Origin of the sequence: Streptacidiphilus sp. MAP12-16, assembly GCF_041262165.1 — a bacterium.
Classification (GTDB): Bacteria; Actinomycetota; Actinomycetes; order Streptomycetales; family Streptomycetaceae; genus Streptacidiphilus.
The window spans coordinates 1-56376 of record NZ_JBGCBY010000038.1; the positions used below are offsets into that span (position 1 = coordinate 1).

The following is a 56376-nucleotide window of genomic DNA, read 5'->3' on the forward strand; positions in this document are numbered from 1 at the left end:
AAGCGCGTCAACCAATGGCGGTATCGCCGCGGTGTCGCGCATTCCCACCAGCATGGAGCTCTGGTTCGTCGGGGCCAACGGATCCGTCCAGGACCGCTACTGGTACGAGGGTGCCAACTGGCAAGGCTTCGAACTTGCGCCCGCCGGAAGCGCGTCAACCAATGGCGGTATCGCCGCGGTGTCGCGCATTCCCACCAGCATGGAGCTCTGGTTCGTCGGGGCCAACGGATCCGTCCAGGACCACTACTGGTACGAGGGTGCCAACTGGCAAGGCTTCGAACTTGCGCCCGCCGGAAGCGCGTCAACCAATGGCGGAATCGCCGCGCGGTCGCGCATTCCCACCAGCATGGAGCTCTGGTTCGTCGGGGCCAACGGATCCGTCCAGGACCACTACTGGTACGAGGACGCTCCGGCGATCAAGAACTTTGACCAGGGAGTGACGACTGATATCGCCGTTGGCGGCTCGGCACATGTCGTGATGAAGCAGGACGGCAGTTTCACTTTCAGTAGTCACGCACATGACAGTGGCTTTGACAACATCGACTACACCATCTCCGCGGCGGTGCTGACGCCCGACGGAATCGTCTTTACCTTCCAGCACTCAGGCCACACTGAGGGAACCGTCGCAGGGTTGCCGTTCGGCACGCCCAATCGCAACGACGAATTTGCGATCGGCGGCCTCAATCCGCAGGTTACGGCCGAGTGGTCAAGTCTGTCGAACGGCAGCAGCTTCAAGGCCAGCATCGCCGGGACCGACACCCTCGTTCAGGGCGTCGAGGGAGCCATTTCTGATCTCGTCAAACAGCTTCTGGCCGAGGCGGAGAAGGCTGCTGCCGCCGCAGTCATCGCGCTCGTCTAACGAGCTCCGCACACCGGGCGCTCCACCTCAGCCTGTTTCTAACCGCAACTCGTGGTCAGCCACAGGCTGACCACGAGTTGCGGTTAAAGCTGAGGTGAGACGAGCCGTCGATATTCGTTCGACGGCCGGTCCGGGGTGGGCACACTGGCTCGATGTGCAGCTGATCAGTCCTGACGTACGTGTTCATGCCTCGTTTGTCGAAGCCATGGCCGAGTTCCAGGCCGAGGGACAGGGAGTTCCCGAAGACAACTCGATGGTGGGCGGGGACATCCTGCGCTACCACCCTCGGTGGCGTGACCCGGGTGTCTTCGCGGAGTACGTCGAGTCGGTGCGTGCGGATGCCCGGGAGGACACGCCCCGGCCCGAATGTCACGTCCCCGCCACCAGCTTGTGGTACGTCGACAGCGAGACCTGCCTTGGGCAGATCGCTGTCCGAAACGTGCAGTGTGATTGGGCGATGGAGCGCACACTGGGCTGGCTCTCACGGGCCCGGCGCCTGAACCGCGACCACGAGCGCCGACCCGACCACCACACGCAGATGGTGTGGTGGGCCGCCCTGATCACCCTGACGCGAAAGCTGGCGAAGGAGCGCCTGCACTGGCCGGAGTTCCGCCCCGGGCGCCTGGACCCGCGGCCGGCCTGAACAGGCCCCGCTCACGCAAGAGCCAGCCACGCGCCTCCAGCGCATAGGCACGATGGCGAACCTTCTCCACCTCGTTCAACCGCGCCGCATCGCGCCCCAGGGCCCGGGCCAACTCCTGCACCGTCACCGGCCCCGACGCGACCAGCGCCGTCTCGAAGACCTGCCGGTAGGCCCCACTCAACACATCGGCCCCCAGCCCCGCCTGCCAAGCCGGCGGCCGGGCGTCATAGCCCTCCCGCAACACCGGACCCGCCGGCACCGCCCGGCCATGCACACGGGCTCCTCCACCACGGCCAGCGCTGGTGACGGCCCGTCACCCTCCCGAACCGGCATCGCCCCTTGGGCGAACATGAGCGCCACCTCCTCGCGGGCGATCCGCACGTGCTCCAGCCGCTGCCGGGCTGCCTCCGCCTCCACCTCGGCCTCCCGCAGCATCTCCAGCCAAGACTCCAGATCCTCCCGGGCCCGCGCCTCCCGAACCTCCAACAACGCGATCACCGACGGCATCCCACACCTCCACGACCAGGCCAATCCCCTCGCTGGCTGCCCGCAGCTGGCCACCCCGACACCCCGACCATCCGAAAGCTCCTGGTCATCGAGCTACAGACCGGTTCACCACCACGCTCTGAGGGTGCTCCGGCCAAGCTGAGGTGCCGACCCGAACCCGAACCCGGCTTGTTCACCCAGCCCCGACCGTCAGGCCCCCAACCGGCCCACCTAACCCAAGCCCAGCCCCGAAGCGGACAATCGCTTGCGAACCGCCCTCTGAGAGCCACGTATGTGCGCTTACCAGAGCGTCAGCGGCAGGCCCGCCTGCTCAGCGACCTGAATGCGGTGCTCGATCAACCCGTCGGACTCGCCGAGGGCGAGTCCGGTGCGGGCGGCGGTTGCGATGGCGCGGGTGCGGCCGGCGGCGGCGCGCAGGTCCGCGAGGGGGCCGCCGGGGTTGCGGTGGCGTTGGGCCCATTCGGTTCGGTTCTGCGCGGAGGTGCCCAGTCTCAAGTGTGCGGGGTTGGTGCAGCCGTGCGAGTCGCACGAGTGGCACAGGACTGGATCGTCGGTGCCGGACCAGCCCAGGCGCGGTATCACTCCGCAGGCGACTTGGTAGGCGAACAGGTGAGCGGGGACTGTTCCCCGCCGGGAGGGTCCGGGCAGGCTGGCTGCTCCGAACGACCCGTGTCCGGTGGAGCTGACCGCGGCAAGCCAGGGCCAGCACTGCTGGTCGCTCCTGGCGTAGCGCTTCGCCTCGAAGCGCGCGACAACGCTGGGATCCTCCAGCCAGCTCCTCCAGAGCTGTGAGGGGACGCGGATGGGCGTGGGTTCCCCCAGGAATGACAGTTGTTCGCCGTGCTTTGGCCGGACCGGTGTCGGGCCGATGCCGTCCAGTTGGAGTTGATCACCGGTCGCGGCCGTGCGGCGGGAGTCGGTGCTGCGGGGCTCCGTGCTCAAGGGGCCGCGCTCCAGTTGAAAGGGGTCGGAGAGCTGGGCGGGACTGCTCAGTTCTCAGGAGGGGCCGGGACCGGCCTGGATCTCCAGGAGCCAGGCAGGTCCCGGAGGGCTCAGGAGCGGCTGCGGCGGTCGGGGTGGTCGGCCGCATGGCAGGGTGGGGCGCCGTCGGCTGCGAGGCGGAGCCGTTGCACGATCTCGTCCACCAGTCGGCAGAACTGATCGGCTTCCTCCGGTGTTGAGGGCGCGCTCACCTGCGAGCTGAGGATCCGTCGGATGTCCTGCACGCGCTGCAGGACATCCCCCAGGACGTCAACTGCCCGGGGCGGCACGGCGGGGTCCTGTGGCGGTGCGGCGGCGGTCGCTTCCGGAGCGGTATGGAGCGACGCTGTTACCGTTCCGTGATCTTCACAAGGGCGACACCATCCGGCGCTGGGCGAAGAAGCACCGGATCGAGCTGTGCTTCACCCCGACCTACGCGTCCTGGGCCAACCCGATCGAGGCCCACTTCGGTCCGCTGCGACAGTTCACCGTCGCCAAGTCCCACCATCGCAACCACACCGTCCAGACCCGGGCCCTGCACGCCTACCTCCGCTGGCGGAACCAGAACGCCAGACATCCCGACGTGCTCGCCGCCCAACGCAGGGAGCGCGCCCGGATCCGCAGCGAGAAGGGCCTCCGCTGGGGCGGGAGGCCGGCGAGAGTCGCGTGACCAGCCTGGAGTCTGTTCCCTACCCTCTCGCCAAGCGATCGGTCAGGTTGACCTTCGCCGCTGTCCACTCGTCTCGGAGCATGACGTAGACGAGAAGATCACGGTGGGTTCCGTCCGGCTTGAGCAGTGCCCCCACCTTGCACTCTTGCAGCCGGGCCCCGATCCGCGTGATGGCTTCCTGGGAGCGGATGTTGTCCACATCGACGCGCCAGACGACACGTTCGAAGCCGAGGGCCTCGAACGCGTAGGTCATCGTCAGCAGCTTGGTCTCCGAGTTCGCTCCCGTGCGCCACCAACTCCTGCCGAACCAGGTGCCTCCGATCTCTACGTGACCGTCCCACTGGTGCCAGCTGTGCAGATTCGTCGTGCCGATGGCCGTGCCCTGGACTCGACCGACCACCGCAAACGCGACGCGCTTCCCAGCGTCGACCTCTTCGAGACGCTTGGAGACGATCCCCCGCAGTTCCTCTTCGCTGGCAGGGGTCGGCGCACTCAACCAGCGCCAGACATCCTCGTCACGGCCGCCGACCTGGAACAGGTCGGGAACGTGCCGCAGAGCCAGCGGTTCCAGCCGCACATGGCGGCCTTCAAGAACGGTCGGCAGGGGCGCTGATGGCATGACCCCGAGGCTACTCAGTCCGAAGGCACGAGCGAACCCGGCGTTACGACGCTGCTGCAGTGGACTGCAACACGTCCAGAACGTGGCGGTGCACGTGGCCGTTGCTGTAGATGGCCGCGCCCGATGAGATGCTGGGATCACCGTCCAGGTCGCTGACCGTCCCTCCTGCTTCCTCGACGATTGGAACGGCGGCGGCGATGTCCCAGGGGTCGGCGGACATGTGGAAGAAGACGTCTATTGTTCCGGCGGCCACCAGCATGGCCCCGTGGCAGGCGTCGGCCCAGTTCGAGAGCGGGCCGCCGTCCGCGCTGAGCTCGATCAGACGCCGGCCTGCCGCGGCGCGTTGTGGCGGCACCCGTGCGCCGAGCGGCCAGATGGCGATCGTCGCCTTGTCGAGTGTCGCGATCGAGCTGACCGCCAGCGGTTCACGTCGCTCCCAGTCTTCATCGGCGGATGAACTGGTCCAGGCACCGGTTGAGCGCGTAGCCCACCAACGTCGCCGGAGCGCCGGTGCGGAGATCATGCCGGTGACTACCTCGCCGTTCGCTTCGACCGCGAGGAGAGTGCTCCACTGGGGTAGGCCAGCTGAGAAGTTGGCTGTTCCATCGATCGGATCGAGAATCCATCGCCGTGAGGCGTTCCCGTGGCTGCCGAGTTCCTCGCCGATGACGAGGTCGCCGGGCCGGCTGCCCCGAAGCTGGTCGCGGAGGGCCTGCTCGACCTCGCGATCGGCCTGCGTGACCGGACTACCGTCGGCCTTGGTCTGCGTCGGCACGGCCCCTGCGGCGAAGTACCTCAGGGAGATGCCATCGGCTGTGTCAGCCAGCTGCTGGATGAGCTCAAGATCCTCGGTCGCGGTCATGGACACGAGAGTTTAGGGGAGCTCTGACGAGGAGCGTCGTTCCCTGTCCACCGTCCGCACGGCGGGCATCGCTCGTTACACGCTGTTTGCCTGTACATCATCAGGAGCTGGGATGATGCGTTCGTAGGTTCCCTGCCCGCATGGGCGTCCGGCCGCTGCGTCGGGTGGCCCGCAGGGCGGGAATCATGTCTGTTCCACTTTGTCGAAGGGAGGCGCGGAGTGAATCGGCGCTTCTTGTACAGGCGTTCTCACCTGGCGGGTCAGGTGGCCTGTGTGGATGTGGGGGAACGCGCGCGGGTGCTCGCGGAGTTGGCCGGCAGGCGGTCCCTGGCTGAGGTCCTGGACGGCGGGGCCGCGGTGGTGGACGCGCTGCCTGTGCGCGAGTTGCTGGAGGCGCTGCCGTGGGTCGACGCGATCCATGCCGGGCAGTTGATGCGTGAGCTCGGGATGGCTGAGCGCCGGACGGTGGGTGGGCTCAGTGAGCGTCAGCGTGGGCGGCTGCGGGAGCTGTTCGGGTCGGCTGCCGCGGCCTGAACCGGGCCGGCTGTGTACCGGTCACAGCTGGAGGACGACCAGGGCGGTGTCGTCGGTGACGCCGGCGGGCGGCAGCAGGTCCCACAGGACGGCGTCGGCGAGGGATTCGGGGTCGGCCCCCAGGTGGCGGCCCAGGGAGTGGGCCAGAGTCTGCAGGCCAATGTCGATGTCCTGGTGGCGGCGTTCGACCAGCCCGTCGGTGTACAGCACCAGGACCTCCCCCGGGGTGAATGCGGTGACCGCTTCGGGGCGGGGGCCGGGTTCCGGGGAGGCGTCCAGGGGCGGGTCGAGGGCCTGGTCGAGCCAGGTGACAGTGCCGTCCGTATGCAGCTGCGCGGGTGGGAGGTGGCCGGCGCTGGAGTAGGTGATGGTGCTGGCCGTCCAGTCGATGAAGCAGGTCACCGCGGTGGTGGACTCCGCGCCGTCGACGAAGCTCGCGTAGCGCCCCAGCACGTCCAGGGCCTGGGCGGGGCCGTCGGCCACCGGGGCCGTCGGCCACCCGGGAGGCGGCGGCCAGCGCGCTGCGCAGCTGGCCCATGACGCCGGCGGCCTCCAAGCCGTGGCCGACCACGTCGCCGACCGAGGCGCCGACGCGGTCGCCGCCGGTCAGGTCGGTGATGTCGTACCAGTCGCCGCACACGTTCAAAGCCCCGGTCGCGGGCCGGTAGCGCACCGCCGCGCGGTGCCGGCGCAGCGGTCTGTAGTGCGGGAGCATGGCCTTCTGCAGGGCGAGGGCGACCTCGCGCTCGCGGGAGTGGGCCTGTCGCAGGCGCTCGTTGAGCTGCTGCAGCTCCCGGGCCCGGGTGTACAGCTCGGCTTCCAGGACCCGGTGCCGACCCTGCGGGGGCAGGCCGCGGGCGCGGATCAGCTCGGTTACCTCCTCCATCCGGGTCACCACCAGCACGACATGGCCGCCGCTGAGGACAGGGGCGTTGACGGTGCTCCAGTACCGCTCCTCCCACTCGCCCGCACTGTCCACGGACTGGATGTCGTAGCGCTGCAGCGCCATGCTGTCGCGCTCACCAGTGGCGATCACCCGGCGCAGCGACGCCTCCAGGTTCCGCGCGCCACCGGCGGGGATCTCCGGGTTCTCGGGGAAGACATCGAACAGGTAGCGGCCGATCAGTTCCTTCGCAGAGCGGCCGGACACACGACGGAAGTCCTCGTTCGCGTCCGCGAACACCAGCTGCGGGGTCAGCAGTGCCACCATGCCCGGCAGCGCGTGGAACACCGCCCGGTAGTCGATGCCGGCATCCGTCACAAGCAGCCGCCTTCGCCCTGATCGATGTCCCGCCCGCTGCCGGACCAGGCGGTGCCGGGGCACTGGCCTTTGTCGGGTGAAATGAACGTTACGAGCTGGGGAGCGATTGAGGTCGGGACGTGTCGGCCTGGAGGTTTGTCTGGTGGGTGATCAGCAGGCGGCCGGTTGGACGTGCATCAGTTCGGTGCTCGTCTTGCGGCGGGTCGCTCGGAGGGCGGAGCGGTTTGAGACTAGTGCGGCGATCGCGGTCTGGGTCTGGGCGAAGTCCTCACGTCTGCCGGTGAAGCGTTGCAGGGGGCGCCACTGCGCGTACTCGGCGTTGGCATGCTCCACGCAGATCCGTCGAGAGGACTGACGTCTGCGCGCCTCACGCCAGGCGTATTGATCGCCGAGCGGGGCGTCCGGCTTCACCTTTTTTCGGCGGGGCGCTGACCTGCTTGGGGAACTCGTTGGCCAGACCTCGATAGCCCTCGTCGACCTCGGCCTTCACCTTGGGGTGCCGGCGGAACTGTTCGGCGATGCCCTCACTGTGTACGGCAGTCTGGTCGTGCATACGACCGGGCCGGGTAACGCCGGAGAAGAGCGTCCGGTCCTGGGTGTCGCAGAAGGTCGTTGTCTTGATCGTGTTCTGCTTGCGCTTGCCGGACACGAACGCCTTGCGGCCCGGCCGGTGCGCACGGGGGCGGCGGACCTGCACGTCGGTGCCGTCGATGCGCATGTCCACGCCTTCCGCGTCGGCGTAGGCGAACAGGTCCTCCAAGGTGCGCAAGCGCAGGCCCGGGCGGTCGGGCACGGGGAATCCCCGCGCGGCCAGGAGCGGGCGGACCTCGCGCACCGCCCCGGAGATCGTGGACCGGTCCACGCCGTACATCTGCGCCAGCGCGGCGTGGGGCAGTCCGAGCCGCAGCACGACCAGGGTGACCAGCACCCGGTCGACGAAGACGAACCGGTGGTCAGGTCCGGCCCCGGCGGCACGCCGACGCTCACCGCCACGGCGTTCGTGCAGCGCCGACTCGTGCGCGGCCTGCCACATGGAGGCGAGCTCTTCGATCAACTCGCCGAGATGCGCGCGAGAGACCCCGGACAGGGCATGCTGGGAACAGGCCGCACGGGCCCACGCAGACGACACACCCCATAAACACCTGCGGTCCTCGTCACGTTACGACGATTCCCGTATCCGGCTGTCGCACCATGTAGATGTCGATCGGGTCTTGGTCCTCCACGGTGAACCCGTGGCGCTCGTAGAGCCGACGAGCAGCGCTGCCCTGCAGAACGTTCAGGCGGACAGGCACACCGTCGGCGTCGGCCCGCTCCAGCAGCGTGCGCAGGACGGCTGAGCCGAGCCCCCGGCCCTGGATGCCCGGTTCGAGATAGAAGTGCTCCAGCCACTGCCCGTTCTCCGCGGCCCGCAGGGTGATGCAGCCCGCGAAAGCGTCATCGGCCAGGATGATCGACGTGTGCTGCGGAGAGAAGGAATCTCGCAACCGCTGCCGGACGCGGTGCTCGTCAAAACGGCCCAACCTCTCCAAATCTGGTCGCATCACCGCCGCCCGTAGCTCCGCGATCATCTCGACGTCGGCCAGGTTCGCGGAACGTAGCGCCCATCCCACGGGGCGGCCCGCCTCGATCTCGTCCACCCGTCTGCTCGTATTCATGATCGAAGCATCTCAGTCAGGCCTGCTGCAGCAAGATCCTCACTGCTTAGGAACTCCGCAGCCTCTATCGCTCCCCAGGCCGTTAACGCCTTTCGCGGGCTTGGTCGCTTCACCACGCCGGACCGGCACCCGCAGCGGCGGGTGCGCGTCGGCGGGCAGCGGCCCGCGGGTTCACTGGGGTGATATACCCCTGGAAGGCCACAATCGACATACGGACCCCCGCAAGGGCCCAGGGAGGAGCGCGATGCGCGCCGCGTACCACGAGGAGCTCGCCGCCATCACCACCGGGCTGGAGCAGATGGCCCGGTTCGCCGCCTCGGCCATGGGCCGGGCCACCACCGCGCTGCTGGAGGCCGACGTGGAGCTCGCTGAGAACGTGATTGCGGCCGACGACAAGCTCGACCAGCTGCAGCGCGACCTGGAAGAGCGCGCCATCGCCGTCCTGGCCCGCCAGCAGCCAGTCGCCACCGACCTGCGCACCGTGGTGACCGCGCTGCGCATCAGCGCCGACCTGGAACGCTCCGGTGACCTTGCCCAGCACGTGGCTAAGCAGGCCCGCAGGCGCTACCCCGACAGCGCCGTGCCCATCGAGCTGCACGTCACTGTCTTGGAGATGGGCCAGCTCGCGCAGCGGCTGATGGCCAAGGCCGCCGACGTCATCGCCACCCGGGACATCGAGACGGCCCTGCAGATGGAGCAGGACGACGATGCGATGGACGACCTGCACCGCGCCCTGTTCCGCTGGCTGCTTGACGGCCGCTGGCAGCACAGCGTCGAAGCCGCGGTCGACGTCGCCCTCGTCGGCCGCTTCTACGAGCGGTTCGCCGACCACGCCGTCTCGGTCGCCAAGCGCGTCGTCTACCTCGTCACCGGCGAGCACACCGAACGCCTGCCACCGCAAGCGGGCCTCAGGTAACAGGCCCCCCGGGGACGTGCGAGGGCTGCACCCCAAGGTGGGCGGGCTACCGAAGGAAGTCTCTCTAGAAGGCGACCTTCGACTGCGGGTTCCAGGTCTCCGGTTGCTCGTACCCGTCCTCGAACTCCTGGCTGACGTACTCGGCCAGGTCTTCGCCGTTGCAGATGATGTCCACGCCCGAGACCGAGAGAACGGGGTGCCCGAAGGTTCCACGACCGGCGGGAAGAAACCGGTGCGCGTAGACGGGTACCAGTTGCGGCACTGTCGCTACTGACTTCGGCGCTTCAAGGTGATGGCGGTGGGAGGTCGTGGGAGAGTCCGGTTCCGGCGATGAAGCCGTCGAGGACGTCGGGGCGGTATTGCAGTCGGTCGTTTGAGTCGGTTGCGGACGAGGGTTTCGAGGCGGTCCAGGGCGACGCTGGCGAGGTTCGTGAGGCTGTGTTTCACGTGGGCCCACAGTGGTCAAGCGGGGACTGGCGAACTTTGCCGCCGCCGACTTGGACCACCTTGTCCGGGTCATGAAGCGCAAGCTCAAGAAGATCCAATACCGCCCGCACCTGATCGACGGCTGCCTCACCGAAACCGGACTGATCATCGAACCGCGGTGACCGCGGTGAGCTCAGAGACCGCCATCAGGCACTTCCGCTCAGTGATCCGGTAGAGGTCGCAAATCGGTTGCGCGTCTTCGGAAGCCCGCCGAGAATCGGGCGAATGCCAGCAGTCCTGACAGCAGATGAGATAGAGCGGTTCGTCACCGACGGCTTCGTGCACCTGCCAGAGGCGTTCCCACGCCCGGTCGCCGAGGAGTGCCGGGCGTTCTTGTGGCGCGAGACCGGCCTTGACCCGGAGGACCCCGAAACCTGGCAGCGCCCGGTCGTCAGGCTCGGTGGCTACTCGGACGAGCTGTTCCAGCGCGCGGCCACGACCCCGCGCCTGCACCAAGCCTTCGACCAACTGGTTGGCGCGGGCCGGTGGACACCACGAGTCGGCCTGGGCACCTTCCCCATACGGTTCCCCCACCCCGACGACCCAGGCGACACCGGATGGCACATGGACGCCAGCTACACCCCCGAAGGCGAAACGGGATCCTGGCTCAACCTCCGTTCTCGTGACCGCGCACTGCTGATGCTGTTCCTGTTCTCCGACGTCGACGCCGATCACGGCCCAACCCGGGTCAAGGTCGGCTCCCATCTGGACGTCCCACCGTTCCTGGAGTCCGCCGGCGAGCGCGGAGTCGACTTCTTCACGCTCTGTCAGACCATGCACGCCGCCGGGAAACTCGACTCACCGGAGCGGCCAGTAGCTCTGGCCACCGGTCGGGCCGGGGACGTCTACCTGTGCCACCCGTTCCTGATCCATGCCGCCCAGCCCAATCGCGGCACCATCCCCCGGTTCATCGCCCAGCCGCCCCTTATACCGACCGGCCTCCTCGACCTCGACCGCCACGACGGTGCGTACTCGCCCGTCGAACGTGCGGTACGGATCAGCTTGGGCACCACCAACGACGCAGGAATCCACTGGCTCCCGGACATGGGCAGGAGGCCAGCAGAGACGGCACAGCCGTTCGACGTCGCGGTCACCACCGGCCTCAGCGGGATCCCTTGATCAGCGAGAGGGCCATCACCCTTTCAAGCTCAGTGATATGAATACTGAATCGCGGCCCCGGGACGGGTTCAGCACCGCGCGCAGAATCGCATCAAATGATCAGTGGGTAGAGCTGGTTCCCGGTCGTTGCGTCCGGAAGGGGTGATGAGTGCAGGTCGGTGCCGTGGAACATCGGAAAACTCGATGCCCACGAGCGGAAGTAGTCGTTCGCGGAACCGCGCGCCCCGGTCGCCGCGGGTGAGTCCGGAGCGGCCGTTCGCTCCTGCCGCGCCGATCATGTCGCCGACGTGACCCATGGTCTGCCGCCCGGCTGTCCACGCCCCCAAGCGGACCCGGGCGCTACTTTCACCGGCCCGACGGCAGTCCATCGGATCGGCGACTTAGTGGTCGCGCCTGCAAGTCCTTCGAGGGTTGATCATTCGATCTGGCCGGTGGTAGCGGTCTGGTACTGGTCAAGGCGAGTGGGCAGTTGTTCAAGTCGTTGACGGTGAGCTTCCAGGTCTTCGCCGAGCGCGGACTGCTTCCGATCACCAACCTCGGCTGACCGTGAGGCGGGCATACCCACGATCCTGGGTCCGCCGACTGTACAAATGACCGGCTCAACCCCACAAGTAGGACAACCATGTCCACGACTCACAGCCGCGGCCTTGGGCTCCCGCGTCGATGTCCTGCCCCTGCCGCGGTGAGGCGTGGGGCAGGACTCCGAAGGCGCGGTGAGCGGGTCAGGCCAACGAGACCAGACGTGCACCCCCATCGGTCTCAATGATGGTGCCGGTGAGGTTGGCATTGGTGGCGGCAAGGGCCACTACCTCGGCGACCTCCTGCGCCGAGGCGATGTGACGGACCGGCAGAGTGGCGGCGGTTTGTGCGAAGTACTCGCGCTTGGCGTCTTCCGGCAGGCCGCTCCACCAGGGCGTGTCGACGAGCCCGGGAGAGACGGCGTTCACTCGTATCGGAGCGAGTTCCGCGGCCAGCGGCCTGACCAGGGCCTCGACGGCGCCGTTGAGGGCGGCGATGCCGGCGGTTCCCGGCATGCCGGCCCGCGCGGTGATGGCACTGAGCAGGGTGATCGAGCCGTCCGGTGCGAGATGCGGTAGGACCGCCTGGATCGTGGTGACGTGAGGCCAGAACTTGGCCTCGAACGCGCGCCGCAGCATCGTCAGGTCCAGATCGGCTACCGGCCCCGGCCCCTCGCTCCCGGCCGCCGCCAGGACCAACCAGTCGATGCTGCCGATCACCTTGGCGAGGGCCCGGGTCTCGCCAACGTTTCCGGCGTCAGCCTGGTGCCCGACCAGCTCGGCGTCGGTGACGGCAAGGGCGTCAAGGCGCTCCTTGCTGCGGCCGGCGATATGCACCGTGGCACCACGTGCCTGGAGCAGGCGGGCTGTTGCGAGCCCGATACCGGACGTTCCCCCGACCACGAGGGCAGTGCGCTGAGACATGGCATCTCCCTATTTCGAACCACTGCGTCTCGCATTAAGCTAGCCTCCATGGTCATGGACAAGCAACCCCCTTCGGAATCACGCCCGGGACGCAAGCGCAGCGAGGAGAGCCGGATGGCGATCCTGGTCGCGGCGTTCGACCTGGTCGGCGAGGTCGGCTACGCGGGCCTGACGATCGAAGGAATCGCCAACCGCGCCGGATGCGGCAAACAGACGATCTACCGCTGGTGGCCCTCCAGAGCCCACGTGCTCCTCGAAGCGCTCGCAGTGAAAGCCGATCTGTACGTCACAAATGCCGACCACGGCTCCTATGCCGACGACCTACGGGCCTTCCTAGAGGACACGTTCCGGCTCGGCCGCCAGCAGCGCGTCGTCGACATCCTGTGCGTCCTGATGGCGGAGGCCCAGATCAACGAGGAGTTCGGCCAACTCTTCCGCAGCGCCTTCCTGCAGCGTCGGCGCGACGCGCTCCAGGTGGTCCTCGATCGGGCCCGGACGCGGGGCGACCTGCCGCCCCGCCCTGCCGCGTCCACCGTCCTGGACATCGTGTTCGGCACCTTGTGGTACCGCCTCCTGGCCACGCGTCAGCCCATGGGCAACGACCTCGTCGAGGACCTCACGGCCACCCTCGCGCAGGCCGCACAGCACCCCACCAACACAGTGATCGCCCCAGGAGACCAGCAGTGACCCGTTCCCTTGCCGTCCTCATCACCGGCGCCACCGACGGCCTCGGCCCGGCCCTGGCCGAACGCCTGGCAGCTGACGGCACCGACGTGATCCTGCACGGCCGCAACCAGGCCAAACTCAACCACATCGCAGACCAGTTCGCGGCCCGCGGCGCATCCAGACCCCGGACCGTGACCGCGGACCTCGCCGACCTCGACCAGGTCCGCCGCATGGCCGCTGAGATTCACGTGTCGGTGGACCGACTCGACGTCCTGGTGATGGAGTAAGCGTGGACCTCAATCATGTGGAAGCGGTGCTTAGTCAGCACCCCGCCGTGGAGGACTGCGGGGTCGTCGCCGTGCGGAAAGGCGGACACGCGCGGCTGGTCGCTCATTGCACCCTCGGGTTACCGGCTCCCTGGCGTGATCTTCAGAGGTTCGCGACAGAGCGCATGCCTGCGGCGTTCACGCCGAGGGAGTGGCGCGTCGAGGAGTCCCTGCCCCTGACGAGCAGCGGGAAGGTGGACTACCGCGCGCTCGCCGAGCGCGATTCCTCGACCGCCGACGGGCGGTGACCAGTGCGGCCGGGTGGTGGCGGGAGCGGGCGGGTGGTTGTGGCCCTCCGCCAGGTTGTCGAGCTGCTGGCGCGGGGCCTCCATCAGCGGCACGCCGCGCTCGGTGCCCAGCGTCAGACCTTCTCGAACCCGCTCGTCGTTGTCGATGAACCGCTGCACGTAGAGCGCCGACTCCACCCCGGTCCCATGCGGCATGTCGCGCCCGACCGTGCAGCGGTCCAACCTGGCCGGCTGGGCCAGCTACGGCTACTGCGCTTCCGACTCCCGGTTCTTCTGGGGGCTGCGGCTGTACCTTGTCTGCACTCCGGCCGGGATGCCGATCATGGCAGGCGCTGGCCAATCCGAAGATCGGCGAGCGCGAGGTCCTCGGGGCGATGCTGGAGGTCGACGCAGCCCTGGTCGCCCAGCGCGAGGGCATCGTGCTGATCTCGGACAAGGGCTTTGCGTCTAAACCGTTCGAGAATGCCCTCGCCGAGCAGGGCATCGAGCTGCTGCGGCCCTCCCGCAAGCGGGAGAAGCAGCGATACGGCGAGCCGATGCTCAAGAAGGTCCGCCAGCTCATCGAGTCCGTCAACGACACCCTCAAAGGCCAGCTCGACCTGGAACAACACGGCGGCCGGACCATCGAGGGTGTCGCCGTGCGCGTCGCCCAACGCATCCTGGCGATGGCTGCCGCTATTTGGCACAACAACAACACCGGCGCATCGGTCACCCGCTCGCTGATCGCTTACGATCACTGATCACATCGGCCGCAGGCCCGGTTCATCGCGTCGGCATGCCTCCGTGCGGGCTGTTGACCACCAAGGGCAGCGATCCTTCCACCAGGTAGGGGTGCTCGGGAAAATAGTCGATGTGGAGGTGACCGCCGTCTTCGGAAGTGGCCATGGCATGCAGATTTTCGGCCAGGACAGCCCTGGCGTCGGCATCGCCGTTGATCACAAGGGTCTGCCGCTGGGTATCAACGTCGATGCAGACACCGGAACCGAGTGCCCTCCTGACTTCGATTCCCGCCAGGGTGTTGCCATCGAGCGAAGACACGAACGCGGCGCTGATGAACCCAGCACCCTCGGCTACCGCGCTTGCCAAGCAGGCCAGTTCTGTCGCCGTCGCGGTGAGTTCCACCTCGCCACAAACGGGATCTGACACGAGTCTCACAGGCTTCGCTCCTTCAAGGTCGGCCTCCATGATGCCCGCGAAGATCGCCGCTCACTCACCCGAGCACATAGGAGCAAGTCGTCTAGATGGGATCGTGGGCCACCGCACATCCTGCCGACCGCTGGCCTCAGGGCTGCCAGCGCTGCCGCCGGGGCAGTGTGGGAGGACGATGGGAGGACAGCGGAGACGCGAGAGCGAAGCGGCCAACGACAGGCCCGGGCCCGAGGCGGCTTCCGCTGGGGTGGGCGGAAGGAGGGCTGGCGGTGGGTGAGCCCGATGCGTCCCGGGCCGAGCCAGTCCCGGTCGGGATTGCTCCCTCCGAGCCCGGCGGCCTGCTGGACGTACTGAGTGTGGCCGCGGTGGTGGTGGGCGCTGACGGGCGGATCGTGCTGTGGAGCCCGCAGGCCCAGGACCTGTTCGGCTGGAGCGCGCAGGAAGCACTGGGCCGCTACGCCGCCGAGCTGCTGGTCGCAGCCGAGCACGTCGACCTGGTCCTCGACCTGTTCGCCAAGGTCATGGCAGGCGCAGGGGCCTGGGCCGGAGTCTTCCCCATACGGCACAAGGACGGCTCCACCCGTTTGGTCGAGTTCCGCAACATGCGGCTGCAGGATGAGCGCGGTGGCGTGTACGCGCTGGGCCTGGCCTGCGACGAGGCCATTCTGCGCGGCGTGGAACGTGACCTGGCACTGTCGGTGCGCCTGGTGGCGCAGGCCCCGATCGGGCTGGCGGTACTGGACACCGACCTGCGCTACGTCCTGGTCAACCCGACGCTGGAGCGGATCAACGGCCTTGGGGCCGCCGAGCTCCTGGGCCGTCGGGTAAGCGAAGTGCTGCCGATGCTGGACGTCGAGCTGGTCGAGGCCTCGATGCGCCAGGTCCTGGCCAACGGCATACCGCTGCTGGACCAGTTCGCGGTCGGCCGCACCCCCGCCGACCCGCATCGTGAGCACGCCTGGTCGGGGTCCTACTACCGCTTGGAGGACCCCGGTGGAAGGGTGCTGGGCGTCGCGGTGTCGGTGGTGGATGTCACCGAGCAGCACCGTGCAGCCACCGAGGCAGCCGAAGCCCGACGCGGGTTGGCACTGATCGCCCGCGCCTCGGTACGCATCGGCACCACCCTGGACCTGGACCGCACCGCGCGCGAACTGGCGGACCTGGTGGTGACGGACCTGGCCGACCTGGCCGCGGTGGACGTACTCGACTCGATTCTTAAGGACGACGGTGGCACCACCGCGGTGACCGGCGCAGGGCCGGCCGTCTTCCGGGCCCTGGCCGTAGCGGCGTCCTACGAGACCCCTGCCGTCCACGCCGCCGATCCTCCCGGCGAGATCGCCAGCTATCCCGCCGACCGGCTGGTCACCCAGTGTGTGAACACTGGGCGCCCCGTGCTCGTGGAGCACGTCGCCCCTGCGGACCTGCCGCGCATCGCGCGTGACGGCGACGGCGCAGCACTCCTGGCGGCCGAGGGATTGCACTCCTACCTGGTCGTGCCGCTGCTCGCCCGCGGTCAGGTCCTGGGCGTGCTCGACCTCGGGCGCACCCGCAATCCGCTGCCCTTCACCGCCGACGACGTCGTGCTCGCCGGAGAGCTGGCCGCCCGCGCCGCCGTGTGCATCGACAACGCCCGCTGGTACCAACACGTCCGCAACACGGCCCTGACCCTGCAACGCCACCTACTGCCGCACCAGCCACCACAACCCGTCGGCCTTCAGATCGCCTACCGGTACCAGCCCGCAGGCGTCACCAGTGGGATCGGCGGGGACTGGTTCGACGCCATCCCCCAGCACCAGGACCAGACCGCCCTGGTCGTCGGAGACGTCATGGGACACGGCGTGCACGCGGCCGCCACCATGGGCCAACTGCGCACCGCCACGCGCACCCTGGCCGACCTCGACCTCGACCCCGCCCAAGTCCTGTACCACCTCGACCGCATCACCACCGGTCTGGACCAGACCATCGCCACCTGCGTCTACGCCGCCTACGACCCCCACCACGCCCGCTGCCGCATCGCCCTGGCCGGCCACCTGCCCCCCGTCCTCATCAGACCCGGCCAACACCCCGAACTGCTCGACCTACCCACCGGAGTCCCACTCGGAACCGGCGGCATCCGCGACGCCCGGTTCGAGGCCACCTTCCTCGACCTGAGTGTCGGCGACCAACTGGTCCTGTACACCGACGGCCTGGTCGAAACCCGCGACCAACCCCTCGACCAGCGCCTCGACTACCTCCTGCGCCTGCTCACTGACCCGGGCCACCAGCTGGAGGCAACCTGCGACCGACTCCTGGCCGCCCTGCGGCACCCGGACGCCGACGACGACGTCGCGCTGGTCATCGCACGCGTCCGACCCCACTCACCCGCCGGGCACGAGACTGCGCGGATCTGACACAGCCCCAGCCGAAGCACCAGTCGAATCCCCGCACGCCCAGTTGACCGCGGCGACGGTCCAGGGACCAGCAGGGGCCTGCCCACCAGTTGCGTTCCGAGCGCCGGAAGCCGACCTGAGATGGCGGTTGCGGCTTGGGTGGCCGGCGTGGTGATGGCCCCGTCCGCGAGGGGTCGCGGGGCGGGGCCATCGGTTGAGGGGGCGTGGTCAGCCGCGGTGGTTCATGCTCTGCCGGTCAGGCGCCAGATCTGGTGTCCGACGCCACGGCCTGAGGGTGGCCCCCTGGTCCCGTGCGAGTGACGACCCCTTGGAATCGATAATCTAGGGCGTGTTGATCAAGTGATGGTTCAGCGACGTGCGCTAAGAATGCGGTTGCCAGTCGGGCAGTTCGGGAGAGACTGGTGATTACGCGTGTCGGAAGGAGCAGTAGGCATGGGTACGACGTACCTGCACGCAGTGGCCTCACTAGACGGCTACATTGCCGACGAGCGCGACGACGTGGGACCGCTCCACGACTGGTATTTCAAGGGCGACCATCCCCTCGTCGACGAAGACCATGCCGATGTTCACGGTGCGCCATTTCGGGTCTCAGCGGCCTCGGCTGACTACGTGCGTGGCATGTGGTCGCGCCAGAAGGTCCTGGTCATCGGGCGGCACCAATTCGATCTGACCAACGGCTGGGAGGGCCACCCGCCGGCGGGCGACCACGTCGTGGTCGTGTCGCACCGACCGCGGCCGACGGGATGGCACCCCGAGGCCTCGTACCACTTCACCACCTCGGTGGAGGAGGGAATCGCGCGAGCACAGGAGCTGGCTGGCGAGGGGGAGATTGGTGTGGGCGCGGGTGAGGTCGGCGGGCAGGCGCTGTTGCTGGGGCTCATCGACCACGTGGCGATCGACCTCGTGCCGGTCGTCTTCGGCCGGGGGAAGCCGTACTTCGGGACGCTCGCTAACGACCACCTGATGCTCGAGGATCCCGAAGTCATCCGAGGCGACGGGGTGCTCCATTTGCGTTATCCGGTGCATCGGCGCTGGTAGCCCGGTGCGCCGGCGCTTATAGACGGTGTGTTCACTCGCAGTGGGGATTCGGCCGGGATCCCTTGGGGCTGTGGTGCGTCGTGATCCTCAGGGGGCCCTTCGGTGCCCGCAGGAGGCAGCGCCTCGCGCGGCGAGAGGACGCCCGCACCGCTCGTTGGCGTTACCTCTTCGTGACTTCCTGCGAAATTTCGCAGGCCGCTATCGCCGACGGGAGGAGGCTGCAGTACGACGCCGCGCGGTTGGGAAGGGATAGCTGTACTTGCGTTGGCGCCGCTGGCCAGGGAGAGCGCCGGGGCGGCCAGCAGTTGGCGGGCCGCATCCTGAAAGGAAGTCTGTTCAGCTTGCTTGCCGGCGGCCCGGAGACCGGCCCTGACGATCTGTCCGGTGATGGCAGCAGTGAGCCGGATGCCCTCCGCCTGGGTGCGAACGCGCAGTTGCTGGTAGAGGTCGGTGGCCGTGTCCAGCCCGAAGCGAGTGGCGACGGGTGCAGGGCGCGGGTGTGGGAGGCGGTGGCGGGTTTGCCGAGGACCTGGTTGAGGCGCTCGGCGAGTGCCCATTCCTCGATCAGTTGGTAGGCGGTGCGCTCGCCGATCTCCCAGCGTTCCTCGATGTAGTCCTCGAAGCGGGTGTGGGTGTGGCGGTAGAGCTTGGCGTCGCGGATGGTCTGCAGGGCCTCGCCCGCGAGCCAGGCGGCGGTGGCCATGTTCTCCACGGCCCGCTCGCACAGTCCCAGTTCGTGCTGCTCGACCTGGCTGAGCGGTCCGCTCGCGCCGGTCATGGCCGGGGTCGGGACCATCTCGGAGGTGACCACCAGGTCGGCAGGCCGACCCGACGGCGCCCCCGTGCTGGAGACCTCAGCAAGTTCCTGTCCGGCGTTGCGGTTGCGCAGGGCTGCGCTGCGGTCGGGGGTGGGGCTCATCGCTGGTCTCCGATCTTGGGCAGGAGGCCGCGGTCGGTCATCTCGGTGACCAGTTCGTCGTAGGCGGAGCCCTTCGCGGCGGTGACCGGGTGGAGCATGGACTGGGCATAGAGCTGCCGGTTGGGGATGGTGGTGGTGAAGACGTTCCACCCGCTGTCGCTGAGGTAGTCGCGGTAGTCGTTGGTGGCTTTGGCTCCGGTGACGGTGCGGTTAAGCAGCACCCAGGTGGGTGGCGGGGTGCCGTCGGGCCGCAGGACGGCGACTTCCTCGATGAGGTCGCGCATGGGCAGGCGGTCGATGCGGTCGATGTCGGCTGTGGTGGGGGCGGTGTTCAGGATGGCCACGTCGGTCACGCGCAGGACGGACTGCACGTACAGGCCCACTCGTCCGTCGCCCGGCCGCTGACCTGAGCGAACGCCCAGGTCAGCGGCCGTGGTCCAGCCGGCTGGGTTCGCTCGTGACCTGCGGTTTTCGGCTGTGTGCCAAGGCCTTTTGGCAGACTTTTTGGCAGGAGTCGACTTTCTTGCGGCGTCCAGCCCCGCGCAGAGGCTGCCCAGTTGCCCGTGCCGAGCCGGGTTGTCCGCGCCTTGGCCACCGTCACCCCCGGCCGCGTGATGCGCGGCGCTCGGCTCGGCTGGATGCCTCGGTACGATCTGCGGAGTCGAGGCGGAGGACGTCATGCGAGGGAAGGCTGAGGGGGACGGCGTCGAGCCGATCGATTTGAGCGAGAGGCAGTGGGATGCCCTAGGCGAGATGCGCCGCCTTGAGGGCCTGGGACTGACCCTCGCCCGGCAGGTCGGAGGGATCCATCTCGCCACGTTGAAGCCGCTGCAAGCGTGCGGACTCCTGGTGATCACTGAGAGTCCGGGTCGAGACAGGAAGGGCCGCAAATGGATCGCGCGTCTCACTGAGGCTGGGCGGCGAGTGACCGACGGTGCGCTTGGACCCGCATCGAGCGGGGACTGATGGTACTGGCCCTGCAGACCCTCACGTCGCCCTGGGTGAACACGGCCTGCGTGCCCTTCGTCTTGTCAGGTCTGCGCTCCGGGATGACTCATCCTGGATGACGTCGGCGATCCGCTGGGGGAGGCGCTCGCCCTCTAATGCGCCTCCTCGTGGACCAGCTCGGGCACCGCGGAACGGCGACCCAGCTGTTTGGTCTCTAGCGCCACCTGGCAGTCGGCGTACGTCTCTACATCAGTGCTTCGGTCGGCGGCACAAAGGTACTCGCCGATCCATCGGTATTGCTCAGGGAACGGTCACACCCTAGAAAGCCCCTACACCGGAAGAGAGCTCCAAGGTCGGAGACCGGGGAATCGGGCTATGTGTCAACGTCAGTCGCGTCCGGGCAATACGCGCGGACCTCCGGCGAAGAAGTCGAGATAGGCCTTCGCTAGCGCAACCGGATTTTCCAGGGCGATGTTGTGTCCGGACTCGGGGATGACGACCCCTTGAACGTTCTGGGCGACGCGCGCCATCTGCCGTTGCATCTCTTCGCCGAAATAGACCTGTGCGCCGACGGCGAGCACCGGGCAGGTGAGCGGATCGGCGTACTGTTCGCGGTTCTGCTCGGCGTTGAGGTTAGTGGCGCGGTACTGCTCGAGGATCGCCCTGATTCCACCGGGCTGCTCGACCCAGCGGGTCAGTTCGTCGATGTCGTCGCTGGTCAGGGCACTGGGATCCCACATCTGGCGCTTCAGGAAGTACGACCAGAAGGCGCGTTCCTTGCCGGCCAGCAGCATTTCCGGGTAGTGCGGGAGGTTGAAGAAGGTGCGGTGCCAGCCCGAGCGGGGGTCGTCCGGTCTGGTCGGCGGCTCGGCGTCGACGGGCAGTCCGGCGAGCCGGGTTTCCTGGAACACCAGTTGCTCGAGGCGTGGTCGGTGGAACGCGGCGACGGCGTAGGCGGTGCACGCGCCCCAGTCCTCTCCGACCATGCGGAAGCGCTCGAAGCCCAGGTGCGTGGCGAGTGCCGCCACATCGGCCGCCATCGTCTGCGTGTCGTATCCGCCGACTGGGCGCTCGGAGTCGCCGAAGCCACGGCAGTCGAGCGCGATGACGGTGTGGTGCGGGGTGAGCAGCGGGATCACTTTGTGCCAGTAGTACATCGTCTTCGGGACGCCGTGCAGGAGGACCACGGGGTCGCCCGAGCCGCCGATCGCGTAGTGGATCTGGACGCCGTTCACCTCCGGCCGGCCGTGGACGAGCCGTCGGCCGCAGTGGTCGGCCATGTCATATGTCCGGGTGGCGGTCATGATTTCCTCTGCTGAGTCAGGTCTGCGCGGATCAGCGGTGGTGGCGGACCGGGGGTGATTGCGTGGGTAACACGAGGGGGTTCGGTCACGAGTCCGCGAGCCCTGGTTTCGAACTCGCGATCAAGGCCGGTGTAGCGGGAATGATGCTGGGCGAGGTGTTCGGACCACGAGGCGACCGTGAAGGTCTCCAGGAAGTGGGACGTCTGTTCGGCGTCTTGGTAAAGCCCCCACGTGGTCGCGCCGGTCCGCCGCCTTGAGCGTTCGACGTGCAACATGGCGGCCCGGAACGCCTCGGAGTTCTCCGCATCGACCGCGTAGTCCACCACGATCAGAACCGGTCCGTCCGAGGGCGTAGGTTCGATGGCGAGCGTGGGTTCAGGCCATGCACTGGTCGGCGACGGATCGGATACGACGGCGTCGCGTCGGCGCCGGCACCAGATGATCGTCGCGCTCGCCAGCAGAAGTCCGGCGGCGCCAAGCAGCGCGGTACGAAGGCTCGTCCAGTCGGCTACCAGCCCCCACAGCAGCGAACCGAGGGCTTGGCCGCCCTGGAAAACGACCAGGTAGAAGGCCAGACCGCGAGCCCGGACCCAGCCCGGGAGCGTGAGCTGCATCGCCGCGTTCAGGGTCGACAAGGCCCCGATCCACGCGATGCCGGAGAAGACCAGGACGGCGGCGACAGTTGCAGTGCTATCCACCGTCGCCGACACGATCAGGGCGACCGCGAACACGGCTGCGGATCCCGCGAGCAGGTGATCTCCGCTCAGCAGTCCGCCGGCCTTGGGGAGCAGCACGGCTCCGGTGACGGCGCCGACCCCGACAGCACCGAGCAGGAAACCGTACCCTGATGATCCGAGTCCGAGACGCTGGGACGCGACGATCGGGAGCAGCGCCCACAACGCGGCCGTGCCCGGTGTGAACAAGGCGGCCCGTATCAGGACGCGCCGGATCCTCGGGCTGTGCCGCACATAGCGCCCGCCGGCGCGCAGGGCCGCGTGGACGTTCTCCCGCTCCTGATCGTCGTGGGGCGCTGACGGATCGGGTCGCCATCGCAGCAAGACCAGCGCGATCCCGAGGAAGGAGACCGCGTTCAGCGTGAACGTCCAGCCCGGGCCGGCCAGCGACACCAGGACGCCGCCGACGGCCGGGCCGACGGCGCGGGCGGTGTTCATGTTCACCGCCCCGAGCGCCGAGGCCTGGGCGAGCTGCGTTCGCGGGACCAGGCTCGGCTGGATCGCCTGCCAGGCCGGCGCCGACAACGCGGCCGCGCAGCCGAGCAGGAATGTGAAGGCCAGCAGCGCCGCGGGCGGCAGGTGACCGGCCAGCGCCAGCGCTGCCAGGACGCCGGCCAGGGCTGCCATGGCGACCTGCGCTGCGAGCAGAAGCCTGCGCCGGTCGACAAGATCGGCCAGCACCCCTGCGGGCAGCGCGAACAAGAGCACCGGGACACCGGACGCCACCTGGACGAGCGTGACGAGGATCGCGCCGCGGCCGACCAGCAACCACTGCGCGCCGACGGTCTGGGTCCAGCTGCCGACGTTGGAGCCGAACTGAGCGATCCACAACAGGCGGAAGATCCGGTTGGCCAGCGGGGCCCACGCCGTGAGGCGAGCTGCGGGAGCGGCATCACCGCCTGCCATCGAACACTCCTGTCCAGGGTCCTCGTGAGACTTCCGATCTGGAGAAAGGACACCATGCGAAAGCGGCACACGGCATCGGAGTACGACCCCAGTCCTGCGCCTGGCGTGCCGCCGCGTCGGGGACTGGGGTCTTTCCCCGGTGCGAACCCCCAGGCCGCGATGGTCTCGTGCAAGCACTGCTCACTGACACAGGAGAGTGCTGATGACGTCGATGCCCGTGGCGGGCCTCAGGCCCGGCTCCCCGACCGAACCCGCCGATCTGGTCGTCCGCAATGCGAAGATCTTCACCGGCAATCCCCGCCGCCCGGCCGCCGGCGCCCTAACGGTCACCGACGGCGTCATCGGCGTCGTGGGCGACGACGCCGACGTCGCAGCTCACATCGGTCCGGGAACCCGCGTCTTGGACGCGCACGGACGGCGTGTCGTTCCCGGACTGAACGACTCGCACTGCCACATCATCCGGGGCGGCCTGCACTATGTCCTGGAACTGCGCTGGGACGGAGTGCCCTCGCTCGCGACGGGTCTCAGGATGCTGCGAGAACAGGCCGCCCGGACGCCGCAGGGTCAGTGGGTGCGGGTCGCGGGAGGCTGGAGCACCGAAAGCGTCGCCGAGCATCGGGTACCGACGCCAGCCGAATTGAACGCCGCAGCCCCGGACACCCCAGTCGTGGTGACGCACCTGTACCAGTTCGCGATCCTGAACCGGGCCGCGCTGCGCGCGGTCGGGATCGACCGCGACAGCCCCGATCCACCCGGTGCGCAGATCGTCCGCGGCCACGACGGCGAACCGACCGGCATGCTGCTGGCCGCGCCCGCCGCCGGAATCCTGTACGCCACCATCGGCAAGGCGCCGATGCTGGATCGTTCGCAGCAGAAAGCGTCGACCCGGCACTTCCTCAGGGAGCTCAACCGGTTCGGGCTCACATCCTTCATCGACGCGGCCGGCGGCTTCCAGAACTTTCCAGACGACTACCACGCCGTGACCGAGCTCGCCGCCGACGGCGAGCTGACCATGAGGATCGGCTACCACCTGTTCCCGCAGACGCTGGGCCAAGAGGTGGAGGACATCCGCCGCTGGACCAGCATGGTCCGGCCCGGCGACGGCGACGAGTGGCTTAGGTTCAACGGCGCCGGTGAAAACCTCACGTGGGCGGCGGGCGACTTCGAGAACTTCGCCCAGCCGCGGCCCGAACTTGGCCCGTACGAGACCGAATTCGAGAAGGCTGTGCGGCTGCTGCTCGAAAACGGCTGGGGGTTCCGGCTGCACGCGACGTACGACGAGACGATCCGCCGGGACCTGGCCGTCTTCGACAAACTCGCCGCCGAAGGACTGTTCCCCGGCGCGGGTCGCTGGATGTTCGACCACGCCGAAACCGTGTCGGCGGACAGCCTGGACCGCACCGCCGCGCTCGGCGGGTCTATCGGCGTACAGCACCGCCTCAACTACCAGGGCGAGGCGTTCCTGAGCCGCTACGGCGCCGCGGCCGCGGCTTGCGCGCCGCCGCTGGGCGCCATGCTGGAGCGCGGCTTGACCGTCGCGGCCGGCACCGATGCGACGAGGGTGTCCACCTACAACCCGTGGGTGGCGCTGCACTGGCTGGTCACCGGCCGCACTGTTGGGAACGTCCTGCTGCGGTCGCCCGCGAACCGTGTCGACCGGGAGACCGCCCTCGCGATGTACACCCGCGCCGGAGCCGAAGTGACCGGCGAGCAGGACGTCAAGGGCATGCTCAGCCCCGGCTTCTACGGCGACCTGGCGATCCTCAGCGACGACTACTTCACCGTCGAGGAGGCCGACATCCCTTCCATTGAGGCCGCCGTCACGATCGTCGGTGGCCGGATCGTCTACGCGACCGGTGAGTTCGAAGCTCTGGCGGCGCCCCCGCCTCCGGTCGAGCCCGCATGGAGCCCGGTCGCCCACTACGGCGGCTACCAGGCCTCGGCCCGCCCAAGCCGCTCCGGAATCCGGCAGGCGCAGATGCTCCAGGAGGCCGCTGCCGAGTCGGAGCTGCACCGGAAGTGGCGGATCGACAAGGGCTTCGTCCCGGACGCGGAGGCCGTCGACGGTTTCTCCGACCCCTGTTTCTCATGACGCGCAGCGCCGCGCGATCCACCTGAAGGAGAGTCCCTGATGGCACTCGGACTATTGCTGCTCAGAGTCGTCACCGGTCTGCTCTTGGCCGGTCACGGTATCCAGAAGGTCAGCTTCCACCTCGGCGGCGAGGGCCTGGCCGGCGGGATCCAGGAGTTCCGCGACGACGGCTTCCGGGGCGGAGCGCTGACCGCGCTCACCGCTGGCGGCGGCCAGATCGTCGGCGGGCTGCTGTTCGTGGCCGGGGCCATGGCCCCGCTCGCGGCCGCGACGGCGATCGGTGTCATGACCGTCGCCACGACCGTCAAGTGGGCCAACGGCCCTTGGGCTCAGAACAACGGCTACGAATACCCCGGCTACCTGGTGATCACCTCAGCCGTCCTGGCCCTCACCGGATCGGGCCGCTGGTCCGTCGACCGCGCGGTCAGCAGCACGCCCTGGCCGACGTGGGTGAACGCCGCCGCCATCGCCCTCGGGCTTGCCGGAGGCCTCCTCACCCGCCTCGCCCTGCACCGCCCTCCCCGCACCACCCCTGTCGGAAAGGCAGAAGCATGACACCGGAAACCCAGGAGACGGCTCCCGCGAACCGTCGCACGTTCCTCAGGACCGTGACCGCCGCAGTGACGATACCCACCGCAGCCGCGCTGGTCGGCGGCGCGCTTTCCGGAACGGCGCAAGCCGCGGCGTCGCCCGACCTCCCCGACTTCGCCCCCATCCCCGCCGCCGCGACCGGTCCCGCCCTCAACACGCAGGGCTACTTCGTCGGCCGCGTCAGCGGCAACCTCTACTGGGTGACGGACTCCTTCTACCAGGCCATGTTCCTGAGCACGAGGGAAGGTGTCGTCCTGGTCGACGCACCGCCGACCATCGGCCACAACCTGCTGCGGGCCATCGCCGATGTCACCCGGGTCAACGGCTGGCCGTCGAAGGTGACACACCTGGTCTACAGCCACAGCCACGCCGACCACATCGGCGCCGCGAACCTGTTCGGCGGCGACGTGGTGCGGATCGCGCACAGCGAGGCCCGCAGGCTGCTGCTCCGGGACGCCGACTCGAACCGGCCGATCCCGACCGTCACCTTCGACGACCGCTTCGACCTGCGAGTCGGCGGCGAACGCCTGGCACTGGCCTACCACGGCCCCAACCACTCGCCGGACAACATCTTCATCCACGCGCCCGACCACGCCACGCTGATGGTCGTGGACATCCTGTACCCCGGCTGGGCGCCGTTCAAGAACCTCGCCGTGTCGCAGGACATCCCGGCCTGGGTTCAGGCGCAGGACATCGCGATGGGGTACCCCTGGCAGACCCTGGTCGGCGGCCACCTAGGACGCCTCGGCGTCCGCGCCGACGGCGACGTGCAGAAGCAGTACATCGCCGACCTCACGGCCAGTACCAAGGCCGCGATGTCGCTGGATCCGACGCCGTACTTCCAGAAGTACGGTCCGGCCGGGAACTCATGGGCGATCTTCAAGACCTACCTCGACGCCGTCGCCAAGCAGGCGGCGGCACCCATCGTCGCGAAGTACACCGGCGTCCTGGCAGCCGCGGACGTCTTCACCGCCGACAACTGCTTCGCGATGCTCGAATCGCTGCGCATCGACGCGGGGATCCTCGGACCGTTCAGTATCCGTCCCTGACCCTCCCCGACCGACGGGCCCGCAGCCACACGGCTGCGTGCCCGTCGTGGTTCACGTACGTCGAGCGGCCTTCACGGTGCCCCCAGGACGGCGGCGAGTTGCCGGCGGGAGGTGATGCCGAGCTTCCGGAACACCTTGTTGAGGTGATACTCCACGGTGGAGGCGGTGATGAACAGCCGCGTGGCGATCTCGGTGTTGGTGGATCCGCCGGCCGCCAGGGCGGCAACCTGCTTCTCGTGGGCCGTCAGATCGTAGTCGGCCTGCGCACTGCGCTTGCGGGCGTGCTCGCCGGTGGCGAGGAGCTCGACGCGGGCCCGCTCGGCGAAACCCGACGCTCCTATGTCGATGAACATCTCGTACGCGGTACGCAGCTGAGTCCGTGCCTCGGTTCGCCGCTGACGGCGCCGAAGCCACTCCCCGTAGAGCAGGTGCGCCCGGGCGAGCTCGGTGGCCAGGGTGGTGGTGCCGAGTTGCTTCAGCGCTTCCTCGTAGAGCCCTTCGGCCTCGTCGTCGTCGGCCATCAGAGCTCTGGAACGAGCGAGGACGCCGAGCGCCCATGGCGTGCTGCTGAGCGGTGCGCGCGCGGCCAGCCGGGCCAGCGCCGCCGAGGCCGTGGCTGGGTCGCCGGCCCGAACCGCGGCTTCGACCACGTCGGGCAGCAGTCTGTTGCCCTGCCCCGGCACGTCGTTCTCGAAGCCGAGGCGGGCCCAGGTCAGTGCTTCCTGATACCGTCCGGCGCCCAGGGCCCAGATGGTCAGCGCGTAGTGAGCGTGACAGGCCATCACCGCGTAGCCGAGTTGGTCGCCCCAGACGCCGATCGCGCTCTTCGCCCCGGTCCGCAGGTCTGCTTCACGGCCCTGCCAGGCTCGCAGCTCCACGCGGTGCGACGCGCCGAACGGCATGTTGACCACTGACCCGAAGATCTCGTCGGCCTCGTCGAAGCAGGCCTCGGCCCCGCTGAGCCGGCCTGCCCAGATCTCGTTGACGGCGACGGTGTTGAGTACCGTGGCGAGGGCGTGGACCGCGCCCTGCTCGCGGCTGGCCGCGGCGAACCGGCCGACCACGGCCCGGTGGGCGTCGTCGTCCCAGAGGTCTTCGGCGCCGATGAGGCCGAGCACCGCCAACGGCACGGCGGTGTCGACCAGCTCGGTGGTTCGCAGGGTTTCGACCGCGGCCCGGAGTTTGGGCATCGCGGGCGCGTAGCCTTCGGCGATGCGCGTGCAGTAGGCGTCGATCAGCACATCCGAGACGGCGGACGGCCTTGACCGGTCCCACGGCATGGCCAGCGCCTGGCGAGCGAGATCTTCCAGGGTCATGCCGGCTGTGTGTTCGCGGGTCATCATCCCGGCGGAGAGCGCTTCGAAGACCATGTCCCGGGCTAGCGGCTCGTCGTAGGCGATCACGTCGCGGGCCGCGGCCATCAGGATCGTCGGCGCCGCCTGGATCCGTCCGTCGAACCATTCCAGCGTCGCGCGCAGCCGCTGGGCCGTGGCTCGTGTCACCGGCGTGCTGGGACCCGACTCGGCCTGGTCAAGCATGGGCTGGACCACGGCGGCCTCACCGATGAAGAGGTGAGCCTGGGCCGCCGCGAAGTACCGCTCGGCGCGGACCTGCGGTTCGGGGGTCAGCTCGGCCGCGCGTAGCAGGAACGCCGCCTGCGCGGCATAGCCGCCACGACCTCTCGCGCGATCCGCCACCCGTTCCAGTTCTGCGGCGAGCTCTTCGTCGAGGCCGACGACCGCCTCGGCCAGGTGCCAAGCTCGTCGGTCGGGCGCTGCCTCGCGGTCGGTCGCTTCGGCGAGTGCTTGGTGCACCCGGCGCAGCTCCGCTGGCAGCGCTCCGGAATGCACCGCCGAGCGGATGAGCGGGTGGCGGAAGACGGGGTGGCGGTCCACTGCCAGGATCCCGTTCGCGACCGCGGCGTCCAGAGCGTGGGCCGGCAATCCGAGGGCCGCCGCCGCGCGCCACAGCACGGCTGGATCGTCGGACCGCGCGACGGACAGGACGAGCAGAAGCGACTTCGTGCTGTCCGGCAGGGCATCGACCTGACGCTGGAAGTGGGCTTCGAGCCTCGGGCCGAGGCGCGGCACCGGGGCGGCTGGCAACGCGTTGTCCGTCAGGCCGCCGGCGAACTCGATCAGGGCCAAGGGGTTGCCCCCGGTCTCCGCGATGATTAGCGAGGTCACGGATGCGGTGCGCAGCACGACCGGGCTCGGTGCGGGACGCCCCGGACTCTCGGCCGCGGATGCGTACGGCGCGACCCGCATCGAGGACAGGAGCCGGGCGGCATCGGCATCGGACAGTCCGGTGAGGCGGACCGCGGGTAGTCCGTCGAGCGGCGACGCGGCGGGATGTCCGTCCCGCGCGCACAGTACGAGGCCGATTCCGTCCGCGTGCAGTCGGCGCCCGACGAAGGCCAGTGCCTCCAGGGATTCGCGATCCAGCCACTGCGCGTCGTCGACCAGACACATCAGAGGCCCGTCCCGCACGACCTCAGACAGCAGTGTGAGGGTGGCCAGACCGGCCAGGAAGCGGTCGGCCGGCGGACCCGCGACCAACCCGAACGCCGAGCCCAGCGCCTCAAGCTGTGGCCCGGGAAGCCGATCGAGCCGGTCCAGGAGGGGAAGCAGGAGCCGATGCAACGCGGCATACGCGAGCTGGGACTCCGTCTCGACGCCGACGACGGCCGCCACCTGGAGGTCGGCCGCCGACTTCGCGGCGTACCCCAGGAGTCGGGTCTTGCCGATACCGGCCTCGCCGGACAGCACCAGCACTCCGCTCAGCCCGTCGCGGACACGTGCGATGAGTTCATCGATGGCCAGGCACTCCTGGTCCCTGCCCAGGAGCGGAGACGGCTCAGGGGCCCGGTATCGGCGACCAGTGTGTCGGTGGGCGGAGGAATCCGGGGCGCGCATGCACCTGACGCTAGACAGCCACCGGCGGGCGTCGCGAGCGTCACATGACGGTCGTCTCGATCCCCGACCTGCTACCTTCTGCCAGGTCAGGGGCGAGATGGAGGATCGAAGTCAGTTCGGACCGAGACGCGACCCCCAGTTTGGGGAAGATCCGGTGCAGGTGGGAGCTGATGGTCCGGTGGGAGAGATAGAGCCGTTGCCCGATCTCACGGTTCGTCAGTCCCCCTGCGGCCAGCTGCGCGATCTGGAGCTCCTGCGGCGTGAGCCGATCGCGCGCGTCGAGGTCGCGGCTCCGGCTCGTCTCGCCGGAGGCCCGCAGCTCCTGGCGCGCGCGGTCGCTCCACGGGATGACGCCAAGGGCGTCGAAGGTCTCCCGGGCGGCGCGCAGGTGAGGCCGGGAATCAGCGGCCCTGCGCTGTCGGCGCAGCCATTCGCCGAACGCCAGTTGCGTGCGTGCCCTGATGAACGGCCAACCCGCCAGGTCGGCGGTCAGCGCGGCGGTGTAGAGCCGCTCGGCCTCGGTGTCGTCGGCCAGGAGCGCGCGGGCAAAGCGGAGACTGGCGTGCAGGGCTGGCGACGGGGTCTTCAGCGCGGCGGACTCCATGTCCTGCATGATCTCCGCGATCGCCGCGGCTTGGCCGCAGTGGACGGCCGCGTCCACCAGATCCGCGATCGCGTAGCAGCGCAGCGCAACCTGATAACACGGGTCGGCGGGATCGTGGAGCCGGCGGAGCTGGGCGTATGCCTCGTCGAACCGGCCCGCGCCCAGCGCCGCCAGCCCGCGCGCCATCTGCGCCCTTGCCAGGACGGGCCGTGCGCCGACCGGGAGTCCGGCTTGTTCGGCTTCCGCGGTCAGGACACCGGTCCGGTCCGCGTCGCCGCGAAGCGCCGAAATCGCCGCCTCGATCGATCGCATCAGACCGTACAGGTACGGCTGGGTCGTCTCGCGCGCCAGTCGGCTGGATTCCTCGGCGGCGGGGATGGCCACGCTTAGGTCACCGAGCTGCACCGCGCTGGACGCCTCCGCCCCGACCGCACGGGCCAGCAGCCCCAGGCGGCCCTGCGCCCGCAGACCGGTCGCAGCCGCAGCCGACAGCTGCTGGGCCAGGTCGAAGGAGCCAATCATGAGCGCGCCGGTCCCCAGCATCCGGTCCATCCGGGCCTCACGGCCCGGCGTCGCCACGATCCGGTGCAGGCGTTCGATCACGATCGCACCGCGGTCGATCGGGGCCGCGTAGGCGAGTATGGCCAGCAGCCAGGGGTTGTCCTCGTCGAGCGCTAGGCTCTCGGCGACGTCGACGACCTGCTGTCGGGCGTCGAGTCCCGGCTCGGTCCAGAAGCAGCGCTGCGCGGCGCTCCACAAGATGCGTACGGCCAGGTCCTGGTCGCCGTCGGTGGCGACCGCCTCGGCGAGGTGGGCCAAGGCCCGCGTGTCGGCGGCCTGGCTGCGCAGACCTTCGTCGAATCCGCCTCGCAGCCACACCACGCGCGCCCGCTGTTGCGCGGTCAGGTCCGACCGTGAGGCTTCGTCCAGCAAGTTCGTCACTACCTCGCGGCGGCCCAACTCGACGGCGAGTTCGGCGGCCCTCAGCAGCCGGTCGGCTCGCAGTACGGGATCCTGACTGAGCCGTGCGGCGTGGTCGAGCGCGGCCACTGCTGATCCGATCGCACCTCGGTGCTCAGCGCGTGCCGCGGCGGCTTGAAGTTGGGAGGCGACCGATTCATCGGGCAGCGGGGTGGCGGCCGCCCGGTGCCAGATGCGGCGGTCCTCCTGGCCGGCGATGACGTCGGCCAGCGCCGCATGAGCCGCGTACCGGTCCGGCATACTCATGCTCTGGTGGATCGCTGAGCGCATCAGCGGATGCCGGAACCGGAGTTCGCCCCGTTCTACTTCGATCAGGTTCGCAGCGATCGCCGCCGCCAGATCGTCGGTGCCGACCCGGTCGTCGGCGACGCGTGCCAGGGCGCTCATCGTCTCGGCCAGCGACGGGCTGTCGTTGAGTGCCGCGACCTGAAGCAGCGCACGGGTCGGCGCCGGGAGGCCGATCAACCGGATCGTGAATGCCCGCTCGAGCCGCTTGGTCAACGGAAGCCAGGGGGCTGGCGTCGAAGTACCCTCAGCTGTCGCGGCCGCGGTGCTTGGGAGTTCGGTCAGCGCCAGCGGGTTGCCCGCGGCCTCGGTCAACACCCGGCGGCGCAGCGTCGGATCGAGATCTGGGGCATGGGCGTCCAAGAGCGCCGCCGCAGCGGCGGCAGCCAGCGGCGGCACAACCAACTCGGGCAGTTTGGCATCGTCCAGCCATGAGGAGAATCCCTCGCGCGCCGCCGCCAGGAACACGATCGGCTCCGACTCCAGCCGCCGTGCGACGAAGGCCAGGACATGGGACGTGGAGATGTCCAGCCAGTGCGAGTCCTCCACGACCAGCAGGACCGGCGTGCTCTCTGCGGCCTCGGCGATCAGGCTCAGGACGGCCAACGCGACCAGGAAGACGTCCGGCGTGTCCGAGTCCTCACCGCCAAGCGCAGCCAGTAACGCTGAGCGCTGCCGGCCCGGGAGCAGGTCGAGCCCTTCGCGGATCGGGTAGAGCAGCTGCTGGAGACCTGCGTAGGGAAGGTGCGTCTCGCACTCCACGCCCGACGTCGCCAGGACACGCATCCCGGATGACAAGGCACGTCCGGCGGCGTAGTCCAGCAACGCGGACTTCCCGATGCCCGCTTCACCGCGCACCACAAGCGCGGCGCCACGCTCGCGGACATTCGCGACGAGGACCCTGAGCTGTTTGGTCTCCGCTGCCCGCCCGACCAGTGCCACGAAGCTCCTTGGACGAGAAGGTACGGCGGACGTCGCCGGGCACATGAGCATAGTTGACCAGGTCGTTGTCCCGGGCGGCTCGCCGCGGAGTGGCAAGGGTCGGGCACCAGCGCGCTCAAGCCGGGCCACGGACTGCTGCATCGGCGACGCCGCCCGAGGCACCCCAGCCTTCGTCCGGTAGGGCCTGCGGCCCGCAGCACTGGGGTCTTTCCCCGGTACGAAGGCCCTCACCTGCGTGTTGTTCTGGTCGGACAGCGAACATCCACCCGGGTCATCCGCATCGAGAGGTCGCCATGACGACACCGATCCCCGTCATCTTCATCCACGGACTGTGGCTGCACGCCACGTCCTGGGAGCCCTGGATCGACCTGTTCCAGCACGAGGGCTACGCCCCGGCTGCGCCTGGCTGGCCGGGCGACCCCGACACGGTCGAGGAGGCGCGCGCCAACCCCGAGAGCATCGCCGATCACGGCATCGATGACGTGGTGGAGCACTATGCCGCGATGATCAGGGAAATGCCGGTCCTGCCCATTCTGATCGGACACTCCTTCGGGGGCATGATCGCGCAGAAGCTGCTCGGCCAAGATCTGGCCGCCGCGGCCGTCGCGATCGATGCGGCGCAGATCAAGGGCGTGCTCCCGCTGCCGTTGTCGGCGCTGCGCGCGACGTTGCCGGTGTTCAAGAATCCCGGCAACAAGCACAAGGCAGTATCCCTTTCCGCCGAGCAGTTCCGCTTCGCGTTCGGCAACGCCCTGTCCGAGGAGGAGTCGGCGGCGCTGTTCGAACGGTGGACGATCCCCGCGCCGGGCAAGCCGCTGTTCGAGGCCGCCGCCGCCAACTTCAACCCGCACTCGCCGGCCAAGGTCGACACCGCCAACGAGCTGCGCGGGCCGCTGCTGCTCATGACCGGCGGCAAGGACCACACGGTGCCTGAGTCCATCACTCGGGCGACTCTCAAGCAGTACCGGCACTCCGACGCGGTCACCGACATCACCGACTTCCCCGATCGCGGACACTCCCTGACCATCGACAGCGGTTGGCGCGAGGTCGCCGACACCGTCTTGAACTGGCTGCGTCAGCAGACCCTCTGAGCCGCTCGCGCCGCCGACCCCGGCGAGATATCCGACCGACAGCATCGACACAGCCGACACCGGCGAAAGGCCCTGGCATGGATATGTATCTGACCGGCAAGACCGCGGTCGTCACCGGCGCGAGCCGCGGCATCGGACTGGCCGTCGCCCGGGCCCTGGTCGCTGAAGGTGTGCGGGTGGCGGCCGGCGCGCGGGAGATCACTCCCGAGCTGAAGGCGCTCGCCGCCGACGGCGAGGTGCTCGCGGTCGAGGTGGACCTGACCGCCTCGGACGGGCCGGCCGAACTGGTCTCGGCCGCCGTGCTCGCCTTCGGCGGCCTGGACGTCCTGGTCAACAACGTGGGAGCCGTTCGGCCGCGGGTCGACGGTTTCCTCACGGTGACCGACGACGACTGGGCCGCGACGCTGGCCGTCAACTTCCTGGCCGCCGTGCGCACCACCCGGGCCGCGCTTCCGCACCTGCTGGAGCGGGGCGCGGGGGCCATCGTCACCGTCAGCTCCGTCAACGCGTTCCTTCCGGACCCGCTTGTCATCGACTACAGCGCTGCCAAGGCCGCGCTGTCCAACTTCTGCAAGTCGCTGTCCAAGCAGGTCGGCCCGCAGGGCGTCCGCGTCAACACGGTCAGCCCCGGACCCGTGACCACCGGTCTGTGGCTGGGCGACGAGGGCGTCGCCGCCACGGTGGCCCAAGCCACCGGCGCCACCGCCCAGGACGTCGCCGAACAGGCCGCGGGCGACGCGCCGACCGGCAGATTCACGCATCCCGAGGAAGTCGCGGATCTGGTCCTGTTCCTCAGCAGCGCCCGGTCCGCCAACATCACCGGGTCCGACTTCGTCATCGACGGCGGCCTGGTCAACACCCTGTAAGGCACATCTCCCTCACCAATCGGAGTCCCTTGTGAAGCACCTCCATGCCGTTTTCCGGCCGGGCGCCATGATCGCCCTCGCCGTGGTCTCGGCCTTCGGGCTCGCGGCCGCCACGATCACCACCGGGACCGCGCACGCCACGACAGCCTCAACCGCTTCTGCCTCGTCCGTGGAGCAGATGCCGGCCGGGTTCAGCGAGCACAAGACCAAGGTCGGTGCGGTGGGCATCGACTACGTGATCGGCGGCCACGGCCCGACGCTCGTCCTGCTGCACGGCTATCCGCAGACCTGGTACGAGTGGAAGAACATCCTCCCGACACTCGCCCAGCACTACACCGTCATCGCGCCCGACCTGCCCGGCGCGGGCCGCAGCGACGCCCCGGCCACCGGCTACGACAAGAAGGACCTCGCGGCCGACATCCACGGACTGCTGGTCAAGATCGGACACGACCGGGACGTCCGGCTGGTCGGCCACGACATCGGCACGATGGTGGCCTACTCCTACGCCGCCGCATATCCGCAGGACGTCACCAAACTGGTGCTCAGCGAGGCCCCGATACCGGACCCGAGCATCTACTCTTTCCCGGCATTGACCGCGGCCGGGCCCGGCGCTTGGCACTTCGGGTTCTTCGCCCTCACCAACGGCCTTCCCGAGGATCTCATCACGGGGCGGGAGTCGCTGTGGGTGAACAAGTTCATCGACGACCTCGAAGTCGTCAAGGGCGCCGTCACGCCGAACGACATCGCGGTGTTCTCCAGATATCTGAAGGACCCCGCGCACCTGGAGGCCAGCTTCCAGTGGTTCCGGACCCTGCCGCAGGACATGGCCAACGACGCCGTGTATCAGAAGACCAAGCTCACCATGCCCGTGCTCGCGATCGGAGCGTCCGGCAGCCTCGGCAGCTTCGTGCCCGACCAAGTCCGCCAGTACGCGACGAACGTCACCGGCGTCGTCGTTCCGGACTCCGGCCACTGGATGTACGAGGAACACCCCGCGGAGATGGCCCAGATCCTCATGACCTTCCTTAAGGGGGGCTCGTGATCCCGTCGTTCCCCGACGACACCTTCCCTGGAGCCGACACGGAACCCTTCTGGTTTCTCGGCGGTCGAACCCGGATCCTCGTCCCCGGCAGCAAGACCGGCGGCGCGCTGAGCGTCATGGAGTTCCTCGACACGGCCGGCCACGCGCCTCCGCACCACATCCACGAGGACGAGGACGAGATCTGGATCGTCCTTGACGGCGAGGTCTCCTTCTTCGTCGCCGACCAGCGCATCGACCTACACGCCGGACAGATCGCCCACGGGCCGCGCGGCGTGCCCCACAGCTATCTCGTCCGCTCGGAAACCGCGCGCTTGGCCGTCGCGTTCGCCCCGTCGTGCATCGAGGAGTGGTTCAGCTCCAACGGAACGCCCGCGACCCCCCTGGACGTGGCGCCCGCCGCCTTCGACATCGGGGACATCCTCTCCTCCGCAGAACCCTTCCACCTGCGAGTCGCGGGTCCACCACCGACCGCCTGACCCGAGAAAGGCCCCGTCATGAACCAAACCCCGCCATCCGCGGCGCACAGGCACCGCTGGGCCCACAAGCGCGTGGCCATGCCGGCCGCGCTGGCCGTCGCGGTTCTCCTCGTCCCGGCCGTCTCCTCGGCCTCGGCCGCGCCGGCTCCGGTCCCGGCGGCGGTCCCGGCGCACGGACAGCACAGCCCCAAGCCCACTATCGTGCTGGTCCACGGCGCCTTCGCCGACTCCTCCAGCTGGAACGGCGTCATCGCCCGTCTGGAGCACGACGGCTACCCGGTCATCGCGGCGGCCAACCCGCTTCGCGGACTGGACAGCGACTCGGCCTACGTCTCCAGCCTTCTGAGCACCATCCCCGGACCGGTGATCCTGGTCGGCCACTCCTACGGCGGCGAGGTCATCACCAATGCCGCCGTCGGGCACGCCAACGTCAAGGCCCTGGTCTATATCGCCGCGTTCGCCCCCGACCAGGGCGAGACCGGCCTGCAGCTGGTCGGAATGAACCCCGGCAGCCAGCTCGGCGCGGCACTCCTGGTCCGGCCCTACGCGGTCACCGGAGGCGGCGGCGCGGACGGGTACATCGACCCGGCGAAGTTCCACGCCGTCTTCGCGGCCGACCTGCCTGTCGCGACCGCGGACCTGATGGCCGCCGAACAGCGCCCGGTGGACCTGAGCGCGTTCCAGACGCCCAGCGGCGTCCCGGCCTGGAAGACCATCCCGTCCTGGTATCTGGTCGCGGGCGCCGACCAGGCGATCCCGGCAGCGACCGAGGAGTTCATGGCCAAGCGGGCCGACTCCCACACCGTGGTGGTCGCGGGCGCCTCTCACGCGGTCATGATCTCCCACCCGGACCGGGCCGAAGACCTGATCATCCAGGCTGCCGAGGCGACCGACTGACCGCCGGTCGGCATACAGGCGGGGCCGCGTCGCCGAACAGGCGGCACGGCCCCGCTCCACCACCCCGTTCGAAAGGGCAGCGCTTCATGGAAACTCCATCCGGCGACCAGGAAGCACCCCGACCCGCCAAGCCTGAACCCTTGAGGATGAACCGATGAACGAGACCCGCGACCATGGCCCACTGCCAGTCCTGTTGCTCGGACTGACCGTGATGACCGGCCTGGTGGACGCCTTCAGCTACCTGATCCTCGGCCACGTCTTCGTGGCCAACATGACCGGAAACGTGCTCTTCGCCGGCTTCGCCCTCACCGGCCTCGGCGGCATCTCCTGGCCGGCGACGCTGCTCGCGGTGGCCGCGTTCGCCGTGGGCGCGGCCTTCGGGGGGCGATGGGGCCTAACGCGAAAACCGCACCGGGGCCGGCTGCTCGCCGGAGCCGTCGTTGCGCAGGTCATCCTCATGACCACGGCCGCGATCGTCGCGAGCGCGGCCGCCGTGGGCGACTCCCCGGTCCGGCTGTCCCTGATCGCACTGCTCGCCGTCGCCATGGGCATTCAGAACGCGATCGTGCGACGGCTGGCGGTCCCCGATCTGACCACCACGGTCCTCACCTTGACGGTGACCGGCCTGTTCGCTGACACGACGCCCCCCGACGTGCGGCTGCGCCGCATAGCCGGCGTCCTGGCCATGTTCGGCGGCGCCGCAGCCGGTGGCGCGCTGCTCCGGTGGGCCTCGATCCCTGCCCCGCTGTGGCTGGCCGCGGCAACCCTGGCCGTCCTCGCCCCCACCGCGTTCCAACTGACCCGCCGAAGCGCAGCCACGTCCTGGCGCTGAGGATTCCGCCGCGCCCGGCGTAGTGCCGGAGCGTGGTCCGACCTGCTCCGTTCCAGGAAGCCGACTCTCCGGTGCGGTACGACCGCGAGCCTGCTTCCGGACATCGCCGTGTGGCACCGACGCACCGGCTGGGTGATCCTTGAACCGGCGAAAGGACAGGTCCATGGAATCAGAGCTAGCCGGACGAACCGCAGTCGTCACCGGCGCGGGCCGCGGGATCGGCCTGGCGATCACGCGCGCTCTGGCGGCTGCCGGAGCCCGAGTCGTCGCCGGCACCCGGAGCGCCAGTCCGGACCTGGCCCGCCTTGCCGAGACGGGCACGGTGGAAGCGGTGGAGGTCGACCTCGCCACCACTGAGGGACCTGCGCTGCTGGTCGCGCAGGCTGGTCCCGCTCTCGACATCCTCGTCAACAATGTTGGGGCGGCGCCGCCCCGGCCTGGCGGGTTCCTCTCCATCACCGACGAGCAGTGGCTCGCCTCCCTCACAGTGAATCTGCTCGCGGCCGTCCGCACTACCCGTGCCGCCCTTCCGCCCATGATCGCCAACGGCGGCGGGTCGATCGTGAACATCGCCTCGGTCAACTCCTCCCTCCCCGACCCGCTGGTCATCGACTACAGCGCCGCCAAGGCCGCGCTCAGCGCTTTTTCCAAGGCCCTGTCCAAGGAGGTCGGCGCCAAGGGCATCCGAGTGAATACGATCAGCCCCGGACCGGTCGCCACCGATCTGTGGCTCGGTAAGGGCGGTGTGGCGGATGTGGTGGGCGGGTCCACCGGGGTCAGGCCCGACGACATCGTCGCCGCAGCCGCTGCCGCAACCGTTACTGGCCGGTTCACTCGGCCGGAGGAAGTCGCCGACCTGGCCGTCATGCTGGCCGGCCCGCGCACGGAGAACGTCACCGGAGCTGACTTCCGGATCGACGGCGGCCTGATCCCGACCTGGTGAAAGCGGTGCCCACCGCAGAACCTCAGCCCTGCTGGCCCACGACGGACCGCAGTTGCCGCCGGGACGTGATGTCCAACTTCCGGAACACCTTATTGAGGTGATACTCGACGGTCGACTGGGTGATGAACAACCGGGCCGCGATCTCGGCATTCGTCGCTCCCACGGCAGCCAGCCCCGCGATCCGCCGCTCCTGCGGCGTCAGATCATGTTCGGTCTGTACGGTCCGCTTCCGGGCGTGCTCGCCCGTGGCCAGCAGCTCGGCCCGGGCGCGCTCGGCGAAAGCCGCCGCGCCCATCCCCGCGAACATCTCGTACGCGGTCCGCAGCTCGGCGCGGGCGTCGGCGCGGCGCCTGCGCCGGCGTAGCCACTCGCCATAGAGCAGGCGCGTCCGTGCCAGTTCCGTCCGCACCCGCGTGCGGTCGAGCAGGGCCGCGGACTCTGCGAACAAGGCCTCGGCCTGGTCGTCGTCGGCCATCAAGGCCCTGCTGCGAGCCAGCAGCCCCAGCGCCCACGGCGTGCCGGCCAGCGGCGCACGTTCCTCCAGCCGTCGAAGGGCGTCCTTCGCCGTGCGGTGGTCGCCACAGCGCACCGAGGCCTCGACGAGGTCGGACAGTACCCTCGGCACGGCGCCCGCGTTGTCATTGACGAAGGCCACGCGCGCGTAGCCCACGGCTTCGGCGTAGCGTCCGAGGCTAATCTCCAGCACGGCCAGGCAGCTCCGGGCCCAGTCCCCGAGGCCGCCGTTCGCCTGGTGCATCTCCAAGTCGCGGATGAGCAAGTCGGCTGCGGCCCGGGCCTGCACTTCCTGGCCGCTCCACGCCAGCAGCTCGACCCGGTAGGCGAGGCCCGGCGACGGCTGTCCGATCACGGCCGCGAGGTCCTCGGCCTCGTCCAGACATGCCGTGGCCGCTGCGAACCGGCCGGCCCGCAGCTCCCAGACGGACCGGACCACCAGCGTGGGCCGCAGCGCCCCCAGCGCGCCGACGCGACGCTGGTGCGCCTCGACGAGCTGGGCGGCCTCGTCGCCGCCGACGTCGTCCCAGACTTCCTCGGCGGCGTAGAGGGCCAGCGTCGCCGGGCGTACACCGTTTTCGACCACCTCTTGGTCCCGGCCCACCGCGGCCAGCGCCGCCTGGAGTACGGGGACTGCCCGCGGGTAGTCACCGCCCATCCGCAGGGCAAACCCGCGAAGGAGATGATCGGCGCTGGTCGGCTGGACGGTCCGAATGGCCGGCGAGGCCAGGACCATCGCAGCGAACCCAATGGGCGCGACGGGGTCGTGATCGCCGCATAGCGCCGCGAGAAGCCCTTCCATCAGGATCGACCTGACAAGGGCGGGATCGGTGTCGGCGACGGTGTCGGCGGCGGCCAGCAGCCAGCTCAGGACGCCTCCGATCCGTTCGAAGTAGATGTGGGTCGTCGCCCTGGTGTGCAGCGCGCGGGCCTGGAGCACCGGATCGCCGGCGTCCAGGAACGGCTCGGCCTGATCGAGCATGGCCTGCGCCGTAGCCGGGTCCCCGAGCAGAAGGTGGGCTCGGGCAGCCTCGACGAGCCGGACCGCCCGGTCGGCGCCCGACAGCTGCGCCGCCCTGGCCAGGAGCGCGGCCCGCGCGGCGTAACCACCCCGGGCCCGCGCCAGCTCCGAGGCCCTGTCGAGCTCGCCGGCCACCTCGTCGTCGAGCCCGATCGTCGCCTCGGCACGATGCCAAGCCCGGCGTTCGGGGCTGTGGACCGGATCGCTGGCCGCGGCGAGCGCCGCGTGAACCCGGCGGCGCGCGCCGGCGTCGGCCCCGCGGTACACGGCCGACCGGATCAGCGGGTGGCGGAACTCGACGAGCCGGCTGCGGGTGACGACACCCACTGATATCGCCGCGTCCGCGGCTTTGGCGGAGACTCCGAGTTCGCCGGCGGCGCGCCACAGGAGCAGAGCGTCCTCCGGCGGCGCGGCCGACAGCAACACCAAGAAGGTCCGGGTTTCGTCAGGAAGCCCTTGAATCAGCTGGCCGAAGTAGCTCTCCAGGCTCGGTCCGACCGGGAGCGGCCCGAGAAGCGGCACGGTCCCCGCCAGATGGGCCGGGCTGAGTGCGTCGACACTCTCGATCAGTGCCAGGGGATTCCCGCCGGTGCCGACGACGATGCGCGTGGCGACCGCCGGGTCCAGCCGCCCGGCCACGCTTTGCCCGAGCAGCTCATGCGCGTCGGCGTCACTCAGGCCGCGGACCGGCACCACGGCGAACCCCTCGAACGCCCACGGTCCCGGCTGGTCGTCGCGGTCTGCGAGGATCAGGCCGATCGCCTCGGCGCCGAGGCGGCGGCCGACGAACGCCAGCGCGTCGCGGGACTCGCGGTCGAGCCAGTGAGCGTCGTCGATCAGGCACAGCAACGGCCGCGCCGAGGCCGCGCCGGCCAGCAGGGTCAGAGCCGCCATACCGACGAGGTAGCGGTCGGCCGGCGGTCCGGCGAGCATTCCGAACGCCGAGGCGAGAGCCTCGCGCTGCGGAGTCGGCAGCACGCCGAGGCCGTCCAGGAACGGACGCAGCAAGCGATGCAGGGCCGCGAAGCCCAGGGGCGCCTCGGGCTCGACCCCGCCCACGCGGACGACCCGCAAGTCGCCCGATATCTCAGCCACGTGATCCAGCAGCCTTGTCTTGCCGATGCCGGCCTCGCCGACCAGCACCAGCGCCGAACTCATACCGTCGCGAACACCCGCCAGCAGGTCCGCGCAAGCCCGCAGTTCTTCGCGTCGACCGGTGAGCGGAACCCGGCGGGATCGGGCTCCGGCCGGGAAGTATTCAGCCATCTCTTCCAGGGAACCAGCCAGCACCCTGGGGCACCCTGGGGTCGGACCCTAGTCCGGGGCGTCTGGGCAGCTACGACTGCCGGGGCCGCAGCGCCTCACCGAGCTGTCGACGGGACGATATGCCCAACTTGGCATAGATGTTGGACAGGTGGTACTCCACCGTCTTCTGGCTGACGTAGAACTCAGCCGCGGCTTCCTGGTTCGTGCGCCCGTCCATGATCAGATAGGCCACCGACAACTCCCGCTCGGTCAGGGCGAGCACGCGGCTGCTGGTCCGGCCGGGGGCGGTCAGACCGATCGCCGCCAAGTCGGCGTCGCAGCGTTCGAGGAACGGGGCGGCTCGCAGGGCACTGAATCGGTCGTGAGCCGATCGGAACCAGCGTGCGGCCTCGCGCCGGGAGCCCGAGCCTGTCGCCACGAGCAGTCTGCCGTAACTGTGTTCCAACATCGCGCGGAAGAAGGGTGCAGCGTCGCCGTCCGCGTCGGATGTCTCCACGACGGCCCGCTCATAGTTCGCCAGCGCGTCGCGCGGCCGGTCCTGCGCTTCGGCCAGTTGGCCGCTGAGCCGCGCCACGACCAGTCGCATGTAGCCCGTGCCGTCGTGCTCGGAGGTGAGGTCCTCGAGCGCCGCCGCCGCCGCCGTCAGTCTCCCGATGCCGGTCAACGCCTCGACCAGCAGTGACTGCTGCCACAGCCAGAAAGGCTTGTAACGCAGTCGCATCCGCTCGTCCACGCCGTCGGTCGCACGGTCAAGCAACGGTTCCAGGCATCTGAGCATGGCCGCGTGGTCCGCCTGGGCCTGCGCCAGCGTTGCCCCGGCCAGCGCCCAAAACATCGTCTCGACCGCCGGCGATCCGAACGCCTGGTTCATCCGGTCCAGGGTGTCGACCTGGGCCAGGGCCGCGTCCCATTGCCCGCGGCCGGCGAGGACGCACACCACGGCGAATCCGGCGGCCGCGTCGCCGAACACGTGGTCCTGGGCGGCGGCGATCGCTTGTGCCCGATCCGCCGCCGACGCGCTGGCGTTCCAGTCACCCGACACATACTCCGCCACCGCCAGTTGTGCGAGCGACAGGTGGCTGAGCTTCGAGCCGGCGCCTTGCCGATCGCGCAGCGCCACCGCCGCCAGATCAGCGCGCGCCGCGGGTATCTTCGCCAGGAACAGGTTGCAGACGCCTCGCGCGGCCAGCGAGTCGAGCTGGTCGTTCGTCACTTCGGTGGCCTTGGTGGGCAGGTATTCCAGATGCCGCAGACCCGCGCGCGGCCCTTGGTCCCACATCCGTCCTGTCGCCAGCATCGTCCGCGTCAGATCGGTCGTCGCGGGGTCGAGGTCGCCGATCGCCAGGGTCCGGGCGGCGACGTCCGCGGTCTCGGCACCGCGGCCGGCCCGGATCATGATGGCTGCCAGGAACGTCCCCGCGAGGACCGCGACCCAGCCGGACTCCGGGTCGGCGAGCGCTTCCTGCCAGGCTTCGGAGAGCCGGGCCTCGGCGGCGGGAAACCGGCCGGACAGCATCTCCATCACGCCCAGCACGCAGCTGCGCAATGCGCCCGGCGCGCAGTCCTCGACCTGCGGCCGCAGCTTCGCGGCCGTCACCGGCTGCATGGTGAGCAGCGACTGGGCGCAGGCGGTCAGCAGCCGGCGCTCCCGGTCCGCGCGCTGGTCGGAGAGCTCCGCGGCCCACTGGAAGCGGGTGGCCGCCAGGGCGTTGCGACCGATGGCGGCCTCGGCCATTCCGGACTGTTCCAGTTCGACTGCGAGCTCGGGGTCGGCGGATACGGCGCCCGCGACCCGGTGCGCCCAGGCTGCGCCGGCGCCCACCACGTCGGCGGCGGCGAGGTGGAGGGCGCGTCTGCGTTCGGGGTCGATCGCGTCGTAGACGGCGTCCCGCTGCAGGGCGTGGACGAGGGCGACAGGGCTTTGCGATTCAACCGGCCACCATTGGGCGAGTCCGACGTTCAGCGCCGGGCCGAGCGCCTTGGCAGGGTCGGGTATCCCGGCGACCTGCGCGACGGTCGCGAGCGGAAGGCGCGCGGCCAGCACCGCCATCGCATCGAGGAGGGCCACGGAATCCGAGGGGAGCTGGTCCAGCAGGGTTTTGATGCTCACCCGGAGCGTCCGCGGAGCCGGCCACCGCTCCGCCGCCTCGTCCCGCAGCGTCTCGACCGGTACCTCGGCCAGGACCGTCCGGAGGTAGAGGGGATGGCCCTTTGTGTAGCCGTGCAGACGCTCGACCAAGCCCGGTGCCAGGCGTACGTCGAGCAGCCGCCGCGCCATCTGCGCCACGTCGTCCTCGCCGAGCCCGCCGATCTCGACACGCACGGCCCGTTCCAGCGACCGAACCAGCCGGTCGAGAGTCCCGACAGTGCTCTCCGCCTCGGAACGCGTCAGCAGGACAGTCAGCACCCGGTCGGCCCAGAGCCGACGCAAGACGAAGCCCAGCACCTGCATGGACAACGAATCGGCCCAGTGGACGTCGTCGACGACGATCGCGACCGGTCCTCTGGACTCCTGCAGCACGCCGAGGAGGAGCAACAGCTGCCCACCGATGGCGTTCGGCGACGCTCCGACCGTACCCTCCCGCGCCAGCAGCGGGAACGGGGCCGCCAGGTTGCGGTCCACTCGCCGTATCAGCTGGTTGATGACGCCGCCGGGGAGGTCCGTCTCCGACGGGTCGCCAGTAGCCCACAGAACCGTGAAGTCCTCCAGTGAGGCCGCCAGCCGGCGCGCGAGGGCGCTCTTGCCGATGCCGGCCTCGCCCTCGAGAACGGCCAGCCACGCCTCGCCGTCGCGCACTCTCACCGCACATGCCGCGAGCTTGTCGGATTCTCGGATGCGGCCGACGAAGACCTCACCGTAACCGTGCGGGACCGAGCCCGCCATACTGCTAGCCACGCTCATTGTTCGGTTCTCCCAGGGCGGCGGTTGGTACGGGCGGCGCACTTGCAAGCGGGGCGGTCTTAATCTGGCTCGGTCCTGTGCGGGTGGGCGGAGGGCTATGAAACCGCAGTATGGGCGTCTGACTCTACCGCTGGTTAGGGAACGAGACTGAAGCTGCAGGAACCCGCCGACCTCATGCGGGTGGCGATCTCGGTGCGCGAGGGCCAGCTGTCCTCCTCCCTGCTGCGGCGCCTGCGCTCGGGGTCGTGCCGCCACAGCGTGTCGTCGTCGGGTACAGGGACGAAGGTCATCCTGCCCGAACAGCTGGTCGTGGCCCGGAATGTTGAGTCCGCTCTGACCGCGCACAACGCGACCATCACCAACGCGGACTGACATGCAGGGCCCCGGAGCTTTCCGCTCCGGGGCCCTAGGTTCACGGAGTGAGTCCAAGCGCCTTAGTGCACAGAAGCAGAAGTCCGGTGGACGCCGCGAAGGCACTTCCACCCTTCTCTAGAGCACCCATTGGATGATCTCCGCTTAGTGCGGACGCAAATCCCGCCGCAAGGCCAATTGAAATGGCAATCGCGACGACAATGGCGACGATGAACTTCTTGTGATTGCATGGTGCAGGCATTTCCCTTTTCCTTCACTATTAGGTCTTCATGACTTATCACTACCTTCTGTAGGTTTTACGAAGCCAGGATCAAGCCGTCTGGCTCCCTTTTGCGGTTACTTAAGGGGTTAATTAAGGACCGCGCATTGTGGATTCTCCCCATGCTCTATTTAGTTTTGCTGCAAGAATCCAGTATCTACTGGTGCAGTACGGTCACGATGGCGCGCAACTACTCGCCAGCGCAGCCTTCTTGACGAGGCGCCAGCCACACGATGCAAGGGTCTCCCGGAGGCCAACCTGATCAAAGTGACCGCGGAGGATGCAGCGGCTCACATGGGAACACCCATCGCCGATGACCAGCTCTCACGCGTCCAACCGTTCATCGAAGACGCCTCTGCTCTGGTTGTGGACTGGCGCAGGAACGATTTTGAGCGAGACGTTCAATCTTCTGATCACAAATGGCGAAGTCGAGATCCCAACCGGTTCTTGTCTGGTTGGTCGAGTGGTGGCAGTGGCTGATGAGGTGGCGCCGACGCCGGCGGAGGCGATCGCGCAGATCCGCAGCGAGCAGGTGCCACGGCTGATGGCTTGCGATAAGCCCAGCTACTCAGCGGGCGCAGCCGAGCAGGAGTGGCGCTTTGAGGCTCCGATTTTAAAAGACCGGGCACGAGGTGGACAGCTCCACCGCAATCTGTAAGAGTTACCTGTACTCTCACGCGCTGCAGTGGCGTGCGTTCCTTGTTCGACGAACAAGAAAGGACGTGTTGGGATGAGTACAGTGGTTCTTGATGTGATGCAGTGGAGTCAACTCGACCACATCGCTGACGTCAGGCCGATCGATGACAGCGATGCTGAGTGCCTGGAAGAGATAAGGCTCGTGCTCGCGAAGCACAAGTGTCTCGACCGCTTCGGCGTCACACTTCTGCACAGCCATTTCGATGTCGCCGACGACGAGATGATGCTCGAGACAACCGATCTTGAGCGGCGCGAACACCTCGTTCGACCGGTCAAGCGATCCTGGCTCCAAGACCGCGGCGTCACCGCGCAGACGACCGTGGTGAGCTTCGATGCACATGGGTACAACCAGAACTGCGGGTGCGACCCGCGGGCATCCGGGCACCACCACAAGTAATCCCAGCGACTGACCACGATGAGCGCGAACCTGACGCTCGACGCTGTCGGCAACATCGCCGCCGAGACTAGTGAAGCTGTCGTCAACGCGGCCAATCCCGAACTGCAAGGTGGAGGCGGCGTCGCAGGGGCGATCCATCGTGGAGCCAGTCCTGAGTTGCTCGAAGCAGTGTCGTACGCTCAGCGGTTGCGAGATCGGCGACGCCAAGGCCACTGGCGCCTATGCGCTTGCAGCGCGCCACGGCTCGGCCGGCTCCGCGAAGGGCGCCGCCTCACTGATAGCCGAAGGTCCGCGAGTTGATCGCCACGATCTCTGAGAGCGCGTGGACCGCGATCAGGTACCCGAAGGCGATCTGGGAAAGGGACGAGGAACGCTGGGTCTCGGACGCGGAGGTCGCCGAGATCCAGTGCAGCGCTTTCACCCGCAAGGCCAAGCGCTACCGGGCCACCGCCCGGCTGATGGTGCGCCGGGTCAAGCGGCTGAACGGAGCTGGAGTCCCGGACGGCCAGGGCGAGTTGTTCACCGTCTGGCGGTTCCATGCGGTGTTCACCGACTCGCTGCTGCCCCTGGTCGAGGCCGAGGCGGACCATCGCCGACACGCTGTGGTCGAGCAGGTCTTCGCTGATCTTGAGGACTCGGCACTGGGCCATCTGCCCTCGGGGAAGTTCACCGCGAACGCCGCGTGGCTGGCCCTGGCCGCCGTCGCTCACAACCTGACCCGCGCCCTGGGAACCCTGGCCTCCGCCTCCCACGCCTGGGCCCGCACCGGCACGGTTGGCCGCCGGAGGCCGCACGCTGACCTGGCACCTCCCCGAGCACTGGCGCTGGCGGGAGGCGTTCGCCGACCTGTGGACAACCGTCGGCCACCGGCTACGGACCTGACCTGTCAGCCCGCCCGCCCACGACCCAGGACCTCGGAGACCCTGCCACCGGGACGGCCACCCGGCAATCACCCACGCCCACCGGCAGGAAAACCGCTGAATCCTCCCCGGAAAACATTCCGCGTTCATCGAATACGGCTCTGTGGATCCAGGCTGAGTGGAGTAGGCGCGCGATGATGATCAACGCGGCCGATGGCCTCTGCTTAGTGGCGGAACTCGTACAGGTACAGGCCTCGTTGTCCACCTACCGCCAGGCTTTGACCGTCGGGTGCCCAGGCGCATGAGCGAAGGTACCCGTCGGCTCGCATCATCGTTGCGACGTGAAGTGATAGCCGGTCCCAGATGCGCACCTGGCGGTCCCGGCTGGCGGTGGCGAGCCAGGTGCCGTCGGGGGAGATCGCCACCGCCTGCACGGAGGCGGTGTGTCCGGTCAGGGTGGCGGTGGTGGCGCCGGTCACGCGGTCCCAGATGCGCACCTCGCGGTCCTCGCCGGTGGTGGCGAGCCAGGTGCCGTCGGGGGAGATCGCCACCGCCTGCACGGAGGCGGTGTGTCCGGTGAGGGTGGCGGTGGTGGTGCCGGTTGCGCGGTCCCAGATGCGCACCTTGCGGTCCTCGCTGGCGGTGGCGAGCCAGGTGCCGTCGGGGGAGATCGCCACCGCGTTCACCCAACCGGTCTGTCCGGTGAGGGTGGCGGTAGCGGTGCCGGTTGCGCGGTCCCAGATGCGCACCACCTCGCGGTCGTCGCTGGCGGTGGCGAGCCAGGTGCCGTCGGGGGAGATCGCCACCGCGTTCACGGTGCTGATGTGTCCGGTGAGGGTGGCGGTGGTGGTGCCGACCGCGCGGTCCCAGATGCGCACCTCGCGGTCGCCGCTGGCGGTGGCGAGCCAGGTGCCGTCGGGGGAGATCGCCACCGAGCGCACGGAGGCGGTGTGTCCGGTGAGGGTGGCGGTGGTGGTGCCGGTCACGCGGTCCGAGCGCGCCGCCCTCAACGCCCGCCAGCCCATGGGCCGGCTCGTGACCGCCGACGAGGTCGCCGTAGCCATCGCCTACCTGGCGAGCCCGCTGGCGGGTGCCACCACCGGCACCGATTTGGCCGTCGACGGCGGCATGCACGGCCTGCGCGTCCGTCCCCGAATCTGACACCCACCCGAAGTTCCACCCTGAGGGAGAACACCGACGCCGCTGCGAGGACTGAGGTCGTCGGCGGGGTGACGCACCATCGTCATGATTGCCGGGGCAGTCCGGAGGCTGCCTCCCTGACGCGGTCCAGTGCGGCGTCCAGTGTGGCCAGGTCCTGTGAGTTGAAGCCGTCGAAGGCCGTCCGCAGGTTGCGTGCGTGCACGGTGGCTGCTCGCTCGAGTATGTCGTGTCCGGCGGCGGTGATGCCCGCGTAGGAGACGCGCCGGTCGGTGGGGCACGGGCGGCGCTCGACGTAGCCGGCTGCCTGCATGCGGTCCACCAGCCGGGTCACGCCGCTGGTAGTGAGCGCGATCTGGTCGGCCAGGGAGCTCATCATCAGCTGTTCCCCCTCCGAGCGGCCCAATCGGATGAGCACCTCGAACCAGACATGCGGCAGTCCGGTCTCGGACTCCAGGGCGGATCCGAGCCACTGCTCCATGCGGCTGTATGCCTCGGCCAGGCGGCCGAACGTGGTGATCAGGGGGTCGTCGATGGCAGCCGCGGCGGAAGACATGACAGCAATCCTACTCGCAGGAAGTTGTGGAGGAAGACATTGCATAGTCAACAAATAATGGTTAAAGTGTCAATGGTTGACCAGTCAATGAATTGGGGGCGGTCATGCATGTCGCGATCATCGACGAGTTGGCGCCGGCCCTGGAGGAGATGGCCTTCGTGAACATCCCACTGAACGCGAGCCAGGGCTGGTCCTGGCAGTCCGGCTGGGCGCTGCTCGGCCTGACCGGCTGAGGAGAGTCGATCATGGCAACTGACTCCGTAGTACCGAACCCTCCGTTCGGGCCGCCGATCGCGGTGACCCGAGGCGACGCGGTGGCGCCGCTGGTCGTGCTGCTGCACGGCCGGGGCTCACGCGAGACCGAGATCATCGCGCTCGCCGACGCGCTGCCCTCCGAGTTCTCGTATGCCGCGGTGCGCGCGCCCATCGCCGAAGGACCGGGGTTCGCCTGGTTCGCCAACCGCGGTATCGGCCGCCCGGTCCCGCAGTCCCTGCGAGCGACCATGGACTGGTTCAACGCCTGGCTCGACGAGATCGCCCCGCACGACCGCCCGGTGCTGCTCGTCGGCTTCAGCGGTGGCGCGGCGTTCGCGGGCGGGCTGGTGCTGGACAACCCGGAACGGTTCGCCGCAGCGGCCATCCTGTACGGCACGTTGCCCTTCGAGGCAGGAGTGCCCACCACTGCCGCCCGCCTGGCCGGGGTGCCGGTATTTGTCGCGCAGGGAGAGCACGACAACGTCATCCCGCGCGAACTGCTCGACCGCACCTGGCACTACCTGACCCAGGAGTCCGGCGCTCCGACGATCGCCCGGCGGGACCCCGTGGGGCACGGCATCGCCACCGACGCGCTGGCCGGCCTCGCCGCCTGGCTCGGCGAGCGGGCCGACTACCTCGCCCGTCACGGATCTCCCAGCAGGGGACCGGCGTACTGGCCGACCCTTCCTACGGGACTTCCGGACCGCGTCGGGCCGAGGCCGCGGGTCAGCGCGTCGATCCCCCAGCAGCAGACCACCGACAACGCACCGCTGGAACTGCAGGAGAAGCTGTTCGCCCGGCTGCGCGCGTTTGCCGACGTCGACACCGCCCAGTCGGCGATCTCCGTGCCCGGCGCACGAGGCTTCATGCTCACCGGAACGTACTCCACCGGGCCCGAGGATGCCTTCCTCGTGCCAAGGGCCAGAGAGTTCGCCCATCTGCACCCCGGACACGACGGTTCGCTGCACATCGCGCTGCCGGTCAGCCTGGCCGCCGACGCGATCCGGCACGGCTGGGCCGTGGCCCAACCGCTCGCCGGGATCAGGCTCACTCCGGGCATGGTGCTCGTCTACGGACCTCGTGACGAGCCCGAACTCGACATCGTCACCGCCATCGTGAGCACCAGCCACGCCTGGGCCGCGGGGCAGTTCACCCCGGCGGTCGCATGACAGATCGCTGCGGATTCCCACACCCAGCGACCTCCTGACCGGCCGTCACGGCCTGCCTTCACCAGGACAGCTTCACCATGAGCGCTCGCCTGGGCGCTCACCAAGAGAATCGAGGACCCACCATGGACCGTCGTTCCATGCTCAAGGGCGGAACCGCCGCCGCGTTCGGCGCGCTGGCCATCACCGCCGTCACGAGCGGAGGCAGCCTGGCCGAAGCGGCCCAGCAATACCCTGGCCTGCTCCCGGACCCGGCCACCACGCCGGTACCGAACCCGCCCTACCCGCACAACCTGACCCACGCCGAGCGCAAGCACCTGCAGACCTTCGACGAGCTGGACTTCCAGGTCTTCACACACGCCGACTGGGCGCGCCTGGGCGAGAGCCACGCGCAGAACATCCGTGTGCACTGGCCCGACGGGCACTACACCGACGGTATCGAGCAGCACATCAAGGACCTTGCTGCCTTGTTCGTGTGGGCACCGGACACCCGGATCCTGTCCCACCCGCTCCGCGTGGCCAAGGACCAGCTGACCGCGGTCACCGGCGTGATGCAGGGCACCTTCACCCGCCCCATGCCGGACGGGAAGGGCGGCTTCATTCAGCCGACCGGCAAGAAGTACGCCATCAACATGGCCACGGTCGGTATCTGGAACCGTCAGGGAACGATGGACGAGGAGTTCCTGTTCTGGGACAACCAGACCTTCTACGCGCAGATCGGCCTCGGCTGAACCGGTGAGTGCCGGGCGGCCGGGGTGCTGTCACTGCTGCCGGCCCGGCCGGTTCATGAGGACCGCAGGATTGCGGCCCACCCGCCAACCCTTGACGTGGCGGGCCGCTGAACGCCGCAGCGTCACGTCAGGGGCATAAGGCCGAGTCGGCCGACGGCGGCGAGGTCGTGTTCGATGGCCTGAGTGGCGCTGCGCAGCGCGGGGAGGGCTTGCCCGATGCAGTCGGTGACGGTGTGTCGGCTGGGGTGCATGGCGATGTTGATCGCGGCGTGTACTCGGCCGTCCTGGGTATGGACGGGGACGGCTATCGAGCGCAGCCCGACTTCGAGTTCATCGTCGACGAGGGCGTAGCCGTCGGCGGCGGTCCGTTGGAGTAGTCGGAGCAGTTCGTCGATGTCCGTCACCGTGTGCGGGGTCAGCGGCGCGCGGTTCGAGGCGGCGAGGAGTGCGACGCGTTCGGCCTCGGGCAGGCCGGCGAGCAGAACGCGCCCCATGGCGGTGGCGTACGCAGGGAGCTGAGCGCCCACTGCGATGTCGACGGTCATCAGTCGCGTGGCGGCGGCGCGTGCGACGTAGAGGATGTCGGTGCCAGAGAGCACGGTCATGGACGCCGATCCGGAGAGTCGACTCGATAGCGCCGTGAGATGGAGCTGGGTCAGCTGAGCCAGTGACAGGCGGGACAATGGGGCGTAGCCGAGCGACAGGATCGCCGCGTTGGGGTGGTAGAGCCCTGCTCGGTTCGTGACGTAGCCGAGGTGGTCGAGGGTGATCAGTGCCCGCAGTGCGGTGGCCCGCGGCAAGCCGGTGATGCGGGCGACATCGGCGCTCTTCAGGGCGGAGCGGCTCTGGGCGAAGGCGGTCAGAACGCTCAGGCCGCGGGCGAGGGAGCTGCCTGTTGCCCTGCTCCGATACCTGGGGTGCGAACGTGGACCCCGGCGGTAGTACCCAGGTACTGCCGGCCCGAGCTTTCGCCCGGGTCGGCAGGGGTCCGGCATCGCTGTCGCGAGGACGGCGAGGTGAACCTTCCCTCGGTTAGGACGAAACCTGCACCAGGGTCCACAGCTGGGAGGAGGCGCCGGTGTACGTCTGCTGGACGATCTGCGCGCCGTCGCTGGTCGACGCTCCGGAGACGCCGAGGGCCAGACCGGAATTGCGGTCCACCAGCTTGTAGTTGGAGCCGACGGCGACCACCTGCCACTGCTGGTCGGTGCCGCCGTTCTGGACCCACTGCACGGCGTTCGCGCCGCTTGCCGTGCTGGCCTGCCAGACACCGAGGGCCCTGCCGCTGTTCTTGTCGAGCAGTGTGTCGTATCCGTTGCCGAGATCCGTGAGGTGCCACAACTGGTCGGCCGACCCGTTGTCGGTCCACTGCACGACGTTCTGTCCGTCGAGGAGGTCCGCTCCCCACACGCCGAGGTCTTTACCGCTGTTGACGTTGACCAGCTTGTAGTACGCGCGCGTGGAGTTTCCGAAGTCGATGTCCGCATAGGAGATCGTGGTTGTTCCGCCGACGATCTCGACTCGGCCGGTACCGGGGATGTAGGTGAGGCTGCGGCTGTAGGCGGACGACATCGTCGTGTGCTGCTGCGTCCAGGCACCGGTGCTGCTCCCGCTGGCATTCGTCCAGACGTCCCCGCTGCCTGCGGCGTTGAAGACGATCCGCCCGTTCGGCAGGCGCAGGAGTACCGGGCTGCCGCCACGGGACAAGGCGCTGGAGCCCGATGTCACCGAAAGTGAGGTGATGCCGGTGCCCGCGGTGCCGCCCACCGAGAAGAAGTGCAGCGGATCGCTGGCGATCTTGTAGCGGACGTTGTCGCCGCCGCCCCAGTACTCGAAGGTCATCATCCACTTGCCGTCACTGGTCTGGACGACGTTGGTCATGCCGGGGCGACCGCCGCCGATCTCGCTGTATCCGGACGAATTGGTGACAGTCGTTCCGGAGACATCGACGATCGGGCTGCTCCATGACGAGCCGACGCCGTCCCAGGTCCGATGCGCGAGGATCTGGGTGCCGGCGTCCGGCGTCGTGGCATTGTTCGGATCGAGAGTCGGAATGCCCGTCGTCGAGTCATATCCGGTGTAGTCGTTCTCGTCGGAGTAATAGGCCACGAGTTGGTTGTTGTAGACCATCAGGTACGGTTCCCATACGGGGTCGTTCTGGTGGTACGTGTTCTCGGTGGCCGGGTAACTCAGCCCGTTCGACCACGTGCCTGTCGTGATGATGTTCACGATATTCCACGTCGCACCGGAGTCGGTGCTCGCGTAGAGCGCAATCGCCGTGTTGCTGCGGTCGCCGTCGTGCGTGGGCGTGTAGCTGGAGTTGGCGGCCTTCTGGTCGAGGTAGTTGTAGTCGTCGCCCGATGTGACGGTAGCCATCATCAGTGTGCCGGAGGCGAGATTGCCGACTGCCTGCGGCAGAACGTACAGATACGGATTGGTCCAGTTGCTGACGTACTTCGAGTAGGCGGAGTTCGACGAAGCGTACGCCGGTGCCTTGACATCGGTCAGGTACTGCCAGGTCGTGCCGTTGTCGTCGCTCTTGTACATAGGGATGGTCTGCCCGTCGGCCGAGCCCGAGGCGGCCACCGTCGACTTCTCGAATGCCGCGACCAGGCGTCCACTCGGCAGAGCGGCCGCCTTCGGGTAGAGGGCGCAGTTGTTGACCGACTTCGTGCAGGAGGCGGTGCTCGGAAGTTGGTAGAGCGTAGCGGGGGTCGGCGTGGACGCCTGTGCGGGCATCGCCAGCGTCCACAGCGCCACGGCTGCGGCCAGGATGGCGCCCGCAGCTCTACGAAGACCCATTCGCTTGCCTATCACTGTTCCTCCTGAAGGGATAACAAGGATCGGAACAAGGCGGCACCACAATTGAGGTGCGCTTACCTTCCCCGGAACCCTGTAGAGCGCCCCGTCGACGCCATGGCTGGTGGAAGCCAGATGACGGGAACGCTTGTTTGCGGTTCGACGCCCGAATGTGTTGCGGGCTCGCAGTGGGATGAAAGCTAGGGGGGAATCCGACGGGGTGCAACCATGGCGGTCGTCACTATTGCGAAAGTGTTTCGAGGGTGAGACGACGGTCGACCGAGGGTTCGCGGTAGCTTCGGGTGGGCACCGGCCTGCGGGTCCCGGCGGCGCTCCCGAAGAAGCCGGCCGAGGTCGGCCGGGCTGCCCAGTGGTCTTGCCACCGGGCGTTCTGTCCCGTTAGCTTGCGGCGCGGTTTCGAGGTGCGGAAGTGGGTGCGGACCAGCGCGTCCGTGTCGGCGGGCGGGGCGGGCACGGGGTGACAACTCAAGGCGAGGCGCACAGATGGCAGGGCAGGGCAGGACGCATCAGGAGCCGCAGTACGGTTTGCTGACCGCTATCGCCAGTGTGGCGGGGGTGTCGCTCAGCACCGTGTCAAAGGTGGTGCATCGGCGTCCTGACGTCGGCGCCGCGACGCGCGCCCGGGTCGAGGAGCTGTTGGTGCGGTACGGGTACATCCGCCCGGGGGAGCCGGATCCCTCGGTGCCGCGGCAGATCGTCGCGGTGTTCCGGGATCTCTCCGGCCCGTACACGTTGGAGGTCGTCCGCGGGATCGTGGACGCGGCGGACGAGCTCGGCATCGACGTTGTGACCGGGACGACCAGCCAGCGCTCGATCTCCCAGTGGCTGGAGGAGTGCGAGGCGCTCGGCGCGGCCGGGTTGATTATCGTGATCTCGATGCTGGCCGAGGAGAACCAGCGCCGTATCGTCGAGCAGGGGCTGCCGGTCGTGTTGGTCGACCCGCTCAGCGCGCCGACTCAGGAGATTCCGAGCATCGGGGTGACGAACTGGAGCGGGGCCATGGATGCGGTGCAGCACCTGCTGGGGCTCGGGCACACCCGGATCGGCATGGTCGCCGGCCGTTCGCACTCGTTGGCCGGGGGGGCGCGGTTGCACGGCTACCGGGCCGCGCTCGAAGAGGCGGGGATCGCCTACGACCCGGCGATCGTGCGTTCGACCGATTTCGACTTCCATGAGGGGTTGCTGGCCTGTCTGCAGATCCTGCGCTCCGATGACCCGCCCACGGCCGTTTTCGCGGCCAGCGATGTGCAGGCGCTCGGCGTTCTGGAGGCTGCCCGTCAGCACGGGCTCAGTGTTCCGGGGGATCTCGCGGTCATGTCCTTCGACGACACGCTTGTGGCGGCGATGGCCTGCCCCCCGCTGAGCGCGGTGCGCCAGCCCTTCGGGGAGCTGGGCCGCGAGGCCACCCGGGTTCTCGTCGACCTGGCCGAGGGACGGCCTCCCGCCTCTCCGCGGATCGAGCTGGCGACGCAGCTCGTGCTGCGCACCTCGACGTCGGCGCCCCGCAGCGTCAGGGCCGAGCCGGCGATCTGACCGCTCAGGCGAGCGAGACGGTCATCATGACGGGGACACCCGGCCGAAGCCGCACGGTGTGCCGTCGCTCGCTGAGTCGCCGGCACAGGACGTCGATCTCCCGCTCGCGCGTGGAGGTGAGGACGACCCGCGCGACACCGCGCTCGACGTCCCAGCTCAACTCGTCGACGCCCACCCCGGCGCGCGTGCTGATGCCGTGCAGGCTGCCGCTCCGCCAGTCCGGGGGCAGCGCCGGCAGCAGTTCCACGACCCCTGGCCGGGAGTCCACCAGCATCTCCACGAAGACGGCGGGCAGACAGTGGGCCGCGTCCGCGTTGTAGATCTCCAGATCAGGGTTGTGGGAGGTCATGAGGGACGGGTAGACCATGTTGCGCCCCAGGATCTTGAGGACGTTGGCCTTGGCCGTCTCGGCGTCCTTCAGCCGCGCGGCCACCAGGGCGCGGTGAAGGCTGCCGTGCGCGGACATGTTCTCGTCGCCGCGCCGCAACAGCGCAGCACGGGCGGCGGCGGCAAGACCGGGGGTCTCCTCCGGGGTGATGTCGTGCAGGGGCCACACCGGATAGAGATGGCTGATGTGCCGGTGGTCGTCGGCGGTCTCCAGACCCGGCCACGCCCACTCGGCGAGGGCGCCGTCAGCGTCCACGCGGTAGGGCGGCAGCCGCTCGGCGAGGGCACGCCAGCGGTCGGCTGCGGTCTGCTCGATGCCGAGGTGCGCGCAGACCTCGGCGGCGGTGGTGAGCGCGTGCCGGGCGGCCGCCACGTCCATGGTGGCGTTCACGCCGCAGGCGCCCTGCTCGCCCCGCGGGCCGACCTCGGGGGAGTAGGAGGGGACCACGACGACGTGCCCCTCGGCGTCCTCACGCGTGAGGAAGTCCTCGAAGAAGACCGCGGCTTCGACGAGCCAGGGGGCGAGGGTGCGGGCCAGGAAGCCGTCGTCCCCGGTCGCTCGCCAGTACTCCACCAACGGGAACAGCAGCCAGTCCGCGCCCGCCAGCCACATGGTCCAGGGCCACTCGTCGTCGAGATGGAACAGCAGGCCGTGCTCACCGTCGGTCCGACTGGGCGCGAGCACCCCGCGGGCGC

General features: G+C 69.0%; 52 protein-coding genes and 6 pseudogenes (1 of these 58 only partly in view). 32 read left to right on the forward strand and 26 right to left on the reverse strand.

Annotation, left to right across the window (positions count from 1 at the left end):
- Window positions 1-859 (forward strand): annotated as a pseudogene (locus tag ABIA33_RS33910) (hypothetical protein); the annotation flags it as partial.
- Between the two features lie 205 nt (window positions 860-1064).
- Window positions 1065-1502: a hypothetical protein gene (locus tag ABIA33_RS33915; protein ID WP_370087231.1), complete on the forward strand. Its 438-nt coding sequence runs from the start codon at window positions 1065-1067 to the stop codon at window positions 1500-1502.
- Between the two features lie 177 nt (window positions 1503-1679).
- Here the strand turns inward: ABIA33_RS33915 and ABIA33_RS33920 are convergent, their stop codons facing one another.
- The 3 genes from ABIA33_RS33920 to ABIA33_RS33930 form a co-directional block, all read right to left on the reverse strand.
- A complete protein-coding gene (locus tag ABIA33_RS33920) occupies window positions 1680-2009 on the reverse strand; it encodes a hypothetical protein (protein WP_370087233.1) in 330 nt (109 codons plus the stop codon).
- A gap of 279 nt (window positions 2010-2288) precedes the next feature.
- Window positions 2289-2951, reverse strand: coding sequence for a hypothetical protein (locus ABIA33_RS33925; RefSeq protein ID WP_370087235.1), 663 nt, complete (start codon window positions 2949-2951; stop codon window positions 2289-2291).
- 110 nt (window positions 2952-3061) lie between these two features.
- Complete coding sequence (locus tag ABIA33_RS33930; protein WP_370087237.1) at window positions 3062-3235, reverse strand: hypothetical protein; 174 nt, start codon at window positions 3233-3235, stop codon at window positions 3062-3064.
- 122 nt (window positions 3236-3357) lie between these two features.
- On the opposite strand from ABIA33_RS33930, the pseudogene ABIA33_RS33935 reads away from it, so the two are divergent.
- Window positions 3358-3660: pseudogene (locus ABIA33_RS33935) on the forward strand (transposase); the annotation flags it as partial.
- Between the two features lie 19 nt (window positions 3661-3679).
- Here the strand turns inward: ABIA33_RS33935 and ABIA33_RS33940 are convergent.
- On the reverse strand, window positions 3680-4279 hold the full coding sequence (locus tag ABIA33_RS33940) for a GNAT family N-acetyltransferase (RefSeq protein WP_370087239.1): 600 nt from the start codon (window positions 4277-4279) through the stop codon (window positions 3680-3682).
- 43 nt (window positions 4280-4322) lie between these two features.
- A complete protein-coding gene (locus tag ABIA33_RS33945) occupies window positions 4323-5141 on the reverse strand; it encodes an inositol monophosphatase (RefSeq protein WP_370087242.1) in 819 nt (272 codons plus the stop codon).
- A gap of 273 nt (window positions 5142-5414) precedes the next feature.
- Between ABIA33_RS33945 and ABIA33_RS33950 the strand changes: the two genes are divergently transcribed.
- Window positions 5415-5675, forward strand: a complete 261-nt coding sequence (locus ABIA33_RS33950; RefSeq protein WP_370087244.1) for an integration host factor — start codon at window positions 5415-5417, stop codon at window positions 5673-5675.
- A 21-nt stretch (window positions 5676-5696) separates the two neighbouring features.
- Here the strand turns inward: ABIA33_RS33950 and ABIA33_RS33955 are convergent.
- The 4 genes and pseudogenes from ABIA33_RS33955 to ABIA33_RS33970 form a co-directional block, all read right to left on the reverse strand.
- Window positions 5697-6936: pseudogene (locus ABIA33_RS33955) on the reverse strand (PP2C family protein-serine/threonine phosphatase).
- 150 nt (window positions 6937-7086) lie between these two features.
- Window positions 7087-7269, reverse strand: a complete 183-nt coding sequence (locus tag ABIA33_RS33960) for a hypothetical protein (RefSeq protein WP_370087246.1) — start codon at window positions 7267-7269, stop codon at window positions 7087-7089.
- Between the two features lie 34 nt (window positions 7270-7303).
- Window positions 7304-8065 (reverse strand): transposase family protein, encoded by a 762-nt coding sequence (locus ABIA33_RS33965; RefSeq protein WP_370087248.1) that lies wholly within the window; start codon window positions 8063-8065, stop codon window positions 7304-7306.
- Window positions 8066-8090: 25 nt separating this feature from the next.
- Complete coding sequence (locus tag ABIA33_RS33970; protein WP_370087362.1) at window positions 8091-8504, reverse strand: GNAT family N-acetyltransferase; 414 nt, start codon at window positions 8502-8504, stop codon at window positions 8091-8093.
- Between the two features lie 331 nt (window positions 8505-8835).
- Here ABIA33_RS33970 and phoU point away from each other — a divergent pair, with 331 nt between their 5' ends.
- Window positions 8836-9507, forward strand: a complete 672-nt coding sequence (gene phoU, locus ABIA33_RS33975) for a phosphate signaling complex protein PhoU (protein ID WP_370087250.1) — start codon at window positions 8836-8838, stop codon at window positions 9505-9507.
- A 64-nt stretch (window positions 9508-9571) separates the two neighbouring features.
- Here the strand turns inward: phoU and ABIA33_RS33980 are convergent, their stop codons facing one another.
- Window positions 9572-9769 (reverse strand): hypothetical protein, encoded by a 198-nt coding sequence (locus ABIA33_RS33980; protein WP_370087252.1) that lies wholly within the window; start codon window positions 9767-9769, stop codon window positions 9572-9574.
- 449 nt (window positions 9770-10218) lie between these two features.
- On the opposite strand from ABIA33_RS33980, the gene ABIA33_RS33985 reads away from it, so the two are divergent.
- On the forward strand, window positions 10219-11112 hold the full coding sequence (locus ABIA33_RS33985) for a phytanoyl-CoA dioxygenase family protein (protein WP_370087254.1): 894 nt from the start codon (window positions 10219-10221) through the stop codon (window positions 11110-11112).
- Between the two features lie 722 nt (window positions 11113-11834).
- On the opposite strand, the gene ABIA33_RS33990 is transcribed toward ABIA33_RS33985, so the two are convergent.
- Window positions 11835-12554 carry an SDR family oxidoreductase gene (locus ABIA33_RS33990; protein ID WP_370087256.1) on the reverse strand — a complete coding sequence of 240 codons (720 nt, stop codon included), beginning with the start codon at window positions 12552-12554 and terminating at the stop codon, window positions 11835-11837.
- Between the two features lie 54 nt (window positions 12555-12608).
- Between ABIA33_RS33990 and ABIA33_RS33995 the strand changes: the two genes are divergently transcribed.
- From ABIA33_RS33995 to ABIA33_RS34005, 3 genes are all read left to right on the forward strand, one after another.
- On the forward strand, window positions 12609-13241 hold the full coding sequence (locus ABIA33_RS33995; protein WP_370087258.1) for a TetR/AcrR family transcriptional regulator: 633 nt from the start codon (window positions 12609-12611) through the stop codon (window positions 13239-13241).
- Window positions 13238-13507 (forward strand): SDR family NAD(P)-dependent oxidoreductase, encoded by a 270-nt coding sequence (locus tag ABIA33_RS34000; protein ID WP_370087261.1) that lies wholly within the window; start codon window positions 13238-13240, stop codon window positions 13505-13507. Before ABIA33_RS33995 ends, ABIA33_RS34000 begins: the two co-directional genes overlap by 4 nt.
- 71 nt (window positions 13508-13578) lie before the next feature.
- On the forward strand, window positions 13579-13794 hold the full coding sequence (locus tag ABIA33_RS34005; RefSeq protein ID WP_370087364.1) for a hypothetical protein: 216 nt from the start codon (window positions 13579-13581) through the stop codon (window positions 13792-13794).
- Window positions 13795-13827: 33 nt separating this feature from the next.
- Here the strand turns inward: ABIA33_RS34005 and ABIA33_RS34010 are convergent.
- A pseudogene (locus ABIA33_RS34010) lies at window positions 13828-13965 on the reverse strand (RNA methyltransferase substrate-binding domain-containing protein); the annotation flags it as partial.
- Between ABIA33_RS34010 and ABIA33_RS34015 the strand changes: the two are divergent.
- Window positions 13964-14534 (forward strand): annotated as a pseudogene (locus tag ABIA33_RS34015) (IS982 family transposase); the annotation flags it as partial. The pseudogenes ABIA33_RS34010 and ABIA33_RS34015 sit on opposite strands and share 2 nt — an antisense overlap.
- 22 nt (window positions 14535-14556) lie before the next feature.
- On the opposite strand, the gene ABIA33_RS34020 reads toward ABIA33_RS34015, so the two are convergent.
- A complete protein-coding gene (locus tag ABIA33_RS34020; protein ID WP_370087263.1) occupies window positions 14557-14949 on the reverse strand; it encodes a hypothetical protein in 393 nt (130 codons plus the stop codon).
- Between the two features lie 263 nt (window positions 14950-15212).
- On the opposite strand from ABIA33_RS34020, the gene ABIA33_RS34025 reads away from it, so the two are divergent.
- Window positions 15213-17333: a SpoIIE family protein phosphatase gene (locus ABIA33_RS34025; protein ID WP_370087265.1), complete on the forward strand. Its 2121-nt coding sequence runs from the start codon at window positions 15213-15215 to the stop codon at window positions 17331-17333.
- A 432-nt stretch (window positions 17334-17765) separates the two neighbouring features.
- Window positions 17766-18371, forward strand: a complete 606-nt coding sequence (locus ABIA33_RS34030; RefSeq protein ID WP_370087267.1) for a dihydrofolate reductase family protein — start codon at window positions 17766-17768, stop codon at window positions 18369-18371.
- A 160-nt stretch (window positions 18372-18531) separates the two neighbouring features.
- Here the strand turns inward: ABIA33_RS34030 and ABIA33_RS34035 are convergent, their stop codons facing one another.
- From ABIA33_RS34035 to ABIA33_RS34050, 4 genes are all read right to left on the reverse strand, one after another.
- Window positions 18532-19290, reverse strand: coding sequence for a hypothetical protein (locus ABIA33_RS34035; protein WP_370087269.1), 759 nt, complete (start codon window positions 19288-19290; stop codon window positions 18532-18534).
- On the reverse strand, window positions 19287-19643 hold the full coding sequence (locus ABIA33_RS34040; protein WP_370087271.1) for a hypothetical protein: 357 nt from the start codon (window positions 19641-19643) through the stop codon (window positions 19287-19289). The genes ABIA33_RS34035 and ABIA33_RS34040 overlap by 4 nt, the downstream gene beginning before the upstream one ends.
- Window positions 19644-20624: 981 nt before the next feature.
- Window positions 20625-21542, reverse strand: a complete 918-nt coding sequence (locus ABIA33_RS34045; RefSeq protein ID WP_370087273.1) for an alpha/beta fold hydrolase — start codon at window positions 21540-21542, stop codon at window positions 20625-20627.
- The gene (locus ABIA33_RS34050) at window positions 21539-23182 is read right to left on the reverse strand and encodes an MFS transporter (RefSeq protein WP_370087275.1); all 1644 of its coding nucleotides are present in this window, start codon (window positions 23180-23182) and stop codon (window positions 21539-21541) included. Before ABIA33_RS34050 ends, ABIA33_RS34045 begins: the two co-directional genes overlap by 4 nt.
- A gap of 202 nt (window positions 23183-23384) precedes the next feature.
- On the opposite strand from ABIA33_RS34050, the gene ABIA33_RS34055 reads away from it, so the two are divergent.
- The 3 genes from ABIA33_RS34055 to ABIA33_RS34065 are packed head-to-tail and all read left to right on the forward strand — an operon-like array spanning window position 23385 to window position 26914.
- The gene (locus ABIA33_RS34055) at window positions 23385-25274 is read left to right on the forward strand and encodes an amidohydrolase (RefSeq protein WP_370087277.1); all 1890 of its coding nucleotides are present in this window, start codon (window positions 23385-23387) and stop codon (window positions 25272-25274) included.
- A gap of 39 nt (window positions 25275-25313) precedes the next feature.
- Window positions 25314-25829, forward strand: coding sequence for a DoxX family protein (locus ABIA33_RS34060; RefSeq protein ID WP_370087279.1), 516 nt, complete (start codon window positions 25314-25316; stop codon window positions 25827-25829).
- Window positions 25826-26914, forward strand: coding sequence for an MBL fold metallo-hydrolase (locus tag ABIA33_RS34065; protein ID WP_370087281.1), 1089 nt, complete (start codon window positions 25826-25828; stop codon window positions 26912-26914). The genes ABIA33_RS34060 and ABIA33_RS34065 overlap by 4 nt, the downstream gene beginning before the upstream one ends.
- Window positions 26915-26985: 71 nt before the next feature.
- Here the strand turns inward: ABIA33_RS34065 and ABIA33_RS34070 are convergent, their stop codons facing one another.
- Together ABIA33_RS34070 and ABIA33_RS34075 are read right to left on the reverse strand one after the other, a co-directional pair.
- Window positions 26986-29829: an AAA family ATPase gene (locus ABIA33_RS34070; RefSeq protein ID WP_370087283.1), complete on the reverse strand. Its 2844-nt coding sequence runs from the start codon at window positions 29827-29829 to the stop codon at window positions 26986-26988.
- A 40-nt stretch (window positions 29830-29869) separates the two neighbouring features.
- Window positions 29870-32641 carry an AAA family ATPase gene (locus ABIA33_RS34075; RefSeq protein ID WP_370087285.1) on the reverse strand — a complete coding sequence of 924 codons (2772 nt, stop codon included), beginning with the start codon at window positions 32639-32641 and terminating at the stop codon, window positions 29870-29872.
- Window positions 32642-32934: 293 nt separating this feature from the next.
- Between ABIA33_RS34075 and ABIA33_RS34080 the strand changes: the two genes are divergently transcribed.
- From ABIA33_RS34080 to ABIA33_RS34110, 7 genes are all read left to right on the forward strand, one after another.
- Window positions 32935-33732 (forward strand): alpha/beta hydrolase, encoded by a 798-nt coding sequence (locus ABIA33_RS34080; RefSeq protein WP_370087288.1) that lies wholly within the window; start codon window positions 32935-32937, stop codon window positions 33730-33732.
- Window positions 33733-33809: 77 nt separating this feature from the next.
- Window positions 33810-34598 (forward strand): SDR family NAD(P)-dependent oxidoreductase, encoded by a 789-nt coding sequence (locus ABIA33_RS34085; protein ID WP_370087290.1) that lies wholly within the window; start codon window positions 33810-33812, stop codon window positions 34596-34598.
- A gap of 31 nt (window positions 34599-34629) precedes the next feature.
- Window positions 34630-35640: an alpha/beta fold hydrolase gene (locus ABIA33_RS34090; RefSeq protein WP_370087292.1), complete on the forward strand. Its 1011-nt coding sequence runs from the start codon at window positions 34630-34632 to the stop codon at window positions 35638-35640.
- Window positions 35637-36116: a cupin domain-containing protein gene (locus ABIA33_RS34095; protein WP_370087294.1), complete on the forward strand. Its 480-nt coding sequence runs from the start codon at window positions 35637-35639 to the stop codon at window positions 36114-36116. The genes ABIA33_RS34090 and ABIA33_RS34095 overlap by 4 nt, the downstream gene beginning before the upstream one ends.
- Window positions 36117-36134: 18 nt before the next feature.
- Entirely contained in the window at window positions 36135-37013 is an 879-nt protein-coding gene (locus ABIA33_RS34100) for an alpha/beta fold hydrolase (protein ID WP_370087297.1), read from the forward strand.
- Window positions 37014-37167: 154 nt separating this feature from the next.
- Window positions 37168-37845: a YoaK family protein gene (locus ABIA33_RS34105; RefSeq protein WP_370087299.1), complete on the forward strand. Its 678-nt coding sequence runs from the start codon at window positions 37168-37170 to the stop codon at window positions 37843-37845.
- A gap of 163 nt (window positions 37846-38008) precedes the next feature.
- Window positions 38009-38788, forward strand: a complete 780-nt coding sequence (locus tag ABIA33_RS34110; protein ID WP_370087301.1) for an SDR family NAD(P)-dependent oxidoreductase — start codon at window positions 38009-38011, stop codon at window positions 38786-38788.
- 22 nt (window positions 38789-38810) lie between these two features.
- Here ABIA33_RS34110 and ABIA33_RS34115 read toward each other — a convergent pair whose 3' ends face one another.
- Both ABIA33_RS34115 and ABIA33_RS34120 read right to left on the reverse strand, forming a co-directional pair.
- On the reverse strand, window positions 38811-41588 hold the full coding sequence (locus ABIA33_RS34115; protein ID WP_370087303.1) for an AAA family ATPase: 2778 nt from the start codon (window positions 41586-41588) through the stop codon (window positions 38811-38813).
- 70 nt (window positions 41589-41658) lie between these two features.
- Window positions 41659-44484, reverse strand: a complete 2826-nt coding sequence (locus ABIA33_RS34120; RefSeq protein WP_370087305.1) for an AAA family ATPase — start codon at window positions 44482-44484, stop codon at window positions 41659-41661.
- A 180-nt stretch (window positions 44485-44664) separates the two neighbouring features.
- On the opposite strand from ABIA33_RS34120, the gene ABIA33_RS34125 reads away from it, so the two are divergent.
- From ABIA33_RS34125 to ABIA33_RS34145, 5 genes are all read left to right on the forward strand, one after another.
- A complete protein-coding gene (locus ABIA33_RS34125; protein WP_370087307.1) occupies window positions 44665-44862 on the forward strand; it encodes a hypothetical protein in 198 nt (65 codons plus the stop codon).
- 572 nt (window positions 44863-45434) lie between these two features.
- Window positions 45435-45779: a hypothetical protein gene (locus ABIA33_RS34130; RefSeq protein ID WP_370087310.1), complete on the forward strand. Its 345-nt coding sequence runs from the start codon at window positions 45435-45437 to the stop codon at window positions 45777-45779.
- Between the two features lie 72 nt (window positions 45780-45851).
- Window positions 45852-46214, forward strand: a complete 363-nt coding sequence (locus ABIA33_RS34135) for a hypothetical protein (protein ID WP_370087312.1) — start codon at window positions 45852-45854, stop codon at window positions 46212-46214.
- 18 nt (window positions 46215-46232) lie between these two features.
- A complete protein-coding gene (locus ABIA33_RS34140) occupies window positions 46233-46514 on the forward strand; it encodes a macro domain-containing protein (RefSeq protein ID WP_370087314.1) in 282 nt (93 codons plus the stop codon).
- Window positions 46511-47272: a hypothetical protein gene (locus ABIA33_RS34145; protein WP_370087316.1), complete on the forward strand. Its 762-nt coding sequence runs from the start codon at window positions 46511-46513 to the stop codon at window positions 47270-47272. The genes ABIA33_RS34140 and ABIA33_RS34145 overlap by 4 nt, the downstream gene beginning before the upstream one ends.
- A gap of 26 nt (window positions 47273-47298) precedes the next feature.
- Here ABIA33_RS34145 and ABIA33_RS34150 read toward each other — a convergent pair whose 3' ends face one another.
- On the reverse strand, window positions 47299-48060 hold the full coding sequence (locus tag ABIA33_RS34150) for a WD40 repeat domain-containing protein (RefSeq protein ID WP_370087318.1): 762 nt from the start codon (window positions 48058-48060) through the stop codon (window positions 47299-47301).
- A gap of 4 nt (window positions 48061-48064) precedes the next feature.
- Between ABIA33_RS34150 and ABIA33_RS34155 the strand changes: the two are divergent.
- Window positions 48065-48235, forward strand: a pseudogene (locus ABIA33_RS34155) (SDR family oxidoreductase); the annotation flags it as partial.
- Between the two features lie 82 nt (window positions 48236-48317).
- Here the strand turns inward: ABIA33_RS34155 and ABIA33_RS34160 are convergent.
- Window positions 48318-48788, reverse strand: a complete 471-nt coding sequence (locus ABIA33_RS34160; RefSeq protein ID WP_370087320.1) for a MarR family winged helix-turn-helix transcriptional regulator — start codon at window positions 48786-48788, stop codon at window positions 48318-48320.
- A 104-nt stretch (window positions 48789-48892) separates the two neighbouring features.
- Between ABIA33_RS34160 and ABIA33_RS34165 the strand changes: the two genes are divergently transcribed.
- From ABIA33_RS34165 to ABIA33_RS34175, 3 genes are all read left to right on the forward strand, one after another.
- Entirely contained in the window at window positions 48893-49021 is a 129-nt protein-coding gene (locus ABIA33_RS34165; RefSeq protein ID WP_370087322.1) for a hypothetical protein, read from the forward strand.
- Between the two features lie 12 nt (window positions 49022-49033).
- Complete coding sequence (locus tag ABIA33_RS34170; protein WP_370087324.1) at window positions 49034-50212, forward strand: alpha/beta hydrolase; 1179 nt, start codon at window positions 49034-49036, stop codon at window positions 50210-50212.
- 122 nt (window positions 50213-50334) lie between these two features.
- Window positions 50335-50940 (forward strand): ester cyclase, encoded by a 606-nt coding sequence (locus tag ABIA33_RS34175; RefSeq protein WP_370087326.1) that lies wholly within the window; start codon window positions 50335-50337, stop codon window positions 50938-50940.
- A gap of 122 nt (window positions 50941-51062) precedes the next feature.
- Here the strand turns inward: ABIA33_RS34175 and ABIA33_RS34180 are convergent, their stop codons facing one another.
- Together ABIA33_RS34180 and ABIA33_RS34185 are read right to left on the reverse strand one after the other, a co-directional pair.
- Window positions 51063-51935 carry an IclR family transcriptional regulator C-terminal domain-containing protein gene (locus ABIA33_RS34180; RefSeq protein WP_370087328.1) on the reverse strand — a complete coding sequence of 291 codons (873 nt, stop codon included), beginning with the start codon at window positions 51933-51935 and terminating at the stop codon, window positions 51063-51065.
- A gap of 37 nt (window positions 51936-51972) precedes the next feature.
- Window positions 51973-53757: an RICIN domain-containing protein gene (locus tag ABIA33_RS34185; protein ID WP_370087330.1), complete on the reverse strand. Its 1785-nt coding sequence runs from the start codon at window positions 53755-53757 to the stop codon at window positions 51973-51975.
- Window positions 53758-54243: 486 nt separating this feature from the next.
- Here ABIA33_RS34185 and ABIA33_RS34190 point away from each other — a divergent pair, with 486 nt between their 5' ends.
- Window positions 54244-55293: a LacI family DNA-binding transcriptional regulator gene (locus ABIA33_RS34190; RefSeq protein WP_370087332.1), complete on the forward strand. Its 1050-nt coding sequence runs from the start codon at window positions 54244-54246 to the stop codon at window positions 55291-55293.
- A gap of 4 nt (window positions 55294-55297) precedes the next feature.
- Here the strand turns inward: ABIA33_RS34190 and ABIA33_RS34195 are convergent, their stop codons facing one another.
- Window positions 55298-56376, reverse strand: the 3' portion of a protein-coding gene (locus tag ABIA33_RS34195) for a glycoside hydrolase N-terminal domain-containing protein (RefSeq protein WP_370087334.1). It continues 1189 nt past the right edge of the window; 1079 of the gene's 2268 nt are visible here — the last part of the coding sequence; the start codon falls outside the window, past its right edge — the gene reads right to left on this strand; the stop codon is at window positions 55298-55300.

Coding starts and splice junctions, on each gene's coding strand:
- ABIA33_RS33915 (WP_370087231.1), top strand. CDS start 1,065: ATGGCCGAGTTCCAGGCCGAGGGACAGGGAGTTCCCGAAGACAACTCG.
- ABIA33_RS33920 (WP_370087233.1), bottom strand. CDS start 2,009: ATGCCGTCGGTGATCGCGTTGTTGGAGGTTCGGGAGGCGCGGGCCCGG.
- ABIA33_RS33940 (WP_370087239.1), bottom strand. CDS start 4,279: ATGCCATCAGCGCCCCTGCCGACCGTTCTTGAAGGCCGCCATGTGCGG.
- ABIA33_RS33945 (WP_370087242.1), bottom strand. CDS start 5,141: ATGACCGCGACCGAGGATCTTGAGCTCATCCAGCAGCTGGCTGACACA.
- ABIA33_RS33970 (WP_370087362.1), bottom strand. CDS start 8,504: ATGATCGCGGAGCTACGGGCGGCGGTGATGCGACCAGATTTGGAGAGG.
- phoU (WP_370087250.1), top strand. CDS start 8,836: ATGCGCGCCGCGTACCACGAGGAGCTCGCCGCCATCACCACCGGGCTG.
- ABIA33_RS33985 (WP_370087254.1), top strand. CDS start 10,219: ATGCCAGCAGTCCTGACAGCAGATGAGATAGAGCGGTTCGTCACCGAC.
- ABIA33_RS33990 (WP_370087256.1), bottom strand. CDS start 12,554: ATGTCTCAGCGCACTGCCCTCGTGGTCGGGGGAACGTCCGGTATCGGG.
- ABIA33_RS33995 (WP_370087258.1), top strand. CDS start 12,609: ATGGACAAGCAACCCCCTTCGGAATCACGCCCGGGACGCAAGCGCAGC.
- ABIA33_RS34030 (WP_370087267.1), top strand. CDS start 17,766: ATGGGTACGACGTACCTGCACGCAGTGGCCTCACTAGACGGCTACATT.
- ABIA33_RS34035 (WP_370087269.1), bottom strand. CDS start 19,290: ATGAGCCCCACCCCCGACCGCAGCGCAGCCCTGCGCAACCGCAACGCC.
- ABIA33_RS34045 (WP_370087273.1), bottom strand. CDS start 21,542: ATGACCGCCACCCGGACATATGACATGGCCGACCACTGCGGCCGACGG.
- ABIA33_RS34050 (WP_370087275.1), bottom strand. CDS start 23,182: ATGGCAGGCGGTGATGCCGCTCCCGCAGCTCGCCTCACGGCGTGGGCC.
- ABIA33_RS34055 (WP_370087277.1), top strand. CDS start 23,385: ATGACGTCGATGCCCGTGGCGGGCCTCAGGCCCGGCTCCCCGACCGAA.
- ABIA33_RS34060 (WP_370087279.1), top strand. CDS start 25,314: ATGGCACTCGGACTATTGCTGCTCAGAGTCGTCACCGGTCTGCTCTTG.
- ABIA33_RS34065 (WP_370087281.1), top strand. CDS start 25,826: ATGACACCGGAAACCCAGGAGACGGCTCCCGCGAACCGTCGCACGTTC.
- ABIA33_RS34070 (WP_370087283.1), bottom strand. CDS start 29,829: ATGCGCGCCCCGGATTCCTCCGCCCACCGACACACTGGTCGCCGATAC.
- ABIA33_RS34080 (WP_370087288.1), top strand. CDS start 32,935: ATGACGACACCGATCCCCGTCATCTTCATCCACGGACTGTGGCTGCAC.
- ABIA33_RS34085 (WP_370087290.1), top strand. CDS start 33,810: ATGGATATGTATCTGACCGGCAAGACCGCGGTCGTCACCGGCGCGAGC.
- ABIA33_RS34100 (WP_370087297.1), top strand. CDS start 36,135: ATGAACCAAACCCCGCCATCCGCGGCGCACAGGCACCGCTGGGCCCAC.
- ABIA33_RS34105 (WP_370087299.1), top strand. CDS start 37,168: ATGAACGAGACCCGCGACCATGGCCCACTGCCAGTCCTGTTGCTCGGA.
- ABIA33_RS34110 (WP_370087301.1), top strand. CDS start 38,009: ATGGAATCAGAGCTAGCCGGACGAACCGCAGTCGTCACCGGCGCGGGC.
- ABIA33_RS34115 (WP_370087303.1), bottom strand. CDS start 41,588: ATGGCTGAATACTTCCCGGCCGGAGCCCGATCCCGCCGGGTTCCGCTC.
- ABIA33_RS34125 (WP_370087307.1), top strand. CDS start 44,665: ATGCGGGTGGCGATCTCGGTGCGCGAGGGCCAGCTGTCCTCCTCCCTG.
- ABIA33_RS34130 (WP_370087310.1), top strand. CDS start 45,435: ATGACCAGCTCTCACGCGTCCAACCGTTCATCGAAGACGCCTCTGCTC.
- ABIA33_RS34135 (WP_370087312.1), top strand. CDS start 45,852: ATGAGTACAGTGGTTCTTGATGTGATGCAGTGGAGTCAACTCGACCAC.
- ABIA33_RS34140 (WP_370087314.1), top strand. CDS start 46,233: ATGAGCGCGAACCTGACGCTCGACGCTGTCGGCAACATCGCCGCCGAG.
- ABIA33_RS34160 (WP_370087320.1), bottom strand. CDS start 48,788: ATGTCTTCCGCCGCGGCTGCCATCGACGACCCCCTGATCACCACGTTC.
- ABIA33_RS34165 (WP_370087322.1), top strand. CDS start 48,893: ATGCATGTCGCGATCATCGACGAGTTGGCGCCGGCCCTGGAGGAGATG.
- ABIA33_RS34170 (WP_370087324.1), top strand. CDS start 49,034: ATGGCAACTGACTCCGTAGTACCGAACCCTCCGTTCGGGCCGCCGATC.
- ABIA33_RS34175 (WP_370087326.1), top strand. CDS start 50,335: ATGGACCGTCGTTCCATGCTCAAGGGCGGAACCGCCGCCGCGTTCGGC.
- ABIA33_RS34180 (WP_370087328.1), bottom strand. CDS start 51,935: ATGCCGGACCCCTGCCGACCCGGGCGAAAGCTCGGGCCGGCAGTACCT.
- ABIA33_RS34190 (WP_370087332.1), top strand. CDS start 54,244: ATGGCAGGGCAGGGCAGGACGCATCAGGAGCCGCAGTACGGTTTGCTG.